Genomic DNA, 57,671 nt, shown 5'->3' with positions numbered 1-57,671 from the left:
GAGGAATGATTCCTTCGAATCTATAGTGCCGCGTCGCTGTGGGGAACTGCGACTTATGTAATTTTGAGGACTAGCGCAACTACCATGCCATCAGGCTAAACCCTCGGTTGCCTATGCTTGCCCATCAAACAGATAAGAAACGGCACCAGAAGCGCGCGGCGGCCATCGCGAACCGCACCGCAAACGCGCACTGCGTTCAGCCGCAGTGCAGCAGCGCTTGCCCAGCGAACGACCGTTCGGCACCGGCGCGATGATTCGCCAGCGGTATGAACCAAGGGATCCGCAGAGGCGACTTGTCGAAAAAGGTCGCCTATGGCGGAAAAGGCAAAGAACGCGTCTGAATTCATAAATTGACGCGCGATGCAAGCGTCAAGAATAGACGTACGCAATCCGGCGGCGACAGGGCAGAAACAAAGGCCCACCAACGCTTCCGGCGCCTAACGTCAATGACCCCACGGACCTTCCATGTCGAACCCGAATCCTTTCTTCGAAGAACCGCTGAGCGCGCGCGATGCGGCGGTGCGCGGCGCAATTTTGAAAGAGCTCGAGCGTCAGCAGTCGCAAGTCGAGCTGATCGCGTCGGAAAACATCGTGTCGCGCGCGGTGCTCGAAGCGCAAGGCTCGGTGCTGACCAACAAGTATGCGGAAGGTTATCCGGGCAAGCGTTACTACGGCGGTTGCGAATATGTCGACGAGATCGAGACGCTTGCGCTCGATCGCATCAAGCAACTGTTCAACGCGAAGTTCGCCAACGTGCAGCCGCATTCGGGCGCGCAGGCCAACGGCGCGGTGATGCTCGCGCTGGTCAAGCCGGGCGATACGGTGCTCGGCATGTCGCTCGATGCAGGCGGCCACCTCACGCATGGCGCCAAGCCCGCGCTTTCCGGCAAGTGGTTCAACGCGGTGCAGTACGGCGTGAACCGCGACACGCTCCTGATCGACTACGAGCAGATCGAGGAACTCGCGCAGCAGCATAAACCCGCGCTGCTGATCGCCGGCTTCTCCGCTTATCCGCGCGCGCTGGATTTCAAGCGGCTGCGTGCGATCGCCGACAGCGTCGGCGCGAAGCTGATGGTCGATATGGCGCACATCGCAGGCGTGATCGCGGCGGGACGTCATGCGAATCCGGTCGAACATGCGCACGTCGTTACGTCGACGACGCACAAGACCTTGCGCGGCCCGCGCGGCGGCTTTGTGCTGACGAATGACGAAGACATCGCGAAGAAGATCAACTCGGCGGTGTTCCCAGGCCTGCAAGGCGGCCCGCTGATGCATGTGATCGCCGGCAAGGCGGTCGCGTTTGGCGAGGCGCTGCAACCAGGCTTCAAGACTTATATCGACAGCGTTCTCGCGAATGCGCAGGCGCTCGGCGAAGTACTGAAGGCAGGCGGCGTCGATCTCGTGACGGGCGGCACGGACAACCATCTGCTGCTCGTCGACTTGCGCCCGAAGGGTCTCAAAGGCAATCAGGTCGAGCACGCGCTCGAGCGCGCCGGCATTACGTGCAACAAGAACGGCATTCCGTTCGACACGGAAAAGCCGACCATCACCTCGGGCGTTCGCCTCGGCACGCCGGCCGGCACCACGCGCGGCTTCGGCGTGAACGAGTTCCGCGACGTGGGCCGTCTGATTGTCGAAGTACTCGACTCGCTGCGCGATCACCCCGAAGGCCATGCCGCCACCGAACAACGCGTGCGCCGCGAGATCTTCGCGCTGTGCGAGCGCTTCCCCATCTACTGAGAACGCCTGGAGCAAACGATGAGCAATCTGCACGAAAACAGCATCATCATCGACGGTTTGAACATTTCGAAGTTCGAGCGCTCGGTGTTCGAAGATATGCGCAAGGGCGGCGTGACCGCGGTGAACTGCACGGTGTCGGTGTGGGAGAGCTTTCAGAAGACGGTCGACAACATCGCCGAGATGAAGCAGCAGATCCGCGAATACGGCGAGATCCTGACGCTCGTGCGCACGACCGACGACATCTTCCGCGCGAAGAAAGAGAACAAGACCGGCATTATTTTTGGCTTCCAGAACGCGCACGCATTCGAAGACAACCTCGGCTATATCGAGACATTCAAGGATCTCGGCGTGAACGTGGTCCAGCTTTGCTACAACACGCAGAACCTCGTCGGCACCGGTTGCTATGAACGCGACGGCGGCCTCTCGGGCTATGGCCGCGAAGTGATTCAGGAGATGAACCGCGTCGGCATCATGGTCGATCTCTCGCATGTGGGCGGCAAGACTTCTTCGGAAGCGATTGCGGCTTCTAAAAAGCCGGTGTGCTATTCGCATTGCTGCCCGTCGGGATTGAAAGAGCATCCGCGCAACAAGAGCGACGAGCAACTCAAAGAGATTGCAGATGCAGGCGGTTTTGTCGGCGTGACGATGTTCGCACCGTTTCTGAAGCGCGGTGCCGACGCGACCGTCGAAGACTATATCGAAGCGATCGAATACGTAGTGAATCTGATCGGCGAGGATCAGGTCGGCATCGGCACGGACTTCACGCAAGGCTACAGCACTGAGTTCTTCGACTGGATCACGCACGACAAGGGCCGCTATCGTCAGTTGACTAACTTTGGCAAGGTCGTGAATCCGGAAGGCATTCGTACGATCGGCGAGTTTCCGAATCTGACCGCCGCGATGGAACGTGCCGGCTGGAGCGAAACGCGCATCAAGAAGATCATGGGCGAGAACTGGGTGCGGGTATTCGGCGAAGTGTGGAAGGTCTGATCTTCCGCCTCATTCAATCAACGAAATAACCCTATAAAAAGCGGAGTCCCACATGCAACCCCAACTGCCTATCGACGTCGATCCGAACACCGGCGTCTGGACCACCGACGCGCTGCCGATGCTCTACGTGCCGCGCCATTTCTTCACGAACAATCACACCGCGGTGGAAGAAGCGCTCGGCATCGACACGTATGCGGAGATTCTCTACAAGGCCGGCTACAAGTCCGCGTACTTCTGGTGCGACAAGGAAGCGAAACAACACGGCATTGCCGGCATGGCCGTATTCGAGCATTACCTGAAGCGGCTTTCGCAGCGCGGCTGGGGCATCTTCTCGATTACCGAAGCGGACCCGTCAACTTCGCATGCGCGTATCGAACTGCATCATTCGTCGTTCGTGCTCGCGCAGCCGGGAAAGGTCGGCAAGCTCTGCTACATGTTCGCCGGCTGGTTCGCGGGCGCAATGGATTGGGTCAACGACACCGCGCCCGATTCGTCGCGCAAGGGACCGCCTTCGCAATCGCGCGAAGCGCGCTGCGCAGCGGAAGGCCACGAGCATTGCGTATTCGAAGTCTCGCCGCTCGCCGCATAACGCGTACGGCACAGCACTACCCGCCATATCATTCCGAGGTCGATCGCGATGCGTTACCCGAACCTTTTCAAGCCTCTCACGCTGAACAAGCTGACCTTGCGCAATCGCATCGTGAGCACTGCGCATGCGGAGGTGTATGCGGAGCCGGGCGGCCTGCCTGGCGACCGTTATATCCGCTACTACGAAGAAAAGGCCAAGGGTGGTGTCGGCCTCGCCGTGTGCGGCGGTTCGAGCCCGGTGTCGATCGACAGTCCGCAAGGCTGGTGGAAGTCGGTGAATCTTTCGACCGACAAGATCATCGATCCGTTGTCGCGCCTCGCCGAAGCCATGCATGCGCACGGCGCGAAGATCATGATCCAGGCCACGCATATGGGCCGTCGCTCGGCATTTCACGGCGAGCACTGGCCGCATCTGATGTCGCCGTCGGGCGTGCGCGAGCCGGTACATCGCGGCAACGCGAAGATCATCGAAGTGGAAGAGATTCGCCGCATTATCACCGACTTCGCCGCGGCCGCTAAGCGTGTGAAAGACGCGGGCATGGACGGTGTCGAAATCTCGGCGGCGCACCAGCATCTGATCGATCAGTTCTGGAGCCCGCGAACCAATTTCCGTACTGACGAATGGGGCGGCTCGCTCGAAAACCGCCTGCGTTTCGGCGTCGAAGTGCTGAAGGCGGTCCGCGAAGCAGTGGGCCCCGATTTCTGCGTCGGCTTGCGCATGTGCGGCGACGAGTTTCATGAAGACGGGCTCGATCACGAGCAGTTGAAAGAGATCGCGCAGGCCATGAGCGAAAGCGGCCTGATCGATTATCTCGGCGTGATCGGTTCGGGCGCGGACACGCACAACACGCTCGCGAACTGCATGCCGCCGATGGCGCTGCCGCCCGAGCCGTTCGTGCATCTCGCGGCCGGCATCAAGTCGGTCGTCAAGATTCCGGTCATGCACGCGCAAAGTATTCGCGACGCAGGCCAGGCCGAGCGTTTGCTCGCAAGCGGCATGGTCGATCTCGTCGGCATGACGCGCGCGCAAATTGCCGACCCGCATATGGTCATCAAGATTCGCGATGGCCGCGAAGACGAGATCAAGCAATGCGTCGGCGCGAACTATTGCATCGACCGCCAGTACAACGGGCTCGACGTGCTGTGCGTGCAGAACGCGGCGACCTCGCGTGAAGCGACGATGCCGCATGTGATTACGCGCACGAGCGGGCCGAAGCGCAAGGTCGTCGTGGTCGGCGCCGGTCCTGCCGGACTCGAAGCCGCTCGCGTCGCGAAGTCGCGTGGTCATGACGTCGTGCTGTTCGAAAAGAACGACTACGTGGGCGGCCAGATCATGCTCGCGGCCAAGGCGCCGCAGCGCGAGCAGATGGCGGGCATCGTCCGCTGGTTCGACATGGAGACGAAACGTCTTGGCGTGGACCGCCGTCTCGGTGTTGCCGCCGACGAAAAGACCATCATGGCCGAGAAGCCGGACATCATCGTGCTGGCTACGGGCGGTTCGTCGTTCACATCGCAAGTCGCGGCATGGGGTGTCGACGAAGGTCTCGCGGTCAGTTCGTGGGACGTGCTGTCGGGCAAGGTCGAGCCGGGCAAGAATGTACTCGTGTATGACGGCGTCAGCACGCATGCCGGCGCGGGCGTCGCCGATTTCATCTCGAGCCGCGGCTCGAATGTCGAGATCGTCACGCCCGACGTCAAAGTCGCCGACGACGTAGGCGGCACCACGTTCCCGATTTTCTATCGCCGTCTCTATGCGCAAGGCGTGGTTCACACGCCGAATTACTGGCTCGACAAAGTGTACGAAGAAGACGGCAAGAAGATCGCCGTGCTTCGCAACGAGTACACCGAGGAGCAGGAAGAGCGCGCGGTCGATCAGGTGGTGATCGAAAACGGCAGTACGCCGAACGACGAGTTGTACTGGAAGCTCAAGCCCGAGTCGGTGAATCGCGGCCAGGTGGACGTGCATAAGCTCTTCGCATCGGAGCCGCAGCCGTCGCTTTCCGAAGAACTCGGCAATGGCCGCTTTCTGCTGTTCCGCGTCGGCGACTGCATCTCCATGCACAACATTCACGGCGCGATTTACGACGCGCTGCGCCTTTGCAAGGATTTCTGACGATGAGCCCCGTGTCTGTCATCACCGTGCTGTTGTGGTTGTCGATGGCGGGTCTGGCGTTCGCGCTCGCGAAGCGCGCCGCGTATTGGCGCGAGGGCCGCGCGACGGCGGCGGGCGCGTACGGCTGGGCCAATTTGCTGTCCATTCCGAAGCGCTACTTCGTCGATCTGCATCATGTGGTCGCGCGCGATCCGTACATTGCAAAGACGCACGTGGCGACCGCGGGCGGTGCGATCCTCGCAATGGCGCTCGTGTTCGTCAACTACGGTCTCGCGATCTACTCGCCGTGGCTCGACAAGCTGATCTTTCTGGCCGCGCTCGTGATGCTGGTCGGCGCCGTGTTCGTGTGGCGCCGCCGTCATGGTGCGAAGGCGGTGCCCGCGCGGCTTTCGCGTGGACCGTGGGATCACTTGCCGCTGCTGCTCGGCTCGTTCGCGCTCGGCCTCGTGCTGTTCGTCGCGCTGCCGGCCTCGGCGATGTCGGGCGCGCTCGCCATCATCGTCGCGCTGCTGATCGCGGTGGGCGCCTTCACGATGACGTTCGGCGCCGCGCGTGGCGGTCCGATGAAACATGCGCTCGCGGGTCTTTTGCATCTGGCTTTTCATCCGCGTCAGGAGCGCTTTGCCGAGCGTAACTCGAACGATGTCGTGCCGCCCACCGCATTGAAAGTGCCGATGCTCGACGCGAAAGAATATGGCGTGGGCAAGCCGGTTGAATTTCGCTGGAACCAGTTGCTCAGTTTCGATGCGTGCGTGCAGTGCGGCAAGTGCGAAGCGGCATGCCCCGCATTCGCCGCCGGCCAGCCGCTTAATCCGAAGAAGCTGATTCAGGACCTGGTCACGGGCATGGTCGGTGGAACGGACGCGGAATACGCGGGCAGCCCGACGCCCGGCATTCCGGTCGGCAAGCACGGCGGCGCACCACAAAAGCCCTTGATTTCCAGTCTCATCGAAGCGGAAACGCTGTGGTCATGCACGACCTGCCGCGCTTGCGTGCAGGAGTGCCCGATGCTGATCGAGCATGTCGACGCAATCGTGGACATGCGCCGCAATCAGACGCTTGTCGAAGGCACGGTGCCCGGCAAAGGTCCGATCACGCTCGCGAATCTGCGTGAGACCGGCAGCGCGAATGGTTACGACATCGGCGCGCGTTACGACTGGGCCGTCGATCTTCAGGTGCAGGTCGCGCAGCCGGGACGTCGCGTGGATGTGCTCTTGATCGCCGGAGAAGGCGCGTTCGACATGCGCTATCAACGCACTCTGCGCGCGCTCGTCAAGGTGCTGAACCGCGCGGGCATCGACTATGCGGTGCTCGGTGGAGTGGAAACGGATACGGGCGATACAGCCCGGCGTCTCGGCGACGAAGCCACCTTCCAGCAACTCGCGAGCAAATTGATCGGCACGCTTTCGCAGTATTCGTTCGGCAAGATCGTGACCGCAGACCCTCACGTGCTGCACAGCCTGCGCAACGAATATCGCGCGTTGGGCGGCTTTTACGAGGTCCAGCATCACACGGCGCTGATCGACGAACTCATCGCGAGCGGCAAGCTGTCGCCGCGTGCCGCGGCCGCGTACGCGGATAGCAAGATCACGTATCACGATCCGTGTTATCTCGGCCGCTACAACGGCGAAACGGAAGCGCCGCGCCGCGTGTTGAAGAGTATCGGCATCAAGGTCGTCGAAATGGAGCGCAACGGCATGCGTGGACGTTGCTGCGGTGGCGGCGGCGGCGCACCGTTGACGGACATTCCGGGCAAGCGGCGCATTCCCGACATTCGTATCGACGACGCACGCGGCATCGGCGCAAACATCGTCGCCGTGGGTTGCCCGAATTGCACGGCGATGCTCGAAGGCGTGGTCGGTCCGCGTCCCGAAGTGCTGGACGTCGCCGAACTGGTTGCAGCGGCGCTGGAGTAACGCGATGAACACAATCAAACGAATCGATCCGCGCCGGCCGTTCACGATCACGGCTGACGGACTTCGGCGCATTACGTTGGGCGTTATCGGTGTGGCCGGTGCGCTGGATTTCACGGCCGCGAGCGGCGCACATCGCGAACAGCCGAAGCCGCGCCGCACGACAGCGGCGCCTTCGCACACGATGCTGGTCGCGGCGCACGCGGACCGCGGTGCGCTTGACGAGCATGCGCGCCAGACACTCGCCGCCGCCGCGTTGGTTGCAGATGCATCGACGGAAATCGTGCTGCTGGTATTCGGCGAGTTCACCGGCGACGCTGCGGCGCTCGGCGCCGACAAGCTAATCGAATTGCCCATGTTCGATAGACGCAAGTTCGCGCCCGTCAATGAACTGAATGCGCTTGCGGCGTGCGTCGCGGCGTATGCGCCCGTGCATGTGTTCCTGCCCGACAACGCGACCGGCGACGGCGATCTTGGCCGCCGCTATGCAGCCGCGGCGAATGCGAGCGTCGCGACGCATGTGGTCGAAATCGACGCCTCGCACGTGGCCGCGTATGTGCATGCGAATACCGCGTTGGCTTCGCGCGCGTTGCCCGAAGTGGTTCTGCTCGCAGCGAATGCGGTCGATCCGAAGTTGCCGTTCGTCGGCGCGGGCGAGCGAGTGGTGTGGCGCTTCGATGGCGAGCCGGCCAGCGCGAAAGTCATGGTGCGCGATCTCGGCATCGAGGAAATGGACGCGGCGCAACTCGCATTGGAAGAGGCGGATTTCATCGTGTCCGCGGGCAACGGCGTGAGCGACGTGCCTGCGTTCGAGCGTCTCGCGGCCACGCTGGGCGCGGCGATAGGCGCGAGCCGCGTGGCCGTCGACGACGGCAAGTTCACGCGCGACAAGCAGATCGGCGCAACGGGCAAGACGGTCGAAGCGAGCGTGTATATCGCTTTCGGCATCTCGGGCGCCGTGCAGCATTTGCAAGGCATCAAGGATTGCCGTCATGTGATCGCCGTGAATCTCGACGCCAGCGCGCCGATTGCCAAGCGCGCGAATCTGACCGTGATCGCGGACGCGCAGGAAACGATTGCGGCGCTCAACGATGCCGCGGCTGCAGCGCGTTCGGCGCGCGGCACCGGCGCGGCGTTACTCAATTCGAAGGCCGTTGCGGAAGGAGCGCTCGCATGAAAATCGCCGTACTCGTTTCGGTGGGCCGGCATCCGGTAAGCGGCGTTGCGCGTTACAGCCGCAACGACGCAGCCGCACTCACGCTCGCGTTGTCGCTGGTGAAACAGCACAACGCCACGCTCGATGTACTGCATGCAGGCGACGCAGCGAATCCCGCGTTGCAGGAGTATCTGGCGCTCGGCGCGCGCTCGGTGGAAGTGCTTGCGGTTCCCGCAGTTGGGGACGACGCGCAAGCGGATGCTTCCGCGCCGCTCGCCGCGCGCCTGCAAGGCTACGATCTGGTGCTGACCGGTACGCGCGCAGAAGGCGCATTCGACAGCGGCATGCTGCCGTATCGCGTGGCCAATGCGCTGAATATTCCGCTCGTCGGTGCGGCCGTCGACGTGACGTTGAACGACGGTTGCGCGCAGGTGCGGCAATTCATGCCGAAGGGTTTGCGTCGACGTGTCGAAGTTCAATTGCCTGCGCTGATCGCGGTGCATCCGATGGCGAACGCAACGCCGACGTATGCATACGCACGACTGCGCGAAGGCACGATTCGTCCGGTTGCGAGTACGGCAGGCGCGGGAACAGCCGCGAGCAATGCCACCACAGAACCCGCCTGGACGATCCGCCCCGCAACCGCCAAACCCGTGCGCCTGGCCGCCGCTGAAAAGCGTTCCGGCCATGCCCGCATGCTTTCGGCAACCACGACGGAAAGCCGCGGCGGAAGCGTCGTAATTGAAGGGAGTTCCGTCGAAAAAGCACAAGTGATTCTCGCGTATTTGCGCGAGCATCAACTCGTGGATTACTGATTTCCGGTTCAGGCGAACCAGCGGCCAGGAGGGCCTGGCGCGGCGCCAGACGTGACACGCAACGGAGCACACAATGAAAGTTTCCGCAGACGTTCGCGCAATGATCGAACGCCGCAAAAAGAATCACACGCTGGAAGCGCCGTTCTATACGAGCGAGGACATCTTCGCGCTCGACATGGAAGCGATCTTTCGCCAGCACTGGATTCAGGTCGCAGTCGAGCCGGACGTGCCCGAACCGGGCGACTACATCACGGTGGAGATCGGTCACGATTCAATTCTGATCGTTCGCGACGACGACATGCAGGTGAGGGCGTTTCATAACGTATGCCGTCATCGCGGCTCGCGCCTGTGCAATACCGACAAGGGCTCGCTTGGCAACATTGTGTGCCCGTATCACAGCTGGACGTACAACCTGAACGGCGACCTGATGTTCGCCGAGCATATGGGCGACCAGTTCGACCGTTGCAAGCACAGCCTGAAGAAGGTTCATGTCGAGAACCTCGCGGGACTCATCTTCATCTGCCTCGCGGAGAATCCGCCCGCGGACTTTTCGGTGATGCGCGCTGCAATGGAGCCGTATCTGCTGCCGCACGAACTGGCCGGCTGCAAAATCGCCGCCTCGATCGACATTATCGAGGAAGGCAACTGGAAGTTGACGATGGAGAACAATCGCGAGTGCTATCACTGCGTCGCGAACCATCCCGAGCTCACCATTTCGCTTTACGAATATGGCTTCGGCTATCAACGCTCGCCGGCCAACGAAGAAGGCATGGCCGCATTCGAAGAGACCGTTGCACGGCGCACCGCGCAATGGGAAGCGATGAAACTGCCGTCGGCGGAAATTGAACGGCTCGCGGATCTCGTGACTGGTTTTCGCACGCAGCGCCTGCCGCTCGATCGCGACGGCGAATCGCAGACGCTCGACGCAAAAGTGGCGTCGAAGAAACTGCTGGGCGGCTTCGAGCAGGCCGATCTCGGCGGGCTTTCTTTCTGGACGCAGCCTAATTCGTGGCATCACTTCATGAGCGATCATATTGTGAGCTTTTCCGTGATTCCGCTTTCGGCGGGCAAGACGCTCGTGCGCACGAAATGGCTCGTGCACAAGGACGCACGCGAAGGCATCGACTATGACGTGAACAACCTCACGGCCGTTTGGCGCGCGACCAACGATCAGGACCGTGCGCTCGTCGAATACTCGCAGCGCGGCGCATCGAGCAGCGCGTACGAGCCGGGTCCTTATTCGCCGTTCACCGAAGGTCTCGTCGAGAAGTTCTGCGAGTGGTATATCGGCCGCATCGCGGATTACAGCAATGCACCGCAAACCCACGATGCCACGCCGCTTGCGCATGGCGAGAACGTCGTGTCCTTCGTGCGCTGAGCGCCGAGCGCAACCAGGAGCGGGAGAAAACAATGATGCGCGATCAGGCGGCGTTTCAGCCAGGCGGTGAGCCGGCCACAGACCCTGCAACAAGCCGTGCAAGCCGTGTTACACAGCCGCGCTTCTGGGACGCGCTGCCGGCGCGCTGGAACAGCGACGTCGACGACACGCTGGTGTGCTGCCACGTCCGTCAGGAAACGCATGACGTGAAGAGCTTTTTCTTCCGCGCGCCGAATGAACGGGCGTTCGTGTTCGAGCCTGGGCAGTTCATCACGCTCGAACTCGATATAGACGGCGAATCGATTAACCGCTGCTATACGATTTCGTCGCCGCCGACGCGGCCACACACCATCTCCATTACGGTGAAGCGCGTGCCGGGCGGCAAGGTGTCGAACTGGCTACACGACAATCTGCAAGTGGGCGGCGAGGTTCGCGTGCTTGGGCCGGCCGGCGAATTCACGTGCGCCCGCCATCCCGCGCGCAAATTCCTGTTTCTGTCGGCGGGTTCCGGCATTACGCCGTTGATGTCGATGAGCCGCGCGCATCACGAACTCGGCGAGGACAGCGACATTGTGTTTGTGCACAGCGCTCGCACGCCGGACGACATCATCTTCGCGCGCGAACTCGATCTGATTGCGTCGAATCACGCGCATTTTCGCACCGCGTTTGTGTGCGAACGCTTAGGCGCGCGCACGAATTGGCCTGGCGTGACGGGCTTTTTGACCTTACCGCTGCTCAAGCTGATCGCGCCTGATTTTCTGGAACGCGAGATCTTTACCTGCGGCCCCGCGCCATATATGCAGGCGGTACGTAATCTTCTGGAGGAAGGCGGCTTCGATCGCCGTCATTATCATGAAGAGAGCTTTTCGTTCGAAACGGTCAGCGAGATCGCCGCGCAATTGACGACCGCTCACGTCGGCGATGTATTGCAAACCGCGCCTGAAGCGGTTGCTGTGGAGAGCTTTGCAGAAGCGCGGCAAGAGGCGCCGGCTTTCGAGCCGGCTCCCGCGGCGCCGGAAATCGGAACCGAAATCGAAACGCGCTATAAGGTGAGCTTCACGAAGAGCAATCGCGAGATCGAATGCGGCAGCGGCCAACATGTATTGGACGCTGCAAAAAAAGCGGGCGTGCGCCTGCCCGCATCGTGTACCCAGGGTATGTGCGGAACCTGCAAGGTAAAACTCGTATCCGGCGAAGTCGCGATGAAGCACGCGGGCGGCATTCGTCAGCGCGAAATCGATCTGGGCATGGTGCTGCTGTGCTGCAGCAAGCCGCTCACCGATCTCGTCGTCGAAAAGTGACTGGCGCACGCGCCAGGAAAAGCAGTTGCCGCCAGTGGCCGGGCAAGCCCATTAACCAGGTCGCATGCGGACAACTGCGTGTCGCAAAACAACGTTACTGGGCAATTCTGGCTGGCGATTCTAAATGCTCATTGGGTTGTTTGTGGAAGTGAACGGGAGAACGGCGATGAGACTGATCAGAAAGATATTGGTGTTGAGCACCCTGAGCGCGGCGCTGGCGGCAAGCAGCGTGAGCGTTTCGGCGGATACGAAGCCGACCATCAAAATCGGCTACGTGGAAGGCTGGGACGACAGCGTGGCGACGTCCAACGTCGCTGCACGCGTGATCGAGAAACGTCTCGGCTATCAGGTTCAACTCGTGCCGGTCGCGGCCGGCGTGATGTGGCAAGGCGTGGCGCGCGGCGATCTCGACGCGACGCTGTCCGCGTGGCTGCCGGTCACGCATGGCGCGTACTGGAACAACTTCAAGGAGAAGGTGGTCGACCTCGGGCCGAACTTTAACGACGCGAAGATCGGTCTGATCGTGCCGGATAATCTCGACGTGAAAACGGTCGGCGATCTGGAAGCGAAGAAAGCGGAATTCGGCTCGCGTATCGTCGGTATCGACGCCGGTGCGGGCGTGATGCAAAAAACCAGCGAGGCCATCAAGGCGTATGGACTCGATTACAAGCTGATGCCCAGCTCGGGCAGCGCAATGACCGCGGAACTCGCGCGTTCGGAAGCGGCGAGCAAGCCGATCATCGTGACCGGCTGGAAACCGCACTGGATGTTCGCGAAGTACAAGCTGAAATTCCTCGAAGATCCGAAGAAGGTATTCGGCGAAGCGGAGCACGTCGATAGCGTCGTGAATCCGGAACTGGAAAAGAAGGCGCCGCAGGTGGTTGCGTTCCTGAAGAAGTTCCAGTGGAAGCCGGGCGAGATCGACAGCGTGATGCTCGCGACGCAAAACGGCGAGAAGCCGACCGCCGCAGCCGATGCGTGGATCGGCGCGCATAGCGATCGGGTGGATAGCTGGGTGAAGTAATCCACTCTATTGCCGGTTAAGCGATACGACGAAACGCCGCTTCTTTTCCAGAAGCGGCGTTTTTTTGTGCTGCAATGTTATTGCAGAACGACCGTTCTATCGCCATTGATAAACACGCGCCGCTCGATAAACGCTTTCACTGCGCGAGCAAGCGTAATGCACTCGACGTCGCGGCCGGTGGCAAGAAGTCGATCCGGACTATACGAATGATCGACACGTTCGACCACTTGTTCGATGATCGGACCTTCGTCGAGATCGTCGGTCACGAAGTGCGCCGTCGCGCCGATCAGTTTGACGCCGCGCGCATGCGCCTGGTGATACGGCTTCGCGCCTTTGAACCCAGGTAAAAACGAGTGGTGAATGTTGATCGCGCGCCCGGCGAGCGCACGGCTCGTCTCGCCCGAAAGAATCTGCATATAGCGCGCAAGAATCATCAGTTCGGCGCCGGAAGTCTCGAACAGATCCAGCAGACGCGCTTCCTGTTGCGGCTTGGTATCCGCCGTAATAGGCAGATGATGAAACGGCAATCCGTGTTGCTGCGCGAGCGGTTCGAAATCGCGATGATTCGAGCCGATACCGACAATGTCCATTTTCAGTTCGCCCATTCTCCAGCGGAACAGCAGGTCGGCAAGACAGTGCTCGAGCTTCGACACCATGATCAGAACCTTGGGTCGCGTGCCGACATCATGCATCGCCCACTTCATATGAAAGCGCTCGGCAATGGACTCGAATTCGCGTTTGAGCGCCGAGATATTCAGCGTCTCGTTGCTGTTCACGCCGTGAAAGACGCAGCGCACGAAGAAGCGTTCGCTGAGATCGTCGTCGAAAACGGTGAGTTCGTCGATATAACAATGATGCCGGTCGAGAAAGCCGACAACGGCGGCAACCTGGCCTGCGGCGCTCGGACACGCAACGGTGAGAACCAGTTGATCTGGACGGGAATCGGCGGACATGCGCTCTCCACATAGACGATAGGCTCATGCCGCGGACGCGGCATGCATCGTCGCAGTAGAGCAAATCCGTGCGCGCGGCGGATAGAAGCGAATCGCCGTGGCAATGGAACGGGAGCGTCAGAGCCTCATTCCGCGTCGAGCCCGCATTCGCCGAGCAGCCATTGGCGGAAAGCGTCGACCGCCGGCGTGGCCGCGCGTTGCGTGACCAGCATATAGCCGCGCTCGGTGACAACCGGCGCATCGAACAGTTCGACGAGCTGCCCCGTTGCAAGCAATTCGTCGATGAGCGGCGCCCAGCCGAGTGCCACGCCCTGGCCCATGATCGCCGCATGGGCGACGAGCGTGAAGCTGTTGAACGTGATGCCGCGATGCGCGGCAGGCGCGACAAGACCATGCGCCGCGAACCAGTCGGCCCATGACAGCCAGCGCGCCGGCTGCGTGGGTTCAAGATGAAGCAGCGGCAGCGCGAGCAGTTCGGAGGGCGACGTGAGCGGCGGATGCGCCGCGAAAAACGCCGGACTGCACACCGGCGTCACACGCTCGGGAAAAAGTTTGACCACGCTGCGTGCATTCCAGTCCGCATGTTCGTCGCCGAATGCAATCGCCACATCGGCCTGATCGTGCGATGGATCGAATACGCTTTGCGACGTAATGATCTTGACATCGACATCGGGCATGAGCGCCTTGAATTGCGAAAGCCGCGGCATGAGCCAATAGGTTGCGAAGCCGAAGTCGGTGGATAGCGTAAGCGTTTGCGGCGTGCGGCGCGCGCGGATTTGGGCGGTGGCAACGCGGATCGTGTCGAGCGCATGATGCACCGCTTCAAAAAGGCGCTCGCCGTCTTCCGTGAGCCGCACGCCACGATGACCGCGCTCGAAAAGCGGCGCACCCAGCGTCTCTTCCAGTTGCACGATGCGCTGGCTTACTGCCGGCTGCGTGGAGCCCAACTCGCGCGCGGCCGCCGTAAAGCTCGCGAGACGCGCGGCGGATTCGAACATCGTCAATGCCTGCATTGGCGGCAAGCGATCCTGCCTCGACATAACGCCCCCTTATAGGCACATAACGAATTGCCGTCTTCACAGCGCCGAATTGAACGGCAATAGTGATGTTGATGCCGCACGCGCTCCAAGAGCACCGCTCAAATGCGGCTGTTGTTGCAGATGCACCGGCACAGGTACTTGCACTGACATTCATGATTTTATTCGAGGCGCGCTCCAATGCTTGACAGCAAAAAGAATATTCTTATTCTGATGGCCGACCAGATGACTCCGTTCGCGCTTGCCGCGTACGGCCACCCGCTCACCCGAACACTCAACCTCGATCGTCTGGCAAAGCAGGGCGTGGTTTTCGATTCCGCGTACTGCGCGAGCCCGTTATGCGCGCCGTCGCGTTTCTCGTTTCTCTCCGGCAAGCTGCCGTCGGCAATTGGCGCTTACGACAACGCAGCAGAATTTCCGTCGCAAACGCTGACATTCGCGCATTATCTGCGCGCGGAAGGCTATCGCACGATTCTCTCCGGCAAGATGCATTTCTGCGGCGCCGATCAGTTGCATGGTTTCGAAGAGCGCCTCACTACCGACATTTATCCCGCCGACTTTGGCTGGACACCGAACTGGGACGACTTCGAAGCGCGCCCTACGTGGTATCACAACATGAGTTCCGTGATCGACGCCGGCCCTTGCGTGCGCACCAACCAGCTCGATTTCGACGACGAAGTGACGTTCACCACGCGCCAGAAGCTCTTCGACATTGCGCGCGAACGTCATGCGGGTAAAGATGCACGGCCGTTCTGCATGGTCGCCTCGCTGACGCATCCACACGATCCGTATGCCATTCCGCAGAAGTACTGGGACATGTACCAGGACGAAGAGATCGACATGCCCACGCACCGCGATTCATTCGACGAAGCCGATCCGCATTCGAAGCGCTTGCGTCACGTTTGCGAAACCGATCGCACGCCGCCGACCGGGCAGCAGATCCGCAACGCACGGCGTGCGTATTACGGCGCGATTTCCTATGTCGACGATCAGTTCGGCGCGATTCTCGAAGCATTGGAAGAGGCCGGGCTCGCGAACGATACGATCATTGTCGTCACTTCCGACCACGGCGAAATGCTCGGCGAGCGCGGACTCTGGTACAAGATGACGTTCTTCGAAGGTGGTTGCCGCGTGCCGCTGATCGTGCATGCGCCGCAGCAATTCGACGCGCATCGTGTGAGCGCTTCGGTATCGCATCTCGATCTGCTGCCCACGCTTGTCGAACTCGCGCGTGGCGAACCACCCGCGGCGTGGCCCGATTCGCTCGACGGACATAGTCTCATGCCGCATCTTCGGGGAGAGCGGGGCGGTCATGATGAAGCGATCGGCGAGTACCTTGCCGAAGGTGCGATCGCACCGATCGTGATGCTTCGGCGCGGGCGCTTCAAGTTCATTCACACGCCGGCCGATCCTGATCAACTCTACGACGTGCAGGCCGATCCGCTGGAGCGCACGAATCTCGCATTCAACGCGGAGTACGCCGCTCAGGTCGAAGCATTCCGCAAAGAGATTGCCGCACGCTGGAATCTTGGCGCGCTGCATCAGGACGTGCTGCAAAGCCAGCGTCGCCGCCGCTTTCATTTCGCCGCGACCACGCAAGGCACCGTTGCTTCATGGGACTGGCAACCGCTCGTCGATGCAAGCCAGCGCTATATGCGCAACCACATCGACCTCGATACGCTGGAGGCGATGGCGCGTTTTCCCGCAGTCGCGCACTGAGTTGTCTCTCTTGTCTTGCACCGCTACGCCCGACGCTCCACGCTAACGATTCACCCACCCACAGGAAGCCGCGATGATGAACAAGCTATTCAAACAGGCCATGTCCGGCGTTGCGCTGCTATGCGCGGCGGCGAGCTTTGCGTCGGCCGCCGAGCCGCAATCGTGCATGCAGGTCAACATGGCGGGGCCGGGATGGACCGACATCGACGCAACGAATGCGATGACCGGCGTCGTGCTGAAGGCGCTCGGCTATAAGCAGAAGGTCGCGAACCTGTCGGTGCCGATTACGTATCAGGGCCTGAAAAAAGGGCAAATCGACGTATTCCTCGGCAACTGGATGCCCGCGCAGGCGCCGGTCGTCAAACCCTTCGAAGAAGAAAAGTCGATCGTGGTCGTGCATCCGAACCTGAGCAATGCGAAGTTCACGCTTGCCGTGCCCGACTATGTGGCGGCAGCCGGCGTCCACTCGTTCGCGGATCTCGCGAAGAATGCCGACAAGTTCGACAGCAAGATATACGGCATTGAACCGGGCGCGCCGGCCAACCAGAACATCAAGAAAATGGTGGATGACAAGGCGTTCGGACTCGATAGCTGGAAGGTCGTGGAATCGAGTGAGACGGGCATGCTCACGCAAGTGGAGCGGGCCGTGCGCGAGAAGAAGTGGATCGTCTTTCTTGCGTGGGAGCCGCATGTGATGAATACGAAGTTCAAACTGTCGTATCTGGACGGAGGCGACAAGTACTTCGGCCCGAACTACGGCGGCGCCACCGTGAACACCGTTGCGCGCAGCGGCTATGCGGAGCAGTGTCCGAATGTCGGCCGTCTTTTCAGGCAGCTTACGTTTAACGTCGATTTGGAAAATGGCGTGATTACTGAAGTACTGGAAAAGAAAACCAGTGTCGATGTGGCCGCAACCGAAGCACTCAAGCGTCATCCCGATCTGCTCAAATCGTGGCTCGACGGCGTGAGCACCGCGAACGGCGCCAATGGGTTGCAAGCCGTGCAAACGGCGCTCGGTGTGAAATAACAAAGGCCATTGCAATCGCCAGGTCGCGAGGCGACAGATTCATGTCGCATCCAATCGATTCGCCGTAAATCTGGACCCGTATTCTTGACTCGTCGATGCCGGCCTGGCGGAATTTTAATGCTCAACAAATAGCAGCCAGGTCTTATCGACCGGTCTCAACCGGTTTCGAACTGCCCGTCATGCGAGAAATGCCGCACGCCTGAAAGCCGCGCGGCAGGGATCGCTTTATCCAACGAATTGCGCAGGCATAGAGCAGGGGAGAATTAGATGAAGAAGAGAAATGCCGTCAGTCTTTCGGGACTCGCTATTGCAGCAAGTGCGGTATGTGCGCCAACGGCTGTCCATGCACAAAGCAGCGTCACGCTGTATGGCATTCTGGACGCCGGCATTACGTACGTGAACAACGCCGGTGGTTCCCACCAGGTGAAGTTCGACGACGGCATTTCGTATGGCAACCGGATCGGCTTCAAGGGCGTCGAAGATCTCGGCGGCGGCTTGCAGGCGGTATTCGTACTCGAGTCGGGTTTCCACGTAGGCAATGGACAACTTGGATTCGGTGGCGCTGAGTTCGGACGCCAGGCGTATGTCGGTCTGAAGAACAACTGGGGCACCTTGTCGTTTGGTAACCAGCTCGACATGACCGAAGAATTCGCGTACCTGTACAACATATCCGCGTGGGCAAGCGGTTACGCGATCCACCAGGGCGACTTCGACCGGATGAACGGCGACCGGCTGCCTAACTCGATCAAATTTCTCTCCGCCGATATATCCGGCTTTTCTTTCGGCGGCATGTACTCGTTCGGCAACACGGCCGGCGACTTCCATCAGAAAAGTGCGTGGAGCGTGGGCGCACGCTATGAGCACGGTCCGTTCAACATGGGCGCCGCTTATACGCAGTTGAACAACCCGTTCGGCATCTATGCATTCGATCCGTACGCGATGATCGGCACGCATACTTTCCTCGGCAGGCCGACCGTTTCCGTCGATCCTGCAACCGGCGCGGTTACAGATTTGTATAGCTCGACTTCATTTCCGGTCGACAGGCAGGGCGCGTTTGCAGTCGGCGCCGCTTATACGATCGGCAATGTGATGCTGAGCGGCAACTTCACTTACACGACGATCAAGGGCCTTGGTCAGACCTCGCATATGCAGGTTTATGAAGGCGGCGCTTCGTATACGTTCACGCCGGCGTTGATGCTCTACGGCGGCTATCAGCACACGCGATTCGAAGGAAACCACTGGAATCAGGGCTCGCTCGGGCTTCACTACCTGTTGTCGAAACGCACGGACGTGTACATCTCGGGCGATTATCTGCGCGCATCGGATGGTGTGAATGCGGTGATCGGCTATAGCTTCACGCCGTCGTCGACCAGCACGCAGGCTGATGTGCGTATTGGCATGCGCCATTCGTTCTGAAGCGGCGCGGCGGATTTCTGTGAGCGGGAATCCGCCTGGATTTAGCCGTTAATTTGCAGCCGTTGAAGACAGGGCGCAATGCGTCGCACCTTCGCGGCTCTTACGCTTGACCTCGATCAAGAGCGCCCACGTCTTCTGACCGATGATGTCGTTACGACTTTAATCATCGCGTTGGAGGACATCATGACTAGCTCGGACGGCAGGATCTTATTTTCGGCAATCGCCGTTTTTGTGGCGCTCGGGGGCATAGGGGTGTCGATCCGCGGCTTGCTGTTCGACGAGCCGTCATTTTTTCGTTATGGCGTTGCCGGTGTAGTCGGTGGCGTTGCGTGCTTCGTGTGGCTACTCAATTCCGCACGCGACGGCAACTCGTGATCGCCTGGCTGCGTAGCGGCCGCTTGCTGACGTCAGCGGCGCTCCGAGCATTGCCCCCAAGCATCGCCACCACCAGCGGCCAGACCCTGCTCTGACGCTGTCTCCTCATCATCAATACATTCAATATGCCAATGCCCGTTTTGACGAGCCCATAGGCGGGCACGCCTTCGCGCCAGCCGTTGGCAATCGTTTCGTCGTGAGCGTTGCACTAAATCAAACGATGTGCACCGTGCGCGGCGCTGCGACCTCGTTGACGCAGGTCAATCGTCAGATGCGGATACGCGCTCATGATTCTCTCATCGACTCGCTGCTCCAGGTGGCTTTCGCTGCCGCAACGGTCGACGGAAACGTGCAGATCGGGCGGAGGCAAACATGTACGCACACATCGTGGTGGCACTCGACGGCAGCGACGCAGCCAAGCGCGCGCTGAGCGAAGCGATTCAGTTGACGAAGCTCTCGCGCGGCAGGTTGACGGTCGTCTACGTGCTCGATCAGTCGGCCGCGTTCACGTACGCAGGCGCCTGCGATCCGCATCTTCTGAGCGGCGCCGCGCGGCAGGTCGGAACCACGCTGCTCGATGGCGCACAGAAACAGATGCGCGAGATGGACGTCGTGGGCGACACGGAGATCGTGGAAACGCGGGGCATCGCCGAAGACATCGCCGGCACGTTGCTGCGCTTCGTTCAGTGGAGCGGCGCGGACCTTGTCGTGATGGGCACTCACGGACGGCGCGGATTGCGGCGCATGGTGATCGGCAGCGTTGCCGAGCGTTTCGTCCGCCATGCGACGTGCCCCGTTCTGCTGGTTCGCGAGCCCACTGACGCAAAGCGCGAGGCGCCGCTTTGATCTGAACTAGCCGCTCGTCTCTTTGATCATTGGAGTCATCTTGTGAAAGCACTGGTTTATCACGGCGCCGGGCAAAAATCACTCGACGAGCGGCCGATGCCGCAACTCGCGTCGCCCACCGACGCCATCGTCAAGGTGACACGCACGACGATCTGCGGCACCGACCTGCATATCCTGAAGGGCGATGTCCCCACCTGCGAGCCGGGGCGCATTCTCGGCCATGAAGGAGTTGGAATCGTCTATCAGGTTGGCGCTGCCGTCAGCACGCTGAAAGAGGGCGACCCGGTGCTTATCTCGTGCATTTCGTCGTGTGGCAAGTGCGACTACTGCCGGCGCGGAATGTACTCGCACTGCGCGACGGGCGGATGGATTCTTGGCAACAGGATCGACGGCACGCAAGCGGAATACGTGCGCATTCCTCACGCCGAAACAAGCCTGTACCGCATTCCCCAAGGTGCGGATGAAGAGGCGCTAGTGATGCTTTCCGACATCCTGCCGACCGGCTTTGAATGCGGTGTTCTCAACGGCAAGGTTGAACCGGGAAGCACGGTGGCGATTGTCGGCGCGGGGCCGATCGGGCTCGCGTCGCTGCTTACCGCGCAGTTCTATTCGCCGGCGCAGATAGTGATGATCGACCGCGACCCTTACCGTCTGGAGGTGGCGTCGCGCTTCGGGGCGACGGCGTGCGTCGATAGCGGCGTCGACGATCCGGTGGCAAAGCTCATGAAGCTCACCGCCGGAACGGGCGCGGATTGCGTGATCGAGGCCGTGGGTGTGCCCGAGACTTTCGAGCTATGCCAGGCGCTGGTGGCGCCTGGCGGCGTCATCGCCAATGTGGGCGTGCATGGCGTAAAGGCGGATCTGCATCTGGAATCGCTGTGGGATCGCAACATCTCGATCACGACGCGTCTCGTCGATACGGTCAGTACGCCGATGCTGCTGAAGACCGTGCGCGCCGGCCGGCTCAGCGCCGCGAGCCTGATCACGCATCGCTTCAAGCTCGACGATGTACTGAAAGCCTACGAGACGTTCGGCGATGCAGCCCGATCGCATGCGTTGAAGGTCATCATCGAAGTGGCGTAAAGGCTCGTTCGAGCGTCAGCCGGCATTCGAGCCTCGCCGACATGATCCACGTCAAACAGAACGGTGCCGCACACGCCTAACCTTGAATAGCACAGGGGTTTGCCGCGTTGCCCCTCGATTCAACGCCCAACCTTCAGGAGGCTTACCATGCGCGCATCCGATGTCATGACCCACACCGTTGTCTCGGCCACGCCCGACATGACCATTCGTCAGGTCGCCAAGATGTTTGTCGATAACGGCATCAGCGGCGCGCCAGTGCTGGATACGGACGGCAGCATCGTCGGCATCATCAGCGAAGGCGATCTGCTTCGCCGCAGCGAGATCGGAACCGACGAGACCAGGCGCGCGTCGTGGCTCGATTTCTGGTCCGCGAGGCATGAGGCGCGCGATTACGTCAAGACGCATGCGGCCAAGGTGAGCGATGTGATGACGACCGATGTGGTGACCGTGCAGCCTGACACGCCGCTTGGCGAAGTTGCGGGCATTCTCGAAGCACGGCACATCAAACGCGTGCCTGTGACGGAACGGGGACAGGTGGTCGGCATCGTGAGTCGTGCCAATCTCGTCCAGGCGCTCGCGAGCGTGCCCGATGAACCGGTGTCGGACGCCACGCTCTCGGACGCCGAAATCCGTGCGGTCCTCATGGTTGAACTGGCGGGGCGCAGATGGGGCTTTGCCGGCCGCAATATCGTGGTGACAGACGGCGTCGTGCATCTATGGGGCGTTTTCCAGTCGGCCGACGCCGTGGATGCCGTTCGCGTCGCGGCGCAGAACATACCCGGCGTCAAGCGTGTGGAAGATCACACCGAGCCGTATCAGATGATGCCTGGCATCTAGTAGCGGAAAGTAGCTCCGTACTTCTGCGCGTGCCCGATACCCGCGTCGCCTGCGATACCAACCGCCGCTAAGCCGCGGGCTTCAGTCGCTCGTCAGGCGCGGCGCCAGAGGCGGGGAACGATACTTCGACGGCGAGTCCGCGGCTCTCAAAGCCGGGCCCGAAGCGCACGGTCGCGCCAAAGTGTTCGGCAATGCGCGCGACAATCGAGAGGCCAAGACCGCTGCCGGTCGCCTGGTTGCCGGTGGCGCGAAAGAACCGGCTGGTCAGACGGGCGACATCTGCCGAGGCCACACCGGGGCCGTCGTCGCGCACGGTCACGACAACGCGATCATCGAGCGGCTCGGTCGCGCGCTTGACCGCAATTTCGATGTTGCCGCCCTCGCTTCCGTACTTGATTGCGTTGTCCACTAAATTGTCGAACAGGATACCGATCAGCACAGGCTCCGCATTGATTTCGGCCTGCATGTCGCAGTCGAGCATCGCGCGCATGTTTTTTTGCTGCAGGTTGCCGGCGTTCGCCAGCACGGCATCCTTCGCGAGCGACCCAGGCGCGAGCGGTGCCGTCGACAGTTTTTCATGCATGTCCAGACGTGCGAGCAGCAGCAATTGCTCGGCGAGCCGCGCGCTGCGATCCACGCCTTGCACGACGCGCTCCATCGCGAGTCGCTGCCGCGCCGGGTCCGGCTCGGCGAGCGCAACCTGTGCCTGAACCTTGATGGCGGCCAGCGGCGTCTTCAGTTCGTGAGCGGCGTCGGCGGTAAACGCGCGTTCACGTTCAAGCGAATGGTGCAGACGCGAGAGCAGCAGATTGAGCGCGTCGACGAGCGGCCGCACCTCGGTCGGCGCGTCGCCGATTTCGACAGGCTCGAGGCGGTTGATATGTCGCGAGCGGATTGCATCCGACAGCACGCGCAGCGGCGCAAGGCTCCAGCCGATGCTGAACCACACGAGCAACGCGAGGACCGGCAGCGCAATCAGGGCAGGGCGCGCGATACGGCTCGCCACTCCGCTGACCAGATCGCTGCGCGTATTGGCCTGCTCGAATACGCGCACCGTGTGGCCGAGCGCCGTGCCGCGCAGCGTGAACGAGTGATACGTCTGACCGTCCAGCACGACGTCTTGCGTGCCCGTGACCGCCGGCAGCGGCAGGTCCCATGCACCGAGCGCGCGCAGGGCAGGGCTGCCGGCAATCACGTCGCCGTCGCGCGTGCGCACCTGAAAGAGCGCGTCGCGCGGCAGCGAGTCGTCGTCGTCGTTCTCGCTCGCACTGGTCGCGCCGCCTCTTTCTTCCTCGCGCACGTCGATGTGCGCGTTGGCAAGCGTGGCGAGGTTGGCCCGGTCGAGAAGCGCGAGCACCTGCGCGACTTCCGCGAGGCGCGCTTCTTCCCATTCGCCGACTTCGTGCGTGGCCTCACGATAACTCGACGCAAGCGCAATCGCCCAGACCGCCGCGATGCTGCCGAGCACGAGCAGCATGAGCCGCCTGCGAATGGATGCGCTCATTTACTCTTTCTCCACAACGTAGCCGATATTGCGCACGGTTCGTATGAGCTTTGCGCCAAGCTTTCTGCGAAGGTTCGAGATGTGCACCTCGATTGCATTGCTTTCGATTTCCTGCTGCCAGCCATACAGGCTTTCTTCGAGCCGCGAACGCGACTGCGGAATGCCCTGGTTGGTCAGCAATTGCAGCAGGATTGCCCATTCGCGCGACGTGAGCGGCACCCGCGTGCCGGCAAGCTGGGCCGTTTGCGCCGCGGGGTTCACCGTGAGATCGCCATAGCGGATCAGCTCGACGCTGCGGCCTTGCGCGCGGCGAAGCAAGGCGCGGCAACGGGCCGTGAGTTCCGTGAGGTCGAAGGGCTTGCCGAGGTAATCGTCCGCGCCGGCCTCGAGACCGCTCACGCGGTCCACCACCGTGCCGCGTGCCGTCAGCACAAGCACCGGCACGTCGTTGCCGGCGTCGCGGATTCGCTTGAGCAGATCCATGCCGGACACGCGCGGCAGGCCGAGATCGAGTACGACGAGCGCGTAGCTCGTGGTGTCCAGCGCGAGGCCGGCTTTATGGCCGTCGCGCGCCCAGTCGACCGTGAAACCCGCCTGACGCAGACCCGCTTCGACCCCGCAGCCGATCAGGTCGTCGTCTTCAACCAGTAGTACACGCATGGGACGCAAATTCCGTTGAGTGTTGTGATAGTGATTGCAATGCATCGCGGAAAAGCGGCGCTGGAGTCCGCAGTTTAACCGCGCTGGCATCGCATGCATTACCGGTATGCGAATGGATTCTGCTTGCCCGCTTGAACGGCCTTCCTTGACAAAGACCGCGTATTGATACGAACCTTATGCCCCCGCAGCATGCGACGAACGCAATCGACATTCGGCTGCACATTACCTGCAAGACCTTGAGCACATGAATACCTATGCCGATAAGCATTTCGTTTGAAGTCCTGGAGGTGCTGGACGCGATCGACCGTACGGGCACGTTCGCTGAAGCTGCGGAAACGTTGCATCGCGTTCCTTCGTCGCTAACGTACCTCGTGCAAAAACTGGAAAGCGACATGCAGGTCGAGCTTTTCGACCGCAGCGGCAGACGGGCGAAACTCACGGAGGCAGGGCGCTTTCTTATCGATGAAGGGCGTCAGCTTCTGGCAGCCGCACGGCATCTCGAAGCGAAAACGAAGGGCATACAGAGCGGCTGGGAAAGCGAGTTGCGAATATGTCTGGATGCAATCCTGCCGTCCGCATCGTTATGGCCGCATGTTCGTGCTTTTTATGACCTTGGAATGGTGACGCAGTTGCGCCTTTCGACCGAGGTGCTTGGCGGCGTATGGGACGCGCTGGTGACGCAGCGCGCCGATCTCGCGGTGGGCGCATTCGGCGAGCCACCGCATGCATCGAATATTGCAGCCCGGCCGATAGGCACCCTTCGCCATGTGTTCGTCGTTGCGCCCGACCATCCACTTGCCGATTTGCCGCAGCCGCTGGAAAGCGCGGCAATCGCGCGATACAGGGGCGTCGTGATAAGCGACACGTCCCGGCAATTGCAGCCTCAATCGGTCGCAAGGCACGACGGACAGAGCGTGATCGTCGTGCCCACACTCGCCGCCAAGGTCGAAGCGCTGTGCGAAGGTATCGCTGTCGGCATGTTGCCCGATCGCGTGGCGGAAGGCCCGATAAGCGAAGGCAAGCTCGTGACGCGACGCGTCGCGGGCGTGCGTGAATATACAAACTGTTATCTCGCGTGGCGCGAAGACAAAATGGGCCGCGCGTTGGAGTGGTGGATCGCTCAGCTCGACAAACCGGATCTGGTCGAGCGATTTTTTGGGGCGTTGCCGCCGCGTTGATGCATCATTGACGGCATCTCATCCATCGGAGCGTTCCCGTCATCATGAAGGCACTTAGATTTGCGCAGTTCGGTCAGCCGGACGTCTTGTTCGTCGACGAAGTTCCGGCGCCCTCTGCCGGTGCCGATACCGCGATTGTTCAGGTGCGGGCGGCATCCATCAATCCGAGCGACGTAAAGAATGTCGGCGGCCGCATGAGCCAGACGACGCTGCCGCGCACGCCGGGGCGCGACTATTCGGGCGTCGTGATTGACGGCCCGCAGGAATGGCTCGGCGTGGAAGTGTGGGGCTCGGGCGATGCCGGCTTTACCTATGACGGCACACACGCCGAGCAGATCGCGGTGCCCGTCGCGAGCCTTTGTCGCAAGCCGGGCAACCTGTCGCACGAACAGGCGGCGGCGATCGGCGTCAACTTCGTGACCGCGTGGTGCGCGATAGTCGAAGCGGCGCAGGTCACGAACGCGGACACGGTGGCGATCATCGGGCTGGGCGGCGTAGGCGGCGCGGCGGCGCAGATCGCGCGGCGCATTGGGGCAAGGGTGATTGGCGTGACGCGAGGCGCGCGCATGAACCCGTATGTCGACGCCGCCGTCGACAGCCTCGGCGATACCGTCGCGCAGTTGCGTGCGGCGAGCGATGGCGGCGCATCCGTCGTGTTCGATACGGTGGGCGGCTCGATGTTCGAAACGGCCGTCAAAATGCTCGCATTGCGTGGACGTCTGATCGAAATCTCGGCGACGGATCGTCGTCAGGTGAGCTTTGACCTGGCCGATTTTTATCACAATGAAAGCCGGCTAATGGGCGTCGATTCGCTCAAGCGGGACCTCACCGCGGCCGCCAGGATTCTCGAAGACTTGCGCGCTGGGTTCGAGGAGGGCAGTTATCAGCCGCCCGCCATCGCCAGAACGTATGCACTCGGCGATGCCGTCGCGGCTTACCGTGCCGTCGACGCGGGCACATCGGGACGCATCGTGTTGAGCCTGTGAAAGCCGCGCTGTGAAAGCCGCAGCGGCGCGACGTCAGTCTAGTTGCGGACCCAGTCATCAGGCGCTTCGAAGGTCTTGATCACGCGTGCCGGTATGCCGCCGGCGAGGCTCCTGGGAGGAATTGCGCCGGTGACAATCGATCCGGCCGCAATGACACTGTGGTCGCCGATAGAAGCGCCTGCCAGAACCATCGAGTTCGCACCGATCCACACGTTGTTGCCGATTGAAACCGATGCCTCGGTTAGCGGTTCATCCGGGCATACCTGATGAAAGTGCGTGTCGTAGATATAGACCATGTCCGCGACCTTCACGGAGTGGCCGATCTTGATCGATTTCGCGGCGCATAAAACGACACCGTCGTTGAATAACGCGTTGTCGCCGACTTCGAGTACTGCATCCTGGAGCACAGTGAATTGCTGCCGAAGACGAAACGAGCGGAAGCAACAATTCTCTCCGAGCGTGACGCGTCCTTTGCCGGCGAAATCAGGAAAGTATCCGTCGACTATGGGTCGTCCCGTACATTGGACGGTCCGCGGTTTGACAAGCGAATAAAGGAGTCCCTTGAGGCTGGATCTTTTCAAAATACTTCTGAGGTCCATTTCTTTGACTCCTCCGAGTAATGCGTCAACGATAGGGAACTCGATATGGAAAATCGGGCCTTCGATGGTTGCGTTTTGGGGATGCGATTCTGACGTGACTCATTTGTTCACGCCGGGACAGGCCGCGGTATGGAGCCGGCCGTTCGCGGTATCGATATGCGGAACAGGTGAGTATACCAGTGCCTTCGGAGGCGGCTGAGTTGGCGGCTGAGTTGGCGTGAGTTCGCGACGACAGGCGGTGTCACCAGGTGCCCGTCGCGCTTCGCAGCCGCACCTACGCGCGAGCACCTGGACCAGTTCCACGTCGGCGGGATCGATGCTTTTCCAATAGTCATTCGCAAGGCCGCTTACCGTCGGTTTCCTCGGAGCGCATGGGACTAAGGTCCAATGGCGGCGGTGGTTCGAAGGTTGTAGCGTGAGCAGCAGCGGTCTGGCTGTTCTGTTTCATCACGATCAGCACATCGCGGCTCACCTGTACCGGAGGAAAACATGGGCCCTGCAATCGTGGATGTAGCCGAACAAGCACGCCTGAACGATGCGCGCGAGGCGAACGTGCCGTGGAAGAAGTGGGGGCCCTACATCAGCGAGCGGCAGTGGGGCACGGTGCGTGAAGACTACAGTGACAACGGCGATGCGTGGAACCACTTCACCCATGACCATGCGCGTTCGCGCGCCTACAGGTGGGGCGAGGACGGGCTAGGCGGAGTGTGTGACGATCAGCAGCGGCTGTGTTTTGCGCTGGCGCTATGGAACGGGCAGGACGCCATCCTGAAGGAGCGCCTGTTCGGCCTCACCAACAGCGAGGGCAATCATGGCGAGGACGTGAAGGAGTATTACTTCTATGTCGACAGCACGCCCACGCATTCGTACATGAAGTACCTTTATAAATATCCTCAGCGCGAATATCCGTACCGGGATCTCGTCCAGACGAACCGCCAAAGATCGCGCGAGGAGATGGAATACGAACTGCTGGACACCGGCATCTTCGACGATGACCGCTATTTCGACGTATTCGTCGAATACGCGAAGGCCGCTCCGGAAGATATCCTCGTGCGGATTACCGTGCACAACCGCGGGCCCGAGACCGCACCGTTACGCGTTCTGCCGACACTCTGGTTCCGCAATACATGGTCATGGGGCGAGGACGAGCGCAAGCCGTCCGTGCAGGATGCGGGCGCTGGCGTCATCCGGGCCGCGCACCACGATCTCGGCGAATACTGGCTTCACTGCGAAGGCGCACCAGAGACGCTTTTCACCGAAAACGAAAGCAATACGCAGCGCCTGTGGGATCAGTCCAACGCGTCGCGCTATCTCAAGGATGCGTTCCACGCGTACGTTGTCTCGGGACAGCGCGACGCCGTGAATCCGGAGAGAACCGGAACCAAGGCAGCGGCCCATTACAGCTGCGAGGTGCCTGGTGGCGGCAGCGCGACCATTCGCTTGCGCCTTGCGCCATCCAGACTCGACGACGCCTTCGGCGGCTTCGAGCAGATCTTCGATAGCCGCCTCGCCGATGCCAACGAGTTCTACGAGCGCATTACGCCCAGGTCGCTGTCCGAAGACCAGCGCCGGGTGCATCGTCAGGCGTTGGCGGGCATGCTCTGGGGCAAGCAGTACTACTACTTCGATCTCGAACTGTGGCTGCGCGAGCATGGCAGTCATCCGTTGCTCGACTCCGCGCGGCGCGATGTGCGCAATACCGAGTGGTTTCACATGTTAAACGCCGACGTGATCTCGATGCCGGACAAGTGGGAGTACCCGTGGTACGCGGCCTGGGACCTGGCCTTTCACACGATCGCGCTGGCGCAGGTCGATTTCGACTTTGCGAAGGAGCAGTTGCTGCTGATGCTGCGCAGCCTGTACGTGCACCCGAGCGGGCAAATTCCCGCCTACGAATGGAATTTCAGCGATGTGAATCCGCCGGTGCACGCCGCCGCCACGCTGTGGCTGTACAAGTATGAGAAAGAACTGGGACGAGCCGACCCGCGTTTCCTGGAGCGCTCGTTTCAGGGGCTGATGCTCAACTTTAACTGGTGGGTCAATCGCAAGGACCCCTCGGGCCGCAACGTATTCGCCGGCGGCTTTCTCGGTCTCGACAACATCGGCGTGTTCGACCGCAGCGCGGAACTGCCGACGGGCGGGGCGCTAGAACAGGCGGACGGCACCGCATGGATGGCGTTTTACTGCCAGACCATGCTGGAGATGGCGATCAATCTGACCGAGTACGACCCGCTCTACGAGGAGGTCGCCTTCAAGTTCGTTCAGCATTTCATGTGGATCGCCTATGCGATGGACCGACGCGGCGAACACGAAGACGAGATGTGGGACGAGCAGGACGGCTTTTTCTATGATCTGCTGCGCCTGCCCGACGGCAAGACGACGCGCCTGAAGATCAGGTCGCTGGTCGGGCTGCTGCCGCTGTGCGCGTCGACGGTGTTCGAGGCGCACTCTCTCGAGCGCATGCCCAGGCTCGCCGCGCTGATCGCGCAGTTTCGCAAACGCTACCCCGAATTGATCGCGCAGATTGCCCCGACCGACACGGGCTTCATCGGCTATAACCAGCGCAGGCTGCTGTCCATTCTGAACAGGCGCAAGCTGGAACGGGTGCTGCGCTATATGCTCGACGAGAACGAATTCCTCGGGCCGCACGGCATCCGTTCGCTCTCCCTGTATCACCTGGAACATCCTTATGTGATCAACGTCGGCGGACAGGAGTACAAAGTGCAATACCTGCCGGCCGAATCGAATACCGGCATGTTCGGCGGCAATTCCAACTGGCGCGGACCGGTGTGGATGCCGGTCAACCTGCTGATCGTCCGCGCGCTGGTGAACCTGTACAGTTTTTTCGGCGATGACTTCAAGGTCGAATGCCCCACCGGCTCCGGGCAGCAGATGACGCTCTTCGAAGTGGCGCAGGAGATTGTTCGTCGTCTGACCGGCACGTTTCTGCGCAATGCGGAAGGCAAACGACCGGTCTACGGCGGAACGGAAAAATTCCAGAGCGATCCTCACTGGCGCGACCTGATTTTGTTTTACGAGTACTTTCACGGTGACAACGGCGCGGGCCTCGGCGCCAGTCACCAAACCGGCTGGACGGGCCTCGTCGCGCCGCTGCTCGATCTGTTCGGGCGCGTCGACGCGAAGACCGCGCTGGAAATCGATCGTGCACGCGTGATGTCGCAAGTCGTCAGGGGGCAGGTGGGCGGAGAAGAGACCGGTGGATAGTGAGCGAGGCAAAGTGCCCGAGGTATGTCGCCGGTTTGCAGAAATTTGTTCCTGGCCAGCGGGCCTTAAAACAAAGGCTCGGGCGCTCTCAAGAACAATTTTCCCACGACGGTTTGGGCAAAAAATTGTTCTTTTAGGCAGCAATGCATAAATTTGTAGATTTCCCCAAGTGCCCGTGTTCCATGCGTCCGCTTGAACTCTTCCAGCCCAACGCTATTGTCGATCGTCAACCATTTTTGAGCCACCGACGTCCGTTCGCCCGGGCTACGCTGCGGATGCTGTTTCCGAGCCCTTAATCGTTCTGATTGTCGGCGGCATGAGCATCGATACATCGCATTCGCAACGCCGGACGACGGGATTGCTGAAAAGTAGAGCCGCGGGTGCGGTTGCCTCCAGCAGCGGAGATCCGAACTCCGCATCGAAGATATGCAAGCAAAGCCGGCGCAATGACAATCGTTGCTAAGAACCGTTGTCAACAGCCGGATGACCAGCGAGTCTGAGACATCAAGATTTTTCATGACCTTTGCGGACGTTAGACATCCACGAGTATCGGTTCCGCGCGCACCGCTATCGGCCACATGAATGCCTCCGCGCCTATCGGCAGACGTCGAATAAGCCCGATGGAGGAAACTGCGGAATGCCCCGATGCGGGCTTGAAGGCTTCGCGGCAGTGGCGATTGATAGGCCGGGGTGCTTAGCGGTGTCGGATGCAGCGCGTTCAGGCGGGATAGGCGTCGAGTTGTCCCGCGCTGTCAGCGTCGAAACGAGAAAAGGTAAATTGCACCGGGCGGCGTCGATCTGCGAACAGACCAAGATGATGGCTTTGCGCGACAGATTGCATGCGATCCAGTTCGGCATCGCCGCAGGCGTGCCGGCACATGAGCACGACGGCGAAACTCTGCTGTATGCAATCGACGTACCGTACGAGTTTCGAGATTGCAAACAGCAGAGTTGTATCAAGGCGCAAAATTGGACCAGTGGTCGCCTGATTCGCCGCACAGTGTCATGCGTCGTTCGCCGGAGATTTTCGGGCTGGCATACACGTGGCATGGGTGGGAGGGGTGTCGATCGATGTCATGAATGAGGCTATCTGTGCAGCAGCGAGCGGAGCGAGCGAACACCATCTCGGGTTTCGTCGAATCGGCCTGCACGGCCGGTTCGATTTGTTCGATACGCTGTACTGGTAACCCGCGCTCCGCTCATCTCGCGCCACGTCCTCGCCGCCAATCCACAAGGTAGCCGATTAAAACGGACACGATCCGATAAAAGGAAATGGAGAGATTCGATGAGCATCGAAGAGAACATTCAGATCGTGAAGGATTTCGTTGCAGCGATAGGCAGCGGCGATAAGCAAGGTCTGCTGGCGTTGGTTGCCGAAGATATCGAGTGGGTCATTCCGGGCGAAGATTGGCCGCTGGCCGGCACGCACCGCGCGCGGGGTTGGCGAAAGTGCTTCAGAAGGCTTCAGAGGAGGTGGAAATGACCTATCCAAAGCCTCCCGAATTCGTGGCGCAGGGAGACCGGGTTCTGGTCGTCGGCGTCGCCACGGGGAAAATCAAAGCGACGAACAGGACGTTCAAGGACGAGTGGGTATTCGCCATTACCGTCCGGAATGGCAAGCTGGCGAATATCCGGGAATATATCGACACGCAAGCACTGGCGCGGGCCTCTGACATGGACGCGAGCCGCGGGCTCTGAACCATCGGGATCGATACCTCGGAACGTCTACCAGGTTATGTTGACCGCCGTGCACTTCACTGCCGCGCGATAGAAGGTTCGGATGTGCAAGTGATGGCGGTCGGCTGCTGCGTGGCTTCCGTTATGCAGCAGGCGCAATTGACGCGCCGATGATCTCGTGGCGTGCGAGTGACTGCGCGACGAGCCCGGACGCCTTCGCTTCCTCGACGAAAGCCCCCAATGCATCTGCTACCGCTGGTCCACGGCTCTTCGGCAAACCCATTGCCTGACGGATCACCATGAATCGCTTATCGAGCAAACGCAGGCCACCTGCTTGACGTGCGTCTGCCTCGAGTTGTTGCTTGACGCCAGCCGCGACTTCGAGGCCCTGGTCCAGGAAGGTTTGGACGACTGTCGGGGACGTCGGCGCGCGTACGATTTGCGCATGCTTGAGCTCGCGAGTCAGGAACAGGTCATAAGCGCTTCCCTCGCCGACGGCCACGCGGACGGCGCGCTGATCGACGTCCTCGTTGCAGCGAATCGGCGAAGCGTCGCGGACCAGGTAGTAGCCTTCGATCAAAACGTATGGCTCGGTGAACGCGATGGTTTCTCCTCGTCGTGGGTCCACGGCGAAGAAGCCGACGTCCGCTCGTTCCTCGCTGACCACCTGGACAGACTTGCCCGCCGAATTGCAAACCATGAGTTCGAACTCCACCCCGAGGGTTGCGGCCAAGGCCCGCGCGAGGTCCACCGAAACACCGGTCGGTGCGCCTGACGTGTCCTTGCCCGCGAGAATCGGGTTGCCAAGATTGATCGATGCGCGCAGCTTGCCGGTAGGTGCGAACGCGCGAATGACGGATAGGTCGGGTTTCATGGTGAGAGTGTTAGAAGGTTGGAATTCGTGGATGAGCATGAGTGTTCAGCCGCAGACCCGCGCGTTGCTCGACTTTAGCTTCGTCGACGAACGCGGCCGCAGCAGTATCGCCACGGCGAGCACGCTGGCAAGCGCAATGCCGCCGGCGAGGACGAACGCGCTGAAGAAGGTATGACTTTGCTCGACGAGAAATCCGGTTGCAGCCGGCCCGACGATCCCTGCGCAGTTTGCGATGGCGTGCACGCATCCGCCGACGCTGCCGAGCCTCGGACCGGGGATCGTGTCCTGAATCAGCGCCCAGTAGGTGCTACCGCTGAGATATAGCGCGAACACGGCAATGGCCATCAGCAGCAGCGCGCTGGCTGTCGTGGTCACGGCGCCGGCCAGCGTAACGCAAACTCCCGCAGTCCCGAGGCATACGATCAGTACCCGTTTGCGGGCACGCAACGCATTGCCCGTGCGGCGAAAAATAAAGTCCGACAGCACACCGCTCAAGCCATAACCGATGAACCCTAGCAACCACGGCAGCACCGTCGCGAGACTCATACTCTTGAGGCTCAAATGACGGTCCATCATCAGAAAGCTCGGAAACCATGTCAGAAAGAAGAAAAGGATGTAGCTGTAGCCAAAGTACGAAATCATCGCCGCTAGAATGGCCGGCTGCTTGAGGTAGAAGCCGAGGCGCTGCACGTCCGAAGGATCTTCCGGGACGCTGCGGTCGGATTCGATAAGCCGACGCTCGTCGTCGGATACGCGCGGATGCTGATGCGGCTTGTCCGTCGCCATGAACTGCCAGAAGACCAGCCAGAGCAATCCCAAACACGCGATTGCCGCGAAGGCGACGCGCCAGCCGTAAGTCGCAGTCAGCAGACCGACTACCGGCCCCGCAACCGCGCCACCCAAGGGCAGACCGCAATTCGCAAAGCCGAATGCAGTCGCCGATTCCTTATGCGGGAACCAGTTGTTCACGAGCTTGTTGATCGTTGTCGCAAGCGGACCCTCGGCCATGCCGAACAAGGTGCGCACTGCCAGCAGCGACCCAAAGCCGGAGGCGAGGCCGGTCGCGCCGCATAGCAACGACCACATCAGGACTGCGCCTGAAAAGACGCGCTTGCCGCCCCAGCGGTCCGCCGCCCATCCGCCTATGAAATTGAATGCCGCGTAGCCGATGAAGAAGGTCGAAAACAACAGCCCGAGGCTGCCGGGCGACATATGCAGTTCCCGCATGACGGCGGGCGCGGCGACGGACAGCGCCGAGCGGTCGAGATAATTGATGAAGCCTGCGATGAACAGCAGCAGGACGATGCGCCATCGGATGTTTGTCACCTGTTGTCTCCTTCAAGCTTGCTATGTGCTTGACCGCCGGGCGCCCGTTGGGCCGCCCGGCCTGTCGCTTTTCTGTTCGCCGGCGCGCCGCGGGTCGAGGCGGTATGGGCGTTGTGGGTTACGCAGATAAATAGGCTTTTCAGTGCTGCGGACGCGCGGCCGCTTCCAGCATCGCGAGCTGTGCCGCACCGATATCGATGCCTTCGGCCATCTGGCGTTCCAGACGGCCGAGTTCGATCTCGCCGGGCACGATCACGGGCGCATCGGGATCGGCAGGCCTCGAGCCGTGCAGGATTGCCGCATAGTCGGCCATATGCTTCGCGAGCCACTCGGTGCTGCCGAGCCTGGTTGTATCGATCAGGATGAAGAAGTGGCCGAGATTCTGCGGTTGCTCAGGGTCGTCTTCCCAGGACTTCACGTGCGTCAGATAGGCCGCGCCGGAAAGCAGTCCAGCGAACAGGTCAACGACCAGCGCGAGGCCGTAGCCCTTGTGGCCGCCAATCGGCAGCAGGAAGCCGTCGAGCGCTGCTTTTGGGTCAGTGGTCGGCTTGCCTTGGGCGTCGGTCGCCCAATCGCTGGGAATCGGTTCACCGCGCTTGAGCGCGTTTCGAATCTTTGCCCGCGCCGCAACGCTGATCGCCATGTCCAGAATGAACGGATGACCGTCCGGATCCGGAACGCCGAAGCCGACGGGACTGTTTCCCAGGCGCGCATCGGTGCCTCCCCACGGCGCGATAGTCGTCGTCGCATTGCTGCCGATGATACTGGCGAACCCCTGCCTGGCAGCGAGGTACGAATAGGGCGACACCGGGCCGAAATGATTGCTGCCCCGAACGAACACGCACGCGATGCCGTGTTTGCGCGCCGCCGTCATCGCCAGATCGAGTGCGCGATAGCCGACGAGCGGACCGATGCCGTTGTCGCCATCGAGTCGGTGAAGCGCGGGACCGACCTGTTGGGCGGTGATCGACGGCGTGGGATTGATGCCACCGATGCGCAGGCGAGAGCCGTATGATTCGATTCGGCTCGTGCCGTGAGTGCGCAAGCCAAACAGGTCGGCGAGCACGAGGATGGTGGCGGTGTCGGTAGCGTCGGAGCGATTCAGGCCGAGCGCACAGAGTGCTTCGATGGTCAGCTCGGTCAGTTGCGCCTTGCTGACGATGCCGTGCGTTGAGGTGGTGTGCGTCATGGACAGGGTGTCTCCTTCGATCAAAAAGCAGTGCGAATCAGGTGGCTGCGACAGACAGCGCTTCCTTTTTGCAGATGATCGGGGAAAGGCGACCCACGTGACAAACGCATATTTCCGTGCAATTGGTGCGTCGTATGCACGAATCGATTCAAACTACCGGATAGCCGCGAAGCTATTGCAACGCATCGGATGCGCGCATCTCCGTCAGCAACTGGAGGAAGAAGCGTCCGGCGGAAGACAAGCCGCGTCCGCGACGCTGGAGTACGCCGAGTGTGCGCCGGATAGGCGGATCGGTGAGCGCCACGCTGGCGAGCACCTTGTGTGGCCCGCGAGGCATGGCCAGACGAGGCACGACGCCCACGCCAAGCCCTGCTTCGATCAGGCTCACGAGAGCGGGCACATGGCGCACTTCGCAGAACCATTTCGGGCGCTCAGCGACGCCCGCCAGCGCCTCATCTATCACCGCGCGATTGCCGCTGCCTTGCGCTATCGCCAGATAGTCGAGGTTGGCGAGTTCGGCCCAGGCGACAGCTTTGCGTTTCGCGAGCGGATGACTGCGCGGGCAGGCGAGAACGAACGGGTCGTCGAGGAGCGGCGTGAACTCGATATCGGGCTCGTGTGTCCCGACGTAAGTTAGCCCGAAATCAGCTTCACCCCGCGCGACAGCGAGAAAAACCATCGACGACGGCTCGTCGATCAGACGCAGCCGGATGCCCGGGTAGCGTTGATGATAGGCCGCAATGGCCTCCGGAAGGAAATAGCGTACAGCCGAAGGCACGCACGCAATGGTGAGTTCGCCCGTCATCTTGCGGGCGAGATCGTCGAATTCGAGCATCGAGTTGTCGACCTCGTTGAGGATCCGATACGCGCGCTCCAGAAATCCGCGGCCGACGATGGTCAAATCCATCTTGCGCGTGGTTCGCTCGAAAAGCCTGACGCCTAGTGCCTCTTCCAGCTTTTCTATTCGACGCGATAGCGCTGATGCCGAAAGATGCAGCGTGTCCGCTGCGGCGCGAAAGCTCCCCAGGTCGGCTGTAGCGACAAAGGCGCGCAAGTCGGATATCTCGAAGTCCATCCCAATGGTCACACCGTGAAAGGAGTTGGCTAGTGTCGGTGGAGTGGGACCCGATGTCAATTCGCGCGTGCGATACACGAATCGGCCATTTTTGCGCTTCGCCCGCCGCGATGGGGACGCGGCTCGGACCGTAGTAAAGAGCGCGTGTAGCACACGGTCGTCGCGCCGATGCTTCCGGCGCTCGCAGTCATGCCAGCAAGGAAGCGAGCCAATGTGTTACCGCTACGGCTCGTAGGGATTGCCCGCACCACCTGACGCGCCGAACACCTGCCCGGTCACGTAGCTCGCCTGCGCGGATGCGAGTTCCACGTAAAGCGGTGCAATTTCGGTGGGCTGCCCAGGGCGACCCATCGGCACCTGCTCCCCGAACTTCTGCACGTTTTCCGGCGTCTGTCCGCCGGGTGACCTGCAGCGCTGTCCAGAACGGACCGGGTGCCACGGCGTTGACGCGAATGCCTCGCTTGATCATCTGCTTCGCGAGCCCTTTCGTGAAGTTCGCAATTCCCGCTTTTGTCAGCGCGTAATCGAGCAGGTTCGCGGACGGCTCGTACGCGTTCACCGAACTGGTGTTGATGATGGCGGAGCCCGGCGGCATGTGCGGAATCGCGGCCTTTGTAATCCAGAACATCGCGTACAGGTTGGTGCGAATGTCCAGTCGAACTGCTCGGTCGTGATGTCGAGGATCGAATCGTGACTTTGCTGGCGCCCCGCGTTGTTGACCAGGATGTCGAGGCCACCCAGTTGTTGCCGGGACGCAAGGCGGTCGCGTTACCGGGCGACATTCGCAGTGAGTCGTTCTGCCAGTCACTTGTGAACAACGCCTGGCCCGCATCCTCGCGAGTCGGCGGCGACGAGCGAGCTACTCGCGACAGCAGCAGCAAGGCGGATTCCTGAGTCGAACATGGTGTCGGCGTGATGAGGCGCGTACGCACATGACGCAACCGATGATGTACGCTTACCGACTTAGAGAGCTTCATGAGAAAGATTTGTCTACGACCGTGAGGCGCGATGGCATCGTCGCCGGCCGAGCGGCCGTGGCTCTCCAGAATGCGTCGATAGTCCTTCACACACGATCAATCAACGATGAGAAGAATTTCTGTCCGCCGCTCGAGCGTCCATGGCCGCGGCGTGTTTGCGCTGAGAGCGCTGCGCGCAGGCGAACTCATCCTCGAATACACCGGTACGGTCATGGCCTGGAAGCATGCCGTAAGCCGCCATCGCCGATTCGGGGCGGCGGGCCATACGTTCCTCTTTGGTCTTTCCGATGGGCGGGTCATTGACGGTTCGCTTGGCGGCAACAGTGCGCGCTGGCTTAACCATGCTTGCGTCGCCAACTGTGAGGCGGTCGAGTCCGACGGAAGGGTCTACATTCAGGCAGTGTCGAATATCAAAGCCGGCGAGGAGCTGTTTATCGCATATGGGCTCACGACGGAGGGCCGCGCTTCAGCCGCAGTGCGAGCCCAGTATGCGTGCCGCTGCGGTCACCGTCGATGCCGCGGAACGATGCTCGCTGGCGTGTGATGCAGCTTGGCCTCGGTGCGGGGATTGCCTGAAACGAAGGCCGGCCGTCTGGCTGGAGACATCATGTGTGGGAGTGAGCCCAAGCTTGCAGAACACATGCAGCTTGTTTCCAAAGTGTAAGTCGAGGACGTCGCTTTAGCGACGATCACGGGTACTCCCGCCTTCGAACCTTAAGAGAATCTGAAGCATGCCCCTCTACTACCTGGGAAAACGATAAGGACCGCTATGCAACGGAATGCCTAAGCTGTAGCAGCGTCCATTATTTCGTGGTGCGCGCCTGGTCAGACGGATTCCGACGACGACAATGGGAGGTGTGCGATGCGGAAGTACATGTGGGCCAATGCATTGGTCGCATCAGCGGCTGTCGCGATTGCAGGCTGTGGCGGGGATGATCTCAACAATGACGGACCGCACCATGTGTCGGACATATCCGTACCCAACGTCAAGGCGGGCGTGAACTTCTCATTCGATATCGGCGTCGTCCTGGGTAGCCGGTACTACTTCACGGACAGGAACAACGCATCGCTGGATCAGATCGACATACCGTCGAAAGCCTTCGTCAAGCTCATCCAGGGAAGCGGGCCGCTCGCGTTCACTGGCCTCGGTTCCGGACCGAATTCGCAGGCCGGTCCAGACGGCGCAACTCCGGTCGGCAATCTCATCTATGCGGGTGATGTGAACTCCGTCAAAGTGGTCGATCCATCGGCGGGCGTCGTAACGAGCAAGATCACGGTCAGCGCAACGGGTGTGCGCGCAGATGAAGGTTGCGTGGATTCCGTGCACGGCATCTTCATGATTTCAAGCCCGGAAGAGACGCCTCCGTTCGCTACATTCATCAACACGGCCACGCAGACCGTTATCGCCAAAGTGACGTTCACCGATAGCGCGGGCCAACCCACCGCGGGCCTCGAAGCCTGCCGGTACGACGCTGCCGGCGACAACTTCTTCGTGAACGTCGACGGAAGCACGGCGAATCCTCATGGCGAGTTGGTGAAATTGCCAGGTGCGGCGATTCGCGCGATACCGAACGGTGGTACGCAGAACTATACGACCCTTGCGGGCGTCGCGATGTACTCCGAAGGCAATTGTGATCCTACGGGGCTGGCACTTGGACCCGGAAGCGATATTGCGGTGGGGTGCAGGGAAGGGACGACTGGCGCTCCCTTACTGATGCAGATACTGAACCGTTCGAACGGCGCGCTTCTGGCGTCTCTCAACGCTGGCGGCGGCGATCAGCTCGAATACGATGCGCCCACCAACCGGTACTACAACGCAGCGAGCCGCTGGACGTCTTCTGGCAATGCATCGACCAACGGCGCCTGCTCGTCCGCCTCGCCATGCACGCCGGTGCTCACTATCGTGGACGCAGGCAACCGCCGTATTGTTACCCGCCTGAACACGGGCAATAACGCGCACTCAGTTGCGATCGATCCGGCGACCGGTCTCATCTTCGTTCCGTATTCTTCAGCGACATCGCCTGCGGGGTGTCCGGGTTGCGCAGCAAACGGGTTCGTCAATGGTGGGGTGTCGGTCTTCGCGGCGCGATAAGACCCTAACGGCAACAGACCGGCACGGCGGCATGGATGCGCTCGATGGCAGGCCATTTGCCTAAAAGCGCCCGCGATCGAACTCCGGCAGTGCACGCGTTCCTTCAATAGCGACCGAGTGCAGCAGTTCAGGATCCAGCCGTTCGTCGGGCAAGGCGATAAGCATGCCGACTTTGCGTTTGCATACGGCGCGCCGGCGGGCCCGATTGCTTTCGTCAGTACGATCAAGCTTCGCAAAGCGGGTTTGATGCGGCCGTTGATACCCGTGACGCATTTTGCAACGCGCAGCAGTATTTCATAGACCGGAAGCTCCTGCCCCCCGCATCGTGATAGGTCCAGGGAGGCAGATCGCCGCGTCAATCCGTTGGCCTGGCCGACGCTCACGCACGTGACCGTCTCGGGTGTAGTGACACTCATCTGCGCGCTGATCGTTTATCAGGCCGCGTACCTCTCCGAAGTCATCCGCTCCGGCATTGAGGCGATTCCTCGCGGGCAATTCGAAGCGGCACGCGCGCTCGGACTCGGCTACATGACGACGCTGCGGCAGGTGATCGTGCCCACATTCACCGCTATCGAGCGACGAATGTCGGCAAAGCGATTGGAACAGTCGCACCTGCATCGAGCGGTGACGGATCGCTAAGGCCGATGAACGGAATTCGTATCACCGCAGTCAATATGGGCCGCACCGCCGGTCGCCAAAAGCGCGTCGCACAACGCCTGCAAAGATAATCTTCGTCGTTTCGCTCGCCCATGACCCGGCTCGATATGGGACTTAAGTGGCATTCTTCGGCATTGACGAACCGTCGGACGTTGATCTTTTTCAGCTCAAACGGCTGTCGGATGGATGCAGCCATGCCCGCGCTGCTGGACGTGTCTCTTCGCTCCGATCATCCCTTCACACACGGCATTTCGGCGCAGGTCCACATGTTGGTCCGGATCAGACGGTCGCATCTTTTGTCGCTTTTTGCCTTCAGGGCGCAGTCATGCCAGCAATGAACCTATGCGCTGCATCGACCTGCAAAGTGGCAACGCAAAGAAAGGATCCCAACATGTCTGGGACCGCTCTGAGTAGCGAAAACCCTGGCGAGATCGCTCTTCCATGGCCAAACGTAGCTGGTATGATGACATCATGACGGCATAAGTGACGAGCGCAAAAATAAAAAGAACGCATCGCCCGCGACTGGTTTTGCAGTGCACAGACGTTGACAAGGAGACAAACCATGAAGGCCTCAAAACGCTGGGTCGCGCTCGCCGCAGCCACGCTTACCCTCTTTACCGCGACGGGCACCGCACAGGCGGCCAACCTGATCGCCATCATTACCCCATCGCACGACAATCCATTTTTCAAGGCCGAAGCGGACACCGCCAATGCGCGCGCCAAAGCGCTCGGCTACGACACGATCGTGCTGGTGCATGACGACGACGCGAACAAGCAGTCCAACCTCGTCGACACCGCAATCGCCCGCGGTGCCAAGGCGATCATTCTCGACAACGCCGGTTCTGAGGCATCGATCGCGGCGGTGCGCAAGGCGAAGGCGGCGGGCATCCCGTCTTTCCTGATCGATCGCGAAATCAACGCGACGGGTATCGCGGTTTCGCAAATCGTGTCGAACAACTACCAGGGCGCGCAGCTTGGCGGCCGCGCGTTCGTCAAGGCGCTCGGCGAGAAGGGCAACTACGTCGAACTCGTTGGACGCGAAGCCGATATCAACGCCGGTATCCGTTCGAAGGGCTATCACGACGTGATCGACCAGTTCCCGAACATGAAGATGGTCGAGAGGCAGTCGGCGAACTGGAGTCAGACGGAAGCGTATCGCGTCATGGAGACCGTTTTGCAGAGTCACCCGGACATCAAAGGCGTGATCGCGGGCAACGATACGATGGCGATGGGAGCCTCGGCGGCATTGAAGGCGGCCAAGCGCAGCGACGTCATCGTCGTCGGTTTCGACGGCAGCAACGACGTGCGCGATGCGATCATGCGCAACGACATCCGCGCGACCGTTCTGCAACCGGCGGCGCTGGCCGCGACGGAAGCGGTCGAGCAAGCCGATAAATACATGAAGACCGGTTCGACCGGCAAGCCCGAAAAGCAGTTGATCAACTGCTCGCTGATCACCAAGGCGAACGCCGGCAAGCTGGATATGTTCGCCCTGCGCTAAAGCGTGTCTGTCGCCCGGGGCGTACGTCCCCGGGTTTTCCTCCGGCGTGGAATGAGGACATTCATGAGAGCTTCTGTATACGCGGCCATTCTGCTGGTCGCGGGCGGTGCGCTGTCTGGCTGCAAACTGGTCAAGCACGATCCTCAGGCATCCAAAGGGTCGCGCGATGCGTACGCGTCGGCGGGCTACGATCCGAACGCGATGGTCGCCTCCATGTGGACCACGAAAGTGGTGCCCAGCGTCGAGAAGCGCGCGACCGATATCAAGGTGTTGCTTGACGCCATCAAGGCCGATCCCGACGCGGCCGGCAAAAAATATGGCTACCGGGGCAAGGACGACAGCGCGCCCTGGAATTTCCCGACCAGGGTGCGGGGCACCATTGTGTCGGTCGATACGGACTCGAGTCAGGGCACGGTGGGCGTCGATACGGACGGCGACGGCAAGGCAGACGTGATCGTCGACATCGGCCCGACGGTGTTGGGAACGACTCTGCGCGATTCGCTCGACTTCGTCTCGTTCGCGGATTTTCGCAATCAGATCGAATACGCCCGATTCGGAACCGCGCTCAATGCCTACGCGGCGGCACATGTGATGAAGCCGTTGCCGCGCAACGACCTGAAAGGGCAGCCGATCACGGTGACAGGCGCGTTCTCCTACGACGGCGCGAGCGACCAGCCGGAAGTGGTGCCGCTGGCTCTCGCGCTCGGGAGCAAGCCATGAGCGCGGCCCTCGTGGAGAACGATGTCGTCCTTCAGGTCGAGGCGGTGACGAAGGTGTATCCCGGCACGGTCGCATTGAAGGAGGCGAGCTTCACCGTGCGGCGCGGCGCGGTCAACGTGCTTGTGGGAGAAAACGGCGCGGGCAAGTCGACGATGATGAAAATCATCGCCGGTGCGGAGCAGCCCAGCACGGGGCGGCTGCTTCTCGACGGCCAGCCCGTTCAGCTCGCGAGCAGTTCGGACGCGCTGCGTCACGGCATCGGCATCGTGTTTCAGGAACTCAACCTGTTCCCGAATCTGTCGATCGCGGAGAACGTCTTCATCGCGCATGAAATCACGCGTGGGCGCATCGACATCGATGCCGGCGCGCAGCGCCGCAAGGTGAGCGAGTTGCTCAAGCGCCTCGAACTCGACGTCAGCCCGGATACGCTGGTCGAGGATCTGCGCATCGGTCAGCAGCAGCTCGTTGAAATCGCCAAGGCGCTGGCGCACGACGCGCGCATTCTGATTCTCGATGAGCCCACCTCCGCACTGAGCGCAGCCGAGGTCGATGTGCTGTTTCAGGTGATCGCGGATCTGAAGTCGCATGGCGTCGCGATTGTCTATATCTCGCACCGGCTCGAAGAACTGATCCGTATCGGCGACTACATCACCGTGTTGCGCGATGGCCGCATCACCGGCCATCAGCCGATGAACGAGGTGGACGTGCCGTGGATCGTGCGGCAGATGGTCGGTCGCGAGACGAAGGATTTTTCACGCCCCATCGGACACGAACGCGGCACCGAAGTGCTGCGCGTGCATGACGTATCGCTGCCGCGCAAGGGAGCCGGCCTGCTCGTAGACCACGTGTCGCTGTCGCTGCATGCGGGCGAGATCGTCGGCATTTACGGGCTGATGGGAGCGGGGCGCTCGGAACTGTTCGAATGCATTCTCGGCTGTCATCCGCATGCAACGGGCGACGTCGTGCTCGACGGCAAGCCGTTGAACGGCAAGCCGGTTGCAAAGCGTGTGGCGCAGGGCCTCGCGCTGATCCCCGAAGACCGCAAGGCCGATGCGTTGCTGCCGATCCTGTCGATCGGCAGCAACATGACGCTGTCGAGCCTCGCCGATTTCGCGCGGGGCTTTCATATCGAGCGGCAGCGCGAGCAGAACGCCGTCACGCGTTTCATCCGCGATCTGGCGATCAAGGTGGCCGACTCGCATCTGCCTGTGAGTTCGCTCTCCGGCGGCAATCAGCAGAAGGTCGTCATCGCGCGGGCGTTGATGACGGCGCCGAAGGTGTTGCTGATGGACGAGCCGAGCCGCGGCATCGACGTCGGTGCGAAGGCGGACATCTTCAAGGTGATGCGCGATCTCGCCGTCAAGGGACTCGGCATTCTGTTCGTCACGTCCGACCTGGAAGAAGTGATGGCGCTGTCCGATCGCATTCTGGTGATGTCGAACGGGCGCATCACGGCGGAATTCGGTGCAAACGAAGCCACGCAGGACGCGCTCGTTGCCGCATCGGCGATCGGACACCGCGTCGACACGCGCGGAACCGGACAACGCGCCGCCGCCTGACCAGAATCGATGCAACCCGGGATGTAACCCAAAGACGCAGGCCTGACTGGACGATTGGAGACCTTTTCATGACCGTAGCGATCAAAAGCGCCGCGCCCGGCGCGAACCTCGGTGAAGCGCCGCTTTTACTCCTGCTCAAGCTGCGCACGTTCATCGCGCTCTTTGCCGTCGTCATTTTCTTTTCGTTCGCGGCGCACAACTTTCTGAGCATCGAGAACCTGCTGATCATGTCGCGTCACGTTGCGCTCAACGCGTTTCTCGCGATCGGCATGACCTTCGTCATCGTGGCGGGCGGCATCGATCTGTCGGTTGGCTCGATCGTCGGACTGTCAGGGATGATCGCGGGCGGGCTGATTCTCAACGGGATTCCACTTGGCAGCAGCTACACGCTCTATCTGAGCGTGCCCGAGGTGATCGGCGTCGCGCTGCTCTCGGGCGTCGCGGTCGGCGCGGTGAACGGCCTGCTGATCACGCGGCTCAACGTCGCGCCGTTCATCGCCACGCTGGGCACGCTGTATATCGCGCGGGGCGCGGCGCTGTTGTCGTCGGGCGGCGAGACGTTTCCCAACCTGACCGGCAATCCGGATTACGGCACCACAGGCTTTCCGATTCTCGGTAGTTCGTCCATTCTCGGCATTCCTCTCACGATCTGGCTGCTCGTCGTGGTCGGTGCATTCGCGGCCTATCTCGCGGCACGCACGCCGCTCGGGCGGCAGATCTATGCGATCGGCAGCAACGAGCGCGCGGCGCAGCTCTCCGGCGTGCGCGTGAATCGCGTGAAGATGTTCGTCTATATGTTTTCGGGGTTTTGCGCGGCGATTGTCGGGCTGATCATTTCGTCGGAACTGGTCGCGTCGCATCCGTTGAGCGGCGAGACCTTCGAACTCAACGCGATCGCCGCGGCCGTACTGGGCGGAACATCGATGTCGGGCGGACGCGGCAAGATCGGCGGCACGATTATCGGCGCGTTCGTGATCGGCATTCTGTCCGACGGGCTCGTGATGATGGGCGTCAGCTCCTTCTGGCAGACCGTTATCAAGGGTGTCGTGATCGTCGCGGCGGTGGTGGTCGATCAGATCCAGCGGCGGGTGCAGCAGCGCTTCGCGTTGCAGAAACAGGCGGCGACAGGAGCGTGAGCGATGAGTGCAACGGACGCAACGCAGGCAATCAGCGCAATGACCACAACGGTGAAACGCTTCAAAGGTGCGTTGATCGGATGCGGCTTCTTCTCGCGCAATCATCTGCACGCATGGCGGGACATCGACGGCGCGGAGATCGTCGCGCTGTGCGATGCCGATAGCGAGCGGTTGAAGGCGGCAGGGCAGGCGTTCGGTATCGAGCGTCTGTACAGGGATGCAGCGGCGATGCTAAGCGCCGAGCAACTGGATTTCGTCGACATCGCCACGACTGCGCCGAGTCATCGTTCGCTTGTCGAGCTGGCCGCGCAAGCGGGCGTCGCGGCGATCTGCCAGAAGCCGTTCGCACTGACGCTCGCCGATGCGCGCGCAATGGTCGCCGCTTGCGAGCGGGCCGGCGTGCCGCTGATGGTCCATGAGAACTTTCGCTGGCAGCCTGCGATTCAGGCCGTGGGCCGCGCGCTGCATGACGGTGCGATCGGCACGCCGTTCTGGGGCCGCGTGTCGTTTCGTTCAGCGTTCGACGTATTCAGCGGGCAGCCGTATCTCGCGCGAAACGAACGTTTCATTGTGGAAGACCTCGGTATTCATATTCTCGACATCGCGCGCTTTCTGTTCGGCGACGTGACGCGTCTTGCCGCGGCGACCTCGCGCGTGAATTCCGCGATTGCCGGTGAAGACGTTGCGACCATTCTGCTCACACACGAAAGCGGCGTGACGAGCGTGGTGGATTGCAGCTACGCGTCGCGTCAGGCACGCGAGCTGTTTCCGCAGACGCTGGTCGAAGTGGACGGCGCTGAGGGCACGCTGCGGCTGTCGGCGGACTACCGGCTGGAGATTCACAACCGCGACGGCACGCGCACCGCAACAGCGGCGCCGCCGCCGTTGGCGTGGGCAAGCGTGCCGTGGGAGGCGATCCAGGCCAGCGTGGTGAATATCCAGCGCCACTGGATCGCGTGCCTTCGCAATGGAGGCGAGCCGCAGACGAGCGGCCGCGACAACCTGAAGACGCTTGCGCTCGTCGAAGCAACGTATCTCTCCGCGCGTGAAGGCCGCACGGTCGTGTTGAAATCGCTCGACGCAGAAGCGCCTGCGGTCACGTCCACTTCTTCCGGTGCGGTGCGGCGATGAATAGCCGTGACGCCTCGCTCGCCAACATTTACTACGGCACCTCGCAGATCGAGCCACGGGGGCAGACGCTGACGGCCGGCCCGTGGTCGGCGCTTTTCATCGACGGTGCGTTGCGCGATATTCGCTACGGCGGCACCGAAGTGATTCGCGCGATCAGCTGGCTCGTGCGCGACCGGGATTGGGGCACTTGCCGGCCGGACATTCGCGACGTCGAAGTCGACTCGCATGCGCGAGGCTTTCGCATCTCATACGCCGCGCGCTGCGCGAATCCCGACGGCCATGTTCTGACCTACACGGTCCTGATCGAATGCGATGCGGACGGTGCGTTCGAATGCAGCGCTCAGGCGACGGCGCAAACGGATTTCGTCGCGGCGCGCTGCGGCTTCGTGGTTCTCCATCCGATCGAGGGCGTCGCCGGTGCGGCGGCGCGCGTGGAGCACGATGACGGCACGATCGAAGTATCGTCGTTTCCTGCGTTGATCGATCCGTGGCAACCGTTCACGCGTATCCGCACGATCGAGCATGCGCTTGCATCCGGCGAAACGGTGCGCTGCGCGTTCACGGGCGATGTGTTCCAGATGGAAGACCAGCGCAACTGGTCGGACGCATCGTTCAAGACTTACTCGCGTCCGCTCGAACTGCCGTGGCCGTATACGATCGAAACGGGCTGGACGGGCGAGCAGTCAGTATGTATCGAAGTCGACGGTGCGCCGCGCCAATTGAACGAGGTAGCGGCACTGCCGCGGCAGCATGGCGAAAGTCGGCATAGCGAAATACTGATCGACTTGCGCGGCATGGACGAGCCGATGCCTGATCTCGGCGTGACGATCGCGCCCGACGAGATCGACGCGACGCTTGCCAATCTGTCATTGCTGGCCGAACTTGCGCCGCAGCGCCTGACGCTGCACTTCGATCCCGTCGCCGGTCATGGTACGGCGGAACTCGTGCGGTTCGCGCAGTTGCAGCGGCGCGCCGCGATCCCGGCCGTGCTCGAATGCGCGCTGCCTGGGGTGAATGCGCCCGAACACGAATTGCAACGGATCGCGGCGCGGATTGGGGAAGCCGGCCTCGAGTTGACCGGCATCGTTGTCAGTCCGTCCGTGCACCGGCAGTCGAACCCGCCGGGGAGCATCAGCCCGCCATGCCCGCCACTCGACGAGGTCTACCGCGCCGCACGCCGCGCGTTTCCCGGCTTGCGTCTGGGCGGCGGCATGCTGAGCTACTTCACGGAACTCAATCGAAAGCGGCCGCCGCTCGAGTTGGTCGATTGGGTCACGCACGCAACCTGTCCCATCGTTCACGCAGCCGACGACCGCAGCGTGATGCAAACGCTCGAGGCGATTCCCCACATCACGCGTTCCTGTCGCGCGTTGATTGGCGCGCAGCCGTATGCGATCGGTCCGGTATCGATCGGCATGCGGCAGAACCCGTATGGTTCGCGCGTGATGCCGAATCCGCAAGGCGAGCGCGTGGCGATGGCTGGCGACGACCCGCGTCAGCGCGGTCTGTTTGGCGCGGCGTGGCTGGCCGGTTATGCAATGGCGCTCGAAGGCGCGGCGCTCGAATGCCTGACGCTCGGCGCGCTAACGGGGCCGCGCGGCCTGGTCGATATCGCGTCCAGTCCGGCGCGTTATCCGATGTTTCATGTCGCGGCCGCGATGGCGCGGATGGCCGGTATGGACCGGTTGCAGTGCGGCGCGGCGAATCCTCGCGAGGTGGCGTGTTTTGGCGCGCGCGACGCGAAGGGACGCATGCGCCTGGTCGTCGCCAACCTCACGCCTGATCCATGCACGGTCCGCCTGAGGTTCGCCGGCGGCGAGGTGGTGGGCGACAGGAGCGTTTCGACGCTCGATGAATCGTCGTTCGAAGCGGCGCGAGGCGGGCAAATCCCGGTGGACTGTCTGAGCCCCGGGCACGGCACCGTGTCCCTCAAGCCCTTCGCCTGCGTGCAGATAGCTGTCGGGCTGACGCCTTTCGGACGGCCCATCTCCGCCGCCCGCCACCGATAAACCGCTCCGTGAATACCCCACTGTCAGCACTTTAAGCATCAGGGTCTACTCATCACACCAATACATCACATGAGTGATGTGTCGAGGCGACCTGATTGGAGGATGTGAGATGCAAACCGTACCCGTGAATCAGGTCGAGCGATCGGCCATACGCAAGGTATCGATTCGCCTTGTGCCGTTCGTGGCGCTGATGTTCTTCATCAATTTTCTCGACCGCACGGCGATCTCGTTTGCCGGTCCGAACGGCATGACGAAGGACCTCGGCCTGAGCGCCGCGCAGTTCGGTCTCGCGGCCGGCGTGTTTTTCATCGGTTACATCGTGCTGGAGATTCCAAGCAATCTCGCGTTGCACAAGTTCGGCGCGCGCCGTTGGCTCGCTCGCATCATGGTGTCGTGGGGCATCGTCGCGTTGCTGTTCACGTGGGTCAGCAGTATTCCCGGCCTGTACACGCTGCGCTTTCTGCTCGGCGTGACGGAGGCGGGCTTTTTCCCGGGCGCGATTCTGTTCCTCAGCATGTGGGTGCCGTCGCGCTATCGCAGCCACATCCTCGCGCTCTTCTATCTCGCGCAGCCGCTGACGATCGTGATCGGCGCACCCGTTGCCGCGTTGCTGATCGAAGCGCATGGCCTCTTCGGACTTGCCGGCTGGCGCGTGATGTTCTTCGGTGTCGCCGTGCCCGCGATCGTGATCGGCGTGGTGGCGTGGTTCTATCTCGCCGACCGGCCGTCGCAGGCGCGCTGGCTGACCGCGGCCGAGAAGACCTGGCTCACCGCCGAACTCGAAGCGGAAGAACTCGCCCGCGCCAATGCGTCGACACAGCACTCGATGCATGCGCGAGCCGCGCTCAGAAGCGGCCGCGTATGGATGTTCGCGTTGATGTACTTCGGCCTGATCTACGGACTCTATGCGCTTGCCTTCTTTCTGCCGACGATCATCGGCGGCTTTGAAGGCCAGTTCGGCACGCACTTCAACGTGTTCCAGAAGGGCTTGATCACCGCGATCCCGTATCTGCCCGCCGCGCTCGCGCTGTATCTGTGGAGCCGCAACGCGACGAAGCATGGCGTGCGTGCATGGCACATCGGCGTGCCGGCACTGATCGGCGCGGCGAGCATTCCGCTCGCGCTGTACATGCAATCGCCTGCCGCGACCGTCGCCGTGATTACCGTCACGGCCTGCGCGATCTTTTCCGCGCTGCCGAACTTCTGGGCGCTGCCCGCGCGCTTTCTCTCCGGCGCCGCGGCTGCGGCGGGCATCGCGCTGATCAACACCATCGGCAATCTCGCCGGCTTCATGGCGCCGTACGTCACGGGCGCCGTGAAGGATGCGACGGGCTCATATCACGCGCCGATGTTCATCGTCGGCGTACTGATGCTGATGAGCGCGGGACTGGCCTTCGCGTTCTGCAGCAGCGCGCGCCTGCCAAAACCCGGTGACGGCATCGCGCCCGTCACGCTCGAGCCGCAATCGCATTCGAGCTGATCGCCACGAATTTCAATGAATCCATGCAAGGAGCTCACACCATGAAAGAGAAAATCGCACTGTTCGGCGCCGGCGGAAAGATGGGCTTTCGCCTCACCAGCAATCTGCTCAAGTCCGACTATCGCGTCGCGCATGTCGAGGTGAGCGAGGCGGGGCAAAAGCGTCTCAGGGAAGAACTGAACGTCGACTGCGTGTCGACCGATGCCGCGCTCGACGGCGCACAGGTGGTGATCCTCGCCGTGCCCGACACACTGATCGGCAAGCTCAGTCACGAGATCGCGCCGAAGCTGCCGGCGGGCACGATGGTGATGACGCTCGACGCCGCGGCGCCGTTCGCAGGCCATCTGCCTGAGCGGCCCGATCTGACATATTTCGTCGCGCACCCGTGTCATCCAATCATTTTCAATAACGATGACGATCCGAAAGCGCGGCGCGATTTCTTCGGTGGCGCGTACGCGAAGCAGTCGATCACCAGCGCGCTGATGCAAGGCCCGGAAGAAGCGTTCGACCTCGGTGAAGACGTGGCCAAAGTGATCTACGCGCCGATTCTTCGCTCGTATCGTTTGAGCGTCGACCAGATGGCGCTGCTCGAACCCGGCCTGTCGGAAACGATTTGCGCGACGCTGCTCTACGTGATGCGCGAAGCGATGGACGAGACCGTGAAGCGGGGCGTGCCGAAAGAGGCCGCGCGCGACTTTCTGCTCGGGCACATGAACATCCTGAGCGCGGTGATCTTCAACGAAATTCCCGGCGCGTTCTCCGATGCGTGCAACAAGGCGATCGAATTCGGCAAGCCGCGGCTGATGCGCGACGACTGGAAGAACGTGTTCGATCGCGCGGAAATCGCCGAGAGCATCCGCCGGATCACGTGATAGGGCGATGTGCGCCTTCTTTCCGATTTCCAAACAGGGATTGATATCGTGAGCGAACGTATTCACGCGACTTACTGGCTCGAAACCGGCGACGATCCACAACGTGCTGCCGACGTGATTGCCGGCGAGCAGTCGAGCGGCACCTTTGTCGCGCTGCCGAACGAAACGCCGGAATTGAAGGCTCGCTCGGGCGCGCGCGTCGAGCATCTCACGGTGCTGGAAACGGTCGGCAGGCCGAGTCTGGCTGGCGGAATCGTGTCGGAGCGGTATAGCCGCTGCACGCTCGAACTGTCGTGGCCGATCGAAAATCTCGGTGCGTCCCTGCCGAATCTGATGTCGACCATCGCAGGCAATCTGTTCGAGCTGCGGCAGGTGTCGGGTTTGCGTCTAACCGGGCTGACGTTGCCGCCGTCGTTCGCTTCGGCGTATCCGGGGCCCGCGTTCGGTATCGAAGGCACGCGGCGGCTGAGCGGGGTCGCGCACGGTCCGTTGATCGGCACGATCATCAAACCGAGCGTCGGGTTGTCGCCCGTGGAGACGGCGCAGCAGGTGCGCGAACTCGTCGCGGGCGGCATCGACTTCATCAAGGACGATGAATTGCAGGCCGACGGTCCGCACTGTCCGTTCGAGGAACGGGTGCGGGCCGTGATGCGTGTGGTCAATGCGGAAGCGGATCGCACCGGCAAAAAGGCGATGGTCGCGTTCAACGTGACGGGCGACCTGGATCAGATGCGTCGTCGTCATGATCTCGTGCTGGCCGAGGGCGGCACATGTGTGATGGCGGTGCTCAACTCGATCGGTCTGGTCGGCATGCATGAACTGCGGCGGCACGCGCAATTGCCGATTCACGCGCATCGCGCCGGCTGGGGTTATCTGTCGCGCTGCCCCGAGCTTGGCTGGGACTACGCGCCGTGGCAAATGATCTGGCGTCTCGCGGGTGCCGACCATCTGCATGTGAACGGACTGCGCAACAAGTTCAGCGAGCCCGACGACAGCGTGATCGCCGCCGCGCGCGCGGTGCTCGCGCCGGTGATGCGCGAAGCGCCGATGTCCGCGATGCCGGTGTTCAGTTCAGGGCAGACCGGCTTGCAGGCCGCGGACACGTACGCCGCGATCGGCTGTGCGGACCTGATTCACACGGCCGGTGGCGGTATCTTCGGTCATCCCGGCGGCGTGGCAGCGGGCGTCGAGGCGTTACGCGAGGCGTGGGTCGCCGCCGTCGAAGGCGTGCCGCTCAAGCAGCATGCCGCAAGACATCCGGCATTGAACGCCGCGCTGGAGTTCTGGAAATGAACGGGACAGAGCCGGCGGAGCCGACGAACGGGACGAACGCGACAGCGTGGCCTGCCGGGCTGCTGCTCGCCTATTACGGCGACGACTTCACGGGCTCGACGGACGCGATGGAAGCCATGCAAGCCGCCGGCGTGCCAACCGTGCTGTGTCTGCAAAAGCCTTCGCCCGAGTTGCTGGCGCGTTTTCCAGAAGTGCGCTGCGTGGGCATGGCGGGTTCTTCGCGTGGACGCTCCAGCGCATGGATGGACGACGAGCTTCCGGATGTTTTCGCGAGCCTTGCCGCGCTCGGCGCACCGATCCTGCAATACAAGGTCTGCTCGACGTTCGATTCGTCTCCCGAGGTCGGATCGATCGGCCGCGCAATCGACATCGGCGTCAGGCATATGCCCGGCAACTGGTCGCCGATGGTGATCGGCGCGCCGCGCCTGAAGCGTTACCAGATGTTCGGCAACCTGTTCGCCGCCGTGGATGGTGTCGGCTACCGGCTCGACCGGCATCCGACCATGTCGCGGCATCCCGTCACGCCGATGAACGAGGCCGATCTTCGCCTGCATCTCGCGAGGCAAACGGCGCGGCGCATCGAGCTGATCGACATGCTTGAACTGCGCGGCGCCGATGTCGCGACGCGAGTGCGAGCGCTGTGCGCGTCCGACACGCCGGTCGTCCTGATCGACGTGCTCGACGAAGAGACCCTGGCCGAGGCGGGCCGTCTGGTTTGGGAGCAGCGTGGCGAAGGGATTTTCACGGCGTCGTCGTCGGGTCTGCAATACGCGCTGGCGGCACACTGGCGCGCGCGTGGGTTGTTGCCGCCGACGCCGTCTCTACCGGTCGCCGATCCCGTGCCGGCGATCGCGGCCGTCAGCGGCAGTTGCTCGCCGGTGACGGCCGCGCAAATTGGCTGGGCGCGCGCACACGGTTTTCACACCGAGCGCCTCGATTTGCCTCGGGCGCTCGATTCGCGCGACGGAGCCGCCGAGATCGAACGCGTCGTGACGGCAGCCACGCAGGCGTTGACTCGCGGCATCAGCGTGATCGTGCATAGCGCCGAAGGGCCGGACGACCCGGCGGTAACCGGCTTCGACGCCATTGCGTCCGCTGCGGGATTTGCGCGGCACGATGCGGCGCGCAAAGTCGGGCGCGCATTGGCCGAGGTGATGCGGCGGCTGCTCGATAGCGTCGAGCTGACGCGCGTGGTCGTCGCCGGTGGCGACAGTTCAGGGGAAGTGGCGAGCGTGCTCGGCATCGATGCGCTGAGCGTCATGGCGGGGCTCGTGCCTGGCGCGCCGCTGTGCCGCGCATGGTCCGCAGAGCCGCGGCGCGATGGTCTGCAAATCGTGCTGAAAGGCGGCCAGATCGGCGATGCAACGTTCTTTGGCATGGTCAGGGAAGGGCGGCTGTCGAGGGGGTAACGTGCGGTGCGCGTTGAACCAGCGAGCGGTCGCGCCGCGCGCCACCCGGTCTTGTCAGGTCATAGGTGGCGACGGCCCCCGCGCCCTTCCATCCGGCGGCGTGTCCGTGGTAAGGTCATTACACCACTTGGTTTTACGCGGACATGTCATGGCTGAGATCATTCAGCGTCGAAAGCTGTATCAGGAAGTTGTCGACCGGCTCATGGAGCGAATCCGTTCGGGCGAAATCGCGCCCGGCGCGCAGCTTCCGTCTGAACGGGAGTTGATGGAAATCTACGGTGTGGGCCGGCCCGCCATTCGCGAGGCGCTGCAAACGCTGGAGCGCTCCGGCATCGTCGAGATCGTGCACGGCGAGCGTGCGAGGGTCGTTGTTCCCACGGCCGACCGGCTGATCGCGCAGATCGCCGGCGGCGCGATGCACCTGCTGCGCAGTCATCCCGACATGCTGGCTCACCTGAAAGAGGCGCGGGTCTTTCTCGAGACGGGCACCGCGCGCATGGCGGCGGAGCGCGCGACCGAAGAGGACGTGGCTCGCCTGCAACTCAGCGTGGCGCGGCACCGCGCTTCCATGGTCAATCTCGAGGAGTTTATCGAGCGCGATATGGCGTTCCATCGCGAGATTGCGCTGATCAGTGGCAATCCGATTTTCCCGTCGATTGTCGAATCGCTGTTTCGCTGGGCGGGCGAATACTACCGGCCGCTCGTGCGCGCGCCGGGCGCAGAAGAGTTGACGTTGTCGGAGCACCAGCGAATCGTCGATGCAATCGCGAAACATGATGGCGACGGTGCGGCTGAAGCAATGCGCGCGCATCTGAATCGTGCAAACGAACTGTATCGAACGCTTAGCCGGACGTAATCGAGGGCTCTACCAGGTCACGTCAGCGCTACGGTCCAGGATGCGGCGAATCTGTCACGACGCGTACTGCAATGCCTGTCTTTGTTGAACGCAGCCCAGCAGGTTGGCTGACTGGGGCGATTCATCAGCTTCTGGACCTGCACTCTTCGGACGCGCCAGACCGGGACAGCCGGAAGAGCGGTGGCGACGCGATATCCCATTCACCTTGAGAGTGGAGATCAATGGCGTGCTTTGTCGATTGCGAGTCCGAACAGTGAGCGAAGAGGTCGATCGGAAAGGCCACCATCGGCGCCATTGACCGACCATGGGGGACAACGACGTAGTACGCGTCTTTGGGCTTATACGTTGTTGATTTGCACGGAATCCTGACCCACGGGGGGGGGCGGATCCCGTGCAAATCAACACCCCAACGGACATCATTAGTGGAATTTGCGAACTTCAACAGATTGTGGTCGCTGATCGAGCCACTGCTACCTGCGCGAGCACCACGCAATCGCCAGTTTGCGGGCCGCAAACCGACACTCGATCGGGCGGTGCTGACCGGCATCGTATTCGTGTATGCCACGCTAGCAGAATTAACGGACACTATTAGCGCCTATGGGCACGGCTAGCAGAATTAGCGATCTTCAACAACGGGCGCAAGATGGACGGCGGCGGAGCAGGGCGGCCGCGTCGGGTTGCCCGGGTTCAGGGGCGCCAGAAGGCTTGGCAGAGATTGTTCGTCGCCGACGGGTCTCGATGATCGGGCAGCGTCCGGGCGTGGCAGTAACTGACGGATGGACTGCCGCCATGCCGGCCGGCAGACGATGCTCACGGACAACTGAGAAAGTGTTCGGCGCGTTTTGCATCACCGCACTGCATGGCGACGAGCAGCGTTTGAGGGGAGCGGCCGAGTTCGCCCTTCCTCACCACCGGGTGACTGCCTGCGCGTTGTGGACGACAAGAGGGCGATCAGAAGCGCAGCTACAATCGCCGGCTGCTCGGGCGGCCCAAGCGGGAGTGCTTCCAGGCCATCGTGCCCACGCGTGTCACCAACCGGCTCCGGACGTCCTACTTCAGCACGTCCGACTCTTCGTAGCAACGCATTGCCGCTTGCAGGGGCGTGGCGTCCATCCAGTGTTGCCCGTCGTCGGATTTGATACCGCCGCGAGTTACCTTGCCGACACAAGCGACAAATTGTTTTCCTAACTCTGCATCGGCAATTTCGCCGACGACGATTCGCAGTTGTTTCAGTTCGTCCAAGCTCATTTTCATTTCTTCTGTGCGGGCTGTGCGGAGATCCGCTCGCCGTCTGGTCCCATCGGACGGGCTGCGTCCAAGGGCACTGGGCCGAGTGGATACTGTTATCTGTAAGGTATATAGCAGCGTCAGGCCGCAGCGACCGGCGAGGTGCCGCCCTCCGGCGCGTCGGCAAGCCGGGGTGGGCGCCGGCGTCGCTCCTTCTTCCCTCGGGCGAAAAAAAGCTGACCGCGAAGGTTCGCTCTAACGGTTCCCTACCTACGTTGAGGGACCGCGGTGAAGGACTTTAGGGCTGAGTGACAAGCAGCGGCCAACGTAATAACATTGTGTTGACGCGATCCGCTCGATGGCATAACATTGTACTTACGGTGAGCTTATGAAAACGACGATTCGCAGGATGGGTAATTCGCAGGGCGTGCTGATTCCAAAGCCCGTCCTTGCGCAGTTGGGATTGGAGAACGAAGTGGAAATGGAAGTCGAAAACGACGCGATCGTGCTGCGTCGCCCCCGCCATAAGGCTCGCGAAGGCTGGGCTGAGGCGAGCAAGGCGCTTGCTGAGAGCGGTGACGACGCGCTGGTGATGGGTGAGTTTGGCAACGCCGACGATGCGGAGCTTGCATGGTAGTGCGCGGCGAAGTCTGGCTCGTTGCGCTCGATCCGACGCTAGGTAGCGAGATTCAAAAAACGCGGCCCTGTGTAGTGGTATCGCCGCCTGAGATGCACGACCATCTGCGAACGGTCATCGTTGCACCGATGACTTCGAAAGGGCGCCCTGCGCCGTTTCGCATACCTGTGACGTTCAAACGGAAACAGGGGTTGATTTTGCTGGATCAGATTCGCGCGGTAGACAAGGTACGACTGGTAAAGAAGGAAGGCGCGATTGCCGATAACACAATGTTGGACACCCTGCGTACCTTGCAGGAAGTGTTCGCGGAATAGGAAAAGTTGTCACTACAAATCGGCGACAGAAAAACGGGGTGGGGAATATTTTGGCGCATGTTTCTCGGCGAACTTTTGGCGTCTCTGGCGTTTATGGCGTTGTGCTTGGTAACGCCGCTAAAGCCGCTGTTGTATGGTGGCCAATGGAAACTGGCATCCAACTATCACGGTGTGCTCCGTCAGTGCGTAAGTTGACATAATATAAATTATCAACAAATCGCATGTGCCAGCTGATTTGAAATGTCGCGTTTCCCACCCGATGCCACACCGGCCGCTTCACCGCCTCACCATCAAGGCCCAGTAACAAACCGCCAAAGCGCCGCACACTCGGCACGCGACAACTGGAAATGAGGCATCGACTTGCGCAGCAGCACGCTTGCTGGATCGATGCCGTCCTCGATGGCTCGACAGAACGCCACCGGGTCATACTGACTCGGCGGCCCGCCTCGGCGGCTCTTTGCGTCAAGCAGATAGCCGCGTGTCAGCGGCGGCGCAAAGCTGGGCGCCGGCTCCGTCCGCGTGTGGCAATTGATGCATCGGGTGGTCCATTCCGGCAGCGCTTGATTGTCGTCGCGCAGATGCGCCGCTGCCGGACGTTGCCCGGTGAAAATCGCGCACCCGATATCGTCCGGTTTGCAGCGCTCTTCAGCATGCGCAAAAAGCGCAGCGCCAAGTAGCGCCAGGCAGACCGTCCAGCGAGCCGCGAGGCGCGAGGTTGTCGACGTCGTCATCAGTGGAGGCGCAACGTGCGTGACACGCTCGGCACGCCGTTCGTGCTCATCGCGAACAGCATGTAGTAGCCGGGAATCACAACACCAGGATCGGCGGGAATCTTCAGGATGAATTCGCCGGCCGTACCGATCGTGAAACTCAACGGCACGCGTCGCTGCTCGTTGTTCACTGCATGTGTGTTGGACGACAAACGCATCAGCGCGAACGCCTTCACGCCAGTAGTGGCTTTCACCGCGATGGACGTGCCGAGTTGCGCGTCGGCCGGTACGTTGCTGAGCGTCGGCCGCGTGGCCGCCGAACCATCCGCATTGAGCAGATACGGCGGTGTGAGTATTTCGATGTCCGTATGGTTGGTCGCACAACCACCGCACAAACCGCCGCCGCCGCTGAGCACCCGGCCGTCCGGCAATAGGAGCGCAACGCTGTGATAAGTCCGCGGCACGGCCTGCGGCGCGAGTTGCGAAA

Annotated in this window: 48 protein-coding genes and 2 pseudogenes (1 of these 50 cut by a window edge); 37 read left to right on the top strand and 13 right to left on the bottom strand. The window is 61.7% G+C overall.

Annotation, left to right across the window (positions count from 1 at the left end; genetic code table 11):
- Window positions 1-465: 465 nt before the first annotated feature.
- The 10 genes from CUJ91_RS24040 to CUJ91_RS23995 all read left to right on the top strand — a co-directional run bounded on the left by CUJ91_RS24040 (window position 466) and on the right by CUJ91_RS23995 (window position 13,018).
- A complete protein-coding gene (locus tag CUJ91_RS24040) occupies window positions 466-1,740 on the top strand; it encodes a serine hydroxymethyltransferase (protein WP_114157333.1) in 1,275 nt (424 codons plus the stop codon).
- An 18-nt stretch (window positions 1,741-1,758) separates the two neighbouring features.
- On the top strand, window positions 1,759-2,730 hold the full coding sequence (locus CUJ91_RS24035; RefSeq protein WP_114157332.1) for a dipeptidase: 972 nt from the start codon (window positions 1,759-1,761) through the stop codon (window positions 2,728-2,730).
- Window positions 2,731-2,782: 52 nt separating this feature from the next.
- Window positions 2,783-3,319 (top strand): DUF5943 domain-containing protein, encoded by a 537-nt coding sequence (locus tag CUJ91_RS24030; RefSeq protein WP_006052170.1) that lies wholly within the window; start codon window positions 2,783-2,785, stop codon window positions 3,317-3,319.
- Window positions 3,320-3,367: 48 nt separating this feature from the next.
- Entirely contained in the window at window positions 3,368-5,431 is a 2,064-nt protein-coding gene (locus CUJ91_RS24025) for an NADH:flavin oxidoreductase (RefSeq protein WP_006052169.1), read from the top strand.
- Between the two features lie 2 nt (window positions 5,432-5,433).
- Complete coding sequence (locus tag CUJ91_RS24020) at window positions 5,434-7,347, top strand: (Fe-S)-binding protein (RefSeq protein ID WP_029971738.1); 1,914 nt, start codon at window positions 5,434-5,436, stop codon at window positions 7,345-7,347.
- Window positions 7,348-7,351: 4 nt separating this feature from the next.
- The gene (locus CUJ91_RS24015; RefSeq protein WP_114157331.1) at window positions 7,352-8,521 is read left to right on the top strand and encodes an electron transfer flavoprotein subunit alpha/FixB family protein; all 1,170 of its coding nucleotides are present in this window, start codon (window positions 7,352-7,354) and stop codon (window positions 8,519-8,521) included.
- Window positions 8,518-9,315, top strand: coding sequence for an electron transfer flavoprotein subunit beta/FixA family protein (locus CUJ91_RS24010; RefSeq protein ID WP_114157330.1), 798 nt, complete (start codon window positions 8,518-8,520; stop codon window positions 9,313-9,315). The genes CUJ91_RS24015 and CUJ91_RS24010 overlap by 4 nt, the downstream gene beginning before the upstream one ends.
- A gap of 73 nt (window positions 9,316-9,388) precedes the next feature.
- Window positions 9,389-10,693: an aromatic ring-hydroxylating oxygenase subunit alpha gene (locus CUJ91_RS24005; protein WP_029971734.1), complete on the top strand. Its 1,305-nt coding sequence runs from the start codon at window positions 9,389-9,391 to the stop codon at window positions 10,691-10,693.
- Between the two features lie 32 nt (window positions 10,694-10,725).
- A complete protein-coding gene (locus tag CUJ91_RS24000) occupies window positions 10,726-11,994 on the top strand; it encodes an FAD-binding oxidoreductase (RefSeq protein WP_114157329.1) in 1,269 nt (422 codons plus the stop codon).
- A 166-nt stretch (window positions 11,995-12,160) separates the two neighbouring features.
- Complete coding sequence (locus CUJ91_RS23995; protein WP_006052163.1) at window positions 12,161-13,018, top strand: glycine betaine ABC transporter substrate-binding protein; 858 nt, start codon at window positions 12,161-12,163, stop codon at window positions 13,016-13,018.
- A 77-nt stretch (window positions 13,019-13,095) separates the two neighbouring features.
- Here the strand turns inward: CUJ91_RS23995 and purU are convergent, their stop codons facing one another.
- Complete coding sequence (purU, locus tag CUJ91_RS23990) at window positions 13,096-13,971, bottom strand: formyltetrahydrofolate deformylase (protein WP_107710888.1); 876 nt, start codon at window positions 13,969-13,971, stop codon at window positions 13,096-13,098.
- 125 nt (window positions 13,972-14,096) lie between these two features.
- Window positions 14,097-15,011, bottom strand: a complete 915-nt coding sequence (locus tag CUJ91_RS23985) for a choline sulfate utilization transcriptional regulator (protein ID WP_114157328.1) — start codon at window positions 15,009-15,011, stop codon at window positions 14,097-14,099.
- A gap of 177 nt (window positions 15,012-15,188) precedes the next feature.
- Here CUJ91_RS23985 and betC point away from each other — a divergent pair, with 177 nt between their 5' ends.
- From betC to CUJ91_RS23950, 7 genes are all read left to right on the top strand, one after another.
- Complete coding sequence (betC, locus tag CUJ91_RS23980; protein WP_114157327.1) at window positions 15,189-16,727, top strand: choline-sulfatase; 1,539 nt, start codon at window positions 15,189-15,191, stop codon at window positions 16,725-16,727.
- Window positions 16,728-16,800: 73 nt separating this feature from the next.
- Entirely contained in the window at window positions 16,801-17,754 is a 954-nt protein-coding gene (locus tag CUJ91_RS23975) for a choline ABC transporter substrate-binding protein (protein WP_006052159.1), read from the top strand.
- Between the two features lie 267 nt (window positions 17,755-18,021).
- Window positions 18,022-19,170 carry a porin gene (locus CUJ91_RS23970; RefSeq protein WP_029971725.1) on the top strand — a complete coding sequence of 383 codons (1,149 nt, stop codon included), beginning with the start codon at window positions 18,022-18,024 and terminating at the stop codon, window positions 19,168-19,170.
- 78 nt (window positions 19,171-19,248) lie between these two features.
- Window positions 19,249-19,545, top strand: coding sequence for a DUF2964 family protein (locus CUJ91_RS35215; RefSeq protein ID WP_310400423.1), 297 nt, complete (start codon window positions 19,249-19,251; stop codon window positions 19,543-19,545).
- 372 nt (window positions 19,546-19,917) lie between these two features.
- A complete protein-coding gene (locus tag CUJ91_RS23960) occupies window positions 19,918-20,391 on the top strand; it encodes a universal stress protein (RefSeq protein WP_053860651.1) in 474 nt (157 codons plus the stop codon).
- A 42-nt stretch (window positions 20,392-20,433) separates the two neighbouring features.
- Window positions 20,434-21,474 (top strand): zinc-dependent alcohol dehydrogenase family protein, encoded by a 1,041-nt coding sequence (locus CUJ91_RS23955; RefSeq protein ID WP_114157326.1) that lies wholly within the window; start codon window positions 20,434-20,436, stop codon window positions 21,472-21,474.
- A gap of 147 nt (window positions 21,475-21,621) precedes the next feature.
- Window positions 21,622-22,311 (top strand): CBS domain-containing protein, encoded by a 690-nt coding sequence (locus tag CUJ91_RS23950; protein WP_114157325.1) that lies wholly within the window; start codon window positions 21,622-21,624, stop codon window positions 22,309-22,311.
- A gap of 67 nt (window positions 22,312-22,378) precedes the next feature.
- On the opposite strand, the gene CUJ91_RS23945 is transcribed toward CUJ91_RS23950, so the two are convergent.
- Together CUJ91_RS23945 and CUJ91_RS23940 are read right to left on the bottom strand one after the other, a co-directional pair.
- Entirely contained in the window at window positions 22,379-23,815 is a 1,437-nt protein-coding gene (locus CUJ91_RS23945) for an ATP-binding protein (RefSeq protein WP_114157324.1), read from the bottom strand.
- Complete coding sequence (locus CUJ91_RS23940) at window positions 23,816-24,475, bottom strand: response regulator (protein ID WP_053860654.1); 660 nt, start codon at window positions 24,473-24,475, stop codon at window positions 23,816-23,818.
- A 254-nt stretch (window positions 24,476-24,729) separates the two neighbouring features.
- Here CUJ91_RS23940 and CUJ91_RS23935 point away from each other — a divergent pair, with 254 nt between their 5' ends.
- Both CUJ91_RS23935 and CUJ91_RS23930 read left to right on the top strand, forming a co-directional pair.
- Window positions 24,730-25,653, top strand: a complete 924-nt coding sequence (locus CUJ91_RS23935; protein ID WP_006052151.1) for a LysR family transcriptional regulator — start codon at window positions 24,730-24,732, stop codon at window positions 25,651-25,653.
- A gap of 44 nt (window positions 25,654-25,697) precedes the next feature.
- A complete protein-coding gene (locus tag CUJ91_RS23930; protein ID WP_114157323.1) occupies window positions 25,698-26,639 on the top strand; it encodes a quinone oxidoreductase family protein in 942 nt (313 codons plus the stop codon).
- A 38-nt stretch (window positions 26,640-26,677) separates the two neighbouring features.
- Here CUJ91_RS23930 and CUJ91_RS23925 read toward each other — a convergent pair whose 3' ends face one another.
- Window positions 26,678-27,238, bottom strand: coding sequence for an acyltransferase (locus tag CUJ91_RS23925; protein WP_114157322.1), 561 nt, complete (start codon window positions 27,236-27,238; stop codon window positions 26,678-26,680).
- Window positions 27,239-27,727: 489 nt separating this feature from the next.
- Here CUJ91_RS23925 and CUJ91_RS23920 point away from each other — a divergent pair, with 489 nt between their 5' ends.
- On the top strand, window positions 27,728-30,463 hold the full coding sequence (locus tag CUJ91_RS23920; protein WP_114157321.1) for an MGH1-like glycoside hydrolase domain-containing protein: 2,736 nt from the start codon (window positions 27,728-27,730) through the stop codon (window positions 30,461-30,463).
- Window positions 30,464-31,748: 1,285 nt separating this feature from the next.
- Window positions 31,749-32,161 (top strand): annotated as a pseudogene (locus CUJ91_RS23910) (nuclear transport factor 2 family protein).
- 121 nt (window positions 32,162-32,282) lie between these two features.
- On the opposite strand, the gene CUJ91_RS23905 reads toward CUJ91_RS23910, so the two are convergent.
- The 5 genes and pseudogenes from CUJ91_RS23905 to CUJ91_RS34925 form a co-directional block, all read right to left on the bottom strand.
- On the bottom strand, window positions 32,283-33,014 hold the full coding sequence (locus CUJ91_RS23905; protein WP_114157319.1) for an ABC transporter substrate-binding protein: 732 nt from the start codon (window positions 33,012-33,014) through the stop codon (window positions 32,283-32,285).
- 45 nt (window positions 33,015-33,059) lie between these two features.
- The gene (locus tag CUJ91_RS23900) at window positions 33,060-34,340 is read right to left on the bottom strand and encodes an MFS transporter (protein WP_114157318.1); all 1,281 of its coding nucleotides are present in this window, start codon (window positions 34,338-34,340) and stop codon (window positions 33,060-33,062) included.
- A 139-nt stretch (window positions 34,341-34,479) separates the two neighbouring features.
- Window positions 34,480-35,529: an Ldh family oxidoreductase gene (locus tag CUJ91_RS23895; RefSeq protein ID WP_114157317.1), complete on the bottom strand. Its 1,050-nt coding sequence runs from the start codon at window positions 35,527-35,529 to the stop codon at window positions 34,480-34,482.
- Between the two features lie 172 nt (window positions 35,530-35,701).
- A complete protein-coding gene (locus CUJ91_RS23890; RefSeq protein WP_006052142.1) occupies window positions 35,702-36,604 on the bottom strand; it encodes a LysR family transcriptional regulator in 903 nt (300 codons plus the stop codon).
- A 222-nt stretch (window positions 36,605-36,826) separates the two neighbouring features.
- Window positions 36,827-37,345 (bottom strand): annotated as a pseudogene (locus CUJ91_RS34925) (SDR family oxidoreductase); the annotation flags it as partial.
- A 342-nt stretch (window positions 37,346-37,687) separates the two neighbouring features.
- Between CUJ91_RS34925 and CUJ91_RS23880 the strand changes: the two are divergent.
- The 14 genes from CUJ91_RS23880 to CUJ91_RS23810 all read left to right on the top strand — a co-directional run bounded on the left by CUJ91_RS23880 (window position 37,688) and on the right by CUJ91_RS23810 (window position 54,296).
- The gene (locus tag CUJ91_RS23880; RefSeq protein WP_114157316.1) at window positions 37,688-38,125 is read left to right on the top strand and encodes an SET domain-containing protein; all 438 of its coding nucleotides are present in this window, start codon (window positions 37,688-37,690) and stop codon (window positions 38,123-38,125) included.
- A gap of 318 nt (window positions 38,126-38,443) precedes the next feature.
- Window positions 38,444-39,673 carry a hypothetical protein gene (locus CUJ91_RS23875; RefSeq protein ID WP_114157315.1) on the top strand — a complete coding sequence of 410 codons (1,230 nt, stop codon included), beginning with the start codon at window positions 38,444-38,446 and terminating at the stop codon, window positions 39,671-39,673.
- 363 nt (window positions 39,674-40,036) lie between these two features.
- Complete coding sequence (locus tag CUJ91_RS35270) at window positions 40,037-40,312, top strand: ABC transporter permease subunit (protein ID WP_006052136.1); 276 nt, start codon at window positions 40,037-40,039, stop codon at window positions 40,310-40,312.
- Window positions 40,313-40,892: 580 nt separating this feature from the next.
- The gene (locus CUJ91_RS23860; protein ID WP_114157314.1) at window positions 40,893-41,831 is read left to right on the top strand and encodes a D-ribose ABC transporter substrate-binding protein; all 939 of its coding nucleotides are present in this window, start codon (window positions 40,893-40,895) and stop codon (window positions 41,829-41,831) included.
- 63 nt (window positions 41,832-41,894) lie between these two features.
- Window positions 41,895-42,551 carry a DUF2291 family protein gene (locus CUJ91_RS23855; RefSeq protein ID WP_114157313.1) on the top strand — a complete coding sequence of 219 codons (657 nt, stop codon included), beginning with the start codon at window positions 41,895-41,897 and terminating at the stop codon, window positions 42,549-42,551.
- Entirely contained in the window at window positions 42,548-44,110 is a 1,563-nt protein-coding gene (locus CUJ91_RS23850; RefSeq protein ID WP_107709698.1) for a sugar ABC transporter ATP-binding protein, read from the top strand. Before CUJ91_RS23855 ends, CUJ91_RS23850 begins: the two co-directional genes overlap by 4 nt.
- A 68-nt stretch (window positions 44,111-44,178) precedes the next feature.
- Complete coding sequence (locus CUJ91_RS23845; protein ID WP_114157312.1) at window positions 44,179-45,246, top strand: ABC transporter permease; 1,068 nt, start codon at window positions 44,179-44,181, stop codon at window positions 45,244-45,246.
- Window positions 45,247-45,249: 3 nt separating this feature from the next.
- Window positions 45,250-46,377, top strand: a complete 1,128-nt coding sequence (locus tag CUJ91_RS23840) for a Gfo/Idh/MocA family protein (RefSeq protein ID WP_208716196.1) — start codon at window positions 45,250-45,252, stop codon at window positions 46,375-46,377.
- On the top strand, window positions 46,374-48,386 hold the full coding sequence (gene apnL, locus CUJ91_RS23835; RefSeq protein WP_114157311.1) for a D-apionate lactonase: 2,013 nt from the start codon (window positions 46,374-46,376) through the stop codon (window positions 48,384-48,386). Before CUJ91_RS23840 ends, apnL begins: the two co-directional genes overlap by 4 nt.
- A gap of 109 nt (window positions 48,387-48,495) precedes the next feature.
- Complete coding sequence (locus CUJ91_RS23830; RefSeq protein WP_114157310.1) at window positions 48,496-49,866, top strand: MFS transporter; 1,371 nt, start codon at window positions 48,496-48,498, stop codon at window positions 49,864-49,866.
- 41 nt (window positions 49,867-49,907) lie between these two features.
- Entirely contained in the window at window positions 49,908-50,738 is an 831-nt protein-coding gene (locus CUJ91_RS23825) for a phosphogluconate dehydrogenase C-terminal domain-containing protein (protein WP_006052128.1), read from the top strand.
- A gap of 48 nt (window positions 50,739-50,786) precedes the next feature.
- Window positions 50,787-52,031 (top strand): ribulose-bisphosphate carboxylase large subunit family protein, encoded by a 1,245-nt coding sequence (locus tag CUJ91_RS23820; RefSeq protein ID WP_114157309.1) that lies wholly within the window; start codon window positions 50,787-50,789, stop codon window positions 52,029-52,031.
- Window positions 52,028-53,440, top strand: a complete 1,413-nt coding sequence (oiaK, locus tag CUJ91_RS23815; RefSeq protein WP_114157308.1) for a 3-oxo-isoapionate kinase OiaK — start codon at window positions 52,028-52,030, stop codon at window positions 53,438-53,440. Before CUJ91_RS23820 ends, oiaK begins: the two co-directional genes overlap by 4 nt.
- Window positions 53,441-53,588: 148 nt before the next feature.
- Window positions 53,589-54,296, top strand: coding sequence for a transcriptional regulator NanR (locus CUJ91_RS23810; RefSeq protein WP_006052125.1), 708 nt, complete (start codon window positions 53,589-53,591; stop codon window positions 54,294-54,296).
- Between the two features lie 1,050 nt (window positions 54,297-55,346).
- Here CUJ91_RS23810 and CUJ91_RS23800 read toward each other — a convergent pair.
- Window positions 55,347-55,538 carry a hypothetical protein gene (locus CUJ91_RS23800; RefSeq protein WP_153067645.1) on the bottom strand — a complete coding sequence of 64 codons (192 nt, stop codon included), beginning with the start codon at window positions 55,536-55,538 and terminating at the stop codon, window positions 55,347-55,349.
- A 373-nt stretch (window positions 55,539-55,911) separates the two neighbouring features.
- On the opposite strand from CUJ91_RS23800, the gene CUJ91_RS23795 reads away from it, so the two are divergent.
- Window positions 55,912-56,160: an AbrB/MazE/SpoVT family DNA-binding domain-containing protein gene (locus tag CUJ91_RS23795; protein WP_107709710.1), complete on the top strand. Its 249-nt coding sequence runs from the start codon at window positions 55,912-55,914 to the stop codon at window positions 56,158-56,160.
- A complete protein-coding gene (locus tag CUJ91_RS23790) occupies window positions 56,154-56,474 on the top strand; it encodes a type II toxin-antitoxin system PemK/MazF family toxin (protein ID WP_107709712.1) in 321 nt (106 codons plus the stop codon). Before CUJ91_RS23795 ends, CUJ91_RS23790 begins: the two co-directional genes overlap by 7 nt.
- Before the next feature lie 290 nt (window positions 56,475-56,764).
- Here the strand turns inward: CUJ91_RS23790 and CUJ91_RS23785 are convergent, their stop codons facing one another.
- Both CUJ91_RS23785 and CUJ91_RS23780 read right to left on the bottom strand, forming a co-directional pair.
- A complete protein-coding gene (locus CUJ91_RS23785; protein ID WP_029970698.1) occupies window positions 56,765-57,205 on the bottom strand; it encodes a hypothetical protein in 441 nt (146 codons plus the stop codon).
- Window positions 57,205-57,671 carry the end of an RICIN domain-containing protein gene (locus tag CUJ91_RS23780; protein WP_167450669.1) on the bottom strand. Its footprint extends 1,438 nt past the window's final position, so the window shows 467 of its 1,905 coding nt (coding positions 1,439-1,905); its start codon lies beyond the right edge, outside the window; the stop codon is at window positions 57,205-57,207. Before CUJ91_RS23780 ends, CUJ91_RS23785 begins: the two co-directional genes overlap by 1 nt.

Source organism: Paraburkholderia graminis (assembly GCF_003330785.1).
GTDB lineage: Bacteria > Pseudomonadota > Gammaproteobacteria > Burkholderiales > Burkholderiaceae > Paraburkholderia > Paraburkholderia graminis.
This window is presented reverse-complemented; position numbering and strand designations above follow the sequence as displayed.

What these genes read in the sequence shown, in the direction of transcription:
- CUJ91_RS23905 (WP_114157319.1), bottom strand. Translation starts at nt 33,014, where the DNA reads ATGAAACCCGACCTATCCGTCATTCGCGCGTTCGCACCTACCGGCAAG.
- CUJ91_RS24010 (WP_114157330.1), top strand. Translation starts at nt 8,518, where the DNA reads ATGAAAATCGCCGTACTCGTTTCGGTGGGCCGGCATCCGGTAAGCGGC.
- CUJ91_RS24000 (WP_114157329.1), top strand. Translation starts at nt 10,726, where the DNA reads ATGATGCGCGATCAGGCGGCGTTTCAGCCAGGCGGTGAGCCGGCCACA.
- CUJ91_RS24005 (WP_029971734.1), top strand. Translation starts at nt 9,389, where the DNA reads ATGAAAGTTTCCGCAGACGTTCGCGCAATGATCGAACGCCGCAAAAAG.
- CUJ91_RS23935 (WP_006052151.1), top strand. Translation starts at nt 24,730, where the DNA reads ATGCCGATAAGCATTTCGTTTGAAGTCCTGGAGGTGCTGGACGCGATC.
- CUJ91_RS23890 (WP_006052142.1), bottom strand. Translation starts at nt 36,604, where the DNA reads ATGGACTTCGAGATATCCGACTTGCGCGCCTTTGTCGCTACAGCCGAC.
- apnL (WP_114157311.1), top strand. Translation starts at nt 46,374, where the DNA reads ATGAATAGCCGTGACGCCTCGCTCGCCAACATTTACTACGGCACCTCG.
- CUJ91_RS24035 (WP_114157332.1), top strand. Translation starts at nt 1,759, where the DNA reads ATGAGCAATCTGCACGAAAACAGCATCATCATCGACGGTTTGAACATT.
- CUJ91_RS23875 (WP_114157315.1), top strand. Translation starts at nt 38,444, where the DNA reads ATGCGGAAGTACATGTGGGCCAATGCATTGGTCGCATCAGCGGCTGTC.
- betC (WP_114157327.1), top strand. Translation starts at nt 15,189, where the DNA reads ATGCTTGACAGCAAAAAGAATATTCTTATTCTGATGGCCGACCAGATG.
- CUJ91_RS23855 (WP_114157313.1), top strand. Translation starts at nt 41,895, where the DNA reads ATGAGAGCTTCTGTATACGCGGCCATTCTGCTGGTCGCGGGCGGTGCG.
- CUJ91_RS23790 (WP_107709712.1), top strand. Translation starts at nt 56,154, where the DNA reads ATGGTAGTGCGCGGCGAAGTCTGGCTCGTTGCGCTCGATCCGACGCTA.
- CUJ91_RS35215 (WP_310400423.1), top strand. Translation starts at nt 19,249, where the DNA reads ATGCGTCGCACCTTCGCGGCTCTTACGCTTGACCTCGATCAAGAGCGC.
- CUJ91_RS23795 (WP_107709710.1), top strand. Translation starts at nt 55,912, where the DNA reads ATGAAAACGACGATTCGCAGGATGGGTAATTCGCAGGGCGTGCTGATT.
- CUJ91_RS23845 (WP_114157312.1), top strand. Translation starts at nt 44,179, where the DNA reads ATGACCGTAGCGATCAAAAGCGCCGCGCCCGGCGCGAACCTCGGTGAA.
- CUJ91_RS23920 (WP_114157321.1), top strand. Translation starts at nt 27,728, where the DNA reads ATGGGCCCTGCAATCGTGGATGTAGCCGAACAAGCACGCCTGAACGAT.
- CUJ91_RS23825 (WP_006052128.1), top strand. Translation starts at nt 49,908, where the DNA reads ATGAAAGAGAAAATCGCACTGTTCGGCGCCGGCGGAAAGATGGGCTTT.
- CUJ91_RS23810 (WP_006052125.1), top strand. Translation starts at nt 53,589, where the DNA reads ATGGCTGAGATCATTCAGCGTCGAAAGCTGTATCAGGAAGTTGTCGAC.
- CUJ91_RS23975 (WP_006052159.1), top strand. Translation starts at nt 16,801, where the DNA reads ATGATGAACAAGCTATTCAAACAGGCCATGTCCGGCGTTGCGCTGCTA.
- CUJ91_RS23950 (WP_114157325.1), top strand. Translation starts at nt 21,622, where the DNA reads ATGCGCGCATCCGATGTCATGACCCACACCGTTGTCTCGGCCACGCCC.
- CUJ91_RS24040 (WP_114157333.1), top strand. Translation starts at nt 466, where the DNA reads ATGTCGAACCCGAATCCTTTCTTCGAAGAACCGCTGAGCGCGCGCGAT.
- CUJ91_RS23960 (WP_053860651.1), top strand. Translation starts at nt 19,918, where the DNA reads ATGTACGCACACATCGTGGTGGCACTCGACGGCAGCGACGCAGCCAAG.
- CUJ91_RS23785 (WP_029970698.1), bottom strand. Translation starts at nt 57,205, where the DNA reads ATGACGACGTCGACAACCTCGCGCCTCGCGGCTCGCTGGACGGTCTGC.
- CUJ91_RS23830 (WP_114157310.1), top strand. Translation starts at nt 48,496, where the DNA reads ATGCAAACCGTACCCGTGAATCAGGTCGAGCGATCGGCCATACGCAAG.
- CUJ91_RS23945 (WP_114157324.1), bottom strand. Translation starts at nt 23,815, where the DNA reads ATGAGCGCATCCATTCGCAGGCGGCTCATGCTGCTCGTGCTCGGCAGC.
- CUJ91_RS24030 (WP_006052170.1), top strand. Translation starts at nt 2,783, where the DNA reads ATGCAACCCCAACTGCCTATCGACGTCGATCCGAACACCGGCGTCTGG.
- CUJ91_RS23895 (WP_114157317.1), bottom strand. Translation starts at nt 35,529, where the DNA reads ATGACGCACACCACCTCAACGCACGGCATCGTCAGCAAGGCGCAACTG.
- CUJ91_RS23930 (WP_114157323.1), top strand. Translation starts at nt 25,698, where the DNA reads ATGAAGGCACTTAGATTTGCGCAGTTCGGTCAGCCGGACGTCTTGTTC.
- CUJ91_RS23925 (WP_114157322.1), bottom strand. Translation starts at nt 27,238, where the DNA reads ATGGACCTCAGAAGTATTTTGAAAAGATCCAGCCTCAAGGGACTCCTT.
- CUJ91_RS23860 (WP_114157314.1), top strand. Translation starts at nt 40,893, where the DNA reads ATGAAGGCCTCAAAACGCTGGGTCGCGCTCGCCGCAGCCACGCTTACC.
- CUJ91_RS23940 (WP_053860654.1), bottom strand. Translation starts at nt 24,475, where the DNA reads ATGCGTGTACTACTGGTTGAAGACGACGACCTGATCGGCTGCGGGGTC.
- oiaK (WP_114157308.1), top strand. Translation starts at nt 52,028, where the DNA reads ATGAACGGGACAGAGCCGGCGGAGCCGACGAACGGGACGAACGCGACA.
- purU (WP_107710888.1), bottom strand. Translation starts at nt 13,971, where the DNA reads ATGTCCGCCGATTCCCGTCCAGATCAACTGGTTCTCACCGTTGCGTGT.
- CUJ91_RS23840 (WP_208716196.1), top strand. Translation starts at nt 45,250, where the DNA reads ATGAGTGCAACGGACGCAACGCAGGCAATCAGCGCAATGACCACAACG.
- CUJ91_RS24025 (WP_006052169.1), top strand. Translation starts at nt 3,368, where the DNA reads ATGCGTTACCCGAACCTTTTCAAGCCTCTCACGCTGAACAAGCTGACC.
- CUJ91_RS23850 (WP_107709698.1), top strand. Translation starts at nt 42,548, where the DNA reads ATGAGCGCGGCCCTCGTGGAGAACGATGTCGTCCTTCAGGTCGAGGCG.
- CUJ91_RS24020 (WP_029971738.1), top strand. Translation starts at nt 5,434, where the DNA reads ATGAGCCCCGTGTCTGTCATCACCGTGCTGTTGTGGTTGTCGATGGCG.
- CUJ91_RS23995 (WP_006052163.1), top strand. Translation starts at nt 12,161, where the DNA reads ATGAGACTGATCAGAAAGATATTGGTGTTGAGCACCCTGAGCGCGGCG.
- CUJ91_RS23985 (WP_114157328.1), bottom strand. Translation starts at nt 15,011, where the DNA reads ATGTCGAGGCAGGATCGCTTGCCGCCAATGCAGGCATTGACGATGTTC.
- CUJ91_RS23880 (WP_114157316.1), top strand. Translation starts at nt 37,688, where the DNA reads ATGAGAAGAATTTCTGTCCGCCGCTCGAGCGTCCATGGCCGCGGCGTG.
- CUJ91_RS23970 (WP_029971725.1), top strand. Translation starts at nt 18,022, where the DNA reads ATGAAGAAGAGAAATGCCGTCAGTCTTTCGGGACTCGCTATTGCAGCA.
- CUJ91_RS24015 (WP_114157331.1), top strand. Translation starts at nt 7,352, where the DNA reads ATGAACACAATCAAACGAATCGATCCGCGCCGGCCGTTCACGATCACG.